This is a genomic window from Gemmiger formicilis, assembly GCF_900167555.1.
In the GTDB taxonomy this organism is placed as follows: Bacteria; Bacillota; Clostridia; order Oscillospirales; family Ruminococcaceae; genus Gemmiger; species Gemmiger formicilis.
In genome coordinates, this window is sequence record NZ_FUYF01000019.1 from 1 (window position 1) to 44,237 (window position 44,237).

35 protein-coding genes and 2 pseudogenes are annotated in these 44,237 nt (G+C 56.3%); 23 read left to right on the plus strand and 14 right to left on the minus strand.

Annotated features, from left to right (window positions below; all coding sequences use genetic code 11):
• The 3 genes from B5D32_RS11920 to glf all read left to right on the plus strand — a co-directional run.
• Window positions 1-979 (plus strand): PocR ligand-binding domain-containing protein (locus B5D32_RS11920; RefSeq protein WP_078785241.1); only part of this gene is annotated, 979 nt, incomplete at its 5' end.
• A gap of 169 nt (window positions 980-1,148) precedes the next feature.
• Window positions 1,149-2,396 (plus strand): nucleotide sugar dehydrogenase, encoded by a 1,248-nt coding sequence (locus tag B5D32_RS11925; RefSeq protein WP_078785242.1) that lies wholly within the window; start codon window positions 1,149-1,151, stop codon window positions 2,394-2,396.
• A gap of 96 nt (window positions 2,397-2,492) precedes the next feature.
• On the plus strand, window positions 2,493-3,608 hold the full coding sequence (glf, locus tag B5D32_RS11930; protein ID WP_078785243.1) for a UDP-galactopyranose mutase: 1,116 nt from the start codon (window positions 2,493-2,495) through the stop codon (window positions 3,606-3,608).
• An 86-nt stretch (window positions 3,609-3,694) separates the two neighbouring features.
• On the opposite strand, the gene B5D32_RS11935 is transcribed toward glf, so the two are convergent.
• Together B5D32_RS11935 and B5D32_RS11940 are read right to left on the minus strand one after the other, a co-directional pair.
• On the minus strand, window positions 3,695-4,519 hold the full coding sequence (locus B5D32_RS11935) for an SDR family oxidoreductase (RefSeq protein WP_078785244.1): 825 nt from the start codon (window positions 4,517-4,519) through the stop codon (window positions 3,695-3,697).
• A 113-nt stretch (window positions 4,520-4,632) separates the two neighbouring features.
• On the minus strand, window positions 4,633-5,649 hold the full coding sequence (locus tag B5D32_RS11940; protein ID WP_078785245.1) for an NAD-dependent epimerase/dehydratase family protein: 1,017 nt from the start codon (window positions 5,647-5,649) through the stop codon (window positions 4,633-4,635).
• A gap of 146 nt (window positions 5,650-5,795) precedes the next feature.
• Here B5D32_RS11940 and B5D32_RS11945 point away from each other — a divergent pair, with 146 nt between their 5' ends.
• The 12 genes and pseudogenes from B5D32_RS11945 (at window position 5,796) to B5D32_RS12000 (ending at window position 20,701) form a co-directional block, all read left to right on the plus strand.
• Window positions 5,796-6,470, plus strand: a complete 675-nt coding sequence (locus tag B5D32_RS11945) for a response regulator transcription factor (RefSeq protein WP_078785246.1) — start codon at window positions 5,796-5,798, stop codon at window positions 6,468-6,470.
• Window position 6,471: 1 nt separating this feature from the next.
• Entirely contained in the window at window positions 6,472-7,539 is a 1,068-nt protein-coding gene (locus tag B5D32_RS11950) for a HAMP domain-containing sensor histidine kinase (RefSeq protein ID WP_078785247.1), read from the plus strand.
• A gap of 949 nt (window positions 7,540-8,488) precedes the next feature.
• Window positions 8,489-9,895, plus strand: coding sequence for an MATE family efflux transporter (locus B5D32_RS11955; protein ID WP_078785248.1), 1,407 nt, complete (start codon window positions 8,489-8,491; stop codon window positions 9,893-9,895).
• A 202-nt stretch (window positions 9,896-10,097) separates the two neighbouring features.
• Window positions 10,098-10,667, plus strand: a complete 570-nt coding sequence (locus B5D32_RS11960) for a TetR/AcrR family transcriptional regulator (RefSeq protein WP_078785249.1) — start codon at window positions 10,098-10,100, stop codon at window positions 10,665-10,667.
• On the plus strand, window positions 10,664-13,036 hold the full coding sequence (locus B5D32_RS11965; protein WP_078785250.1) for a glycoside hydrolase family 2 protein: 2,373 nt from the start codon (window positions 10,664-10,666) through the stop codon (window positions 13,034-13,036). The genes B5D32_RS11960 and B5D32_RS11965 overlap by 4 nt, the downstream gene beginning before the upstream one ends.
• Window positions 13,027-14,412 (plus strand): annotated as a pseudogene (locus B5D32_RS11970) (glycoside-pentoside-hexuronide (GPH):cation symporter). Before B5D32_RS11965 ends, B5D32_RS11970 begins: the two are co-directional and overlap by 10 nt.
• Entirely contained in the window at window positions 14,405-15,994 is a 1,590-nt protein-coding gene (locus tag B5D32_RS11975) for a glycoside hydrolase family 36 protein (protein WP_078785251.1), read from the plus strand. Before B5D32_RS11970 ends, B5D32_RS11975 begins: the two are co-directional and overlap by 8 nt.
• A 162-nt stretch (window positions 15,995-16,156) precedes the next feature.
• On the plus strand, window positions 16,157-17,551 hold the full coding sequence (locus tag B5D32_RS11980) for a uracil-xanthine permease family protein (RefSeq protein ID WP_078785252.1): 1,395 nt from the start codon (window positions 16,157-16,159) through the stop codon (window positions 17,549-17,551).
• Between the two features lie 273 nt (window positions 17,552-17,824).
• Window positions 17,825-18,460, plus strand: a complete 636-nt coding sequence (locus tag B5D32_RS11985) for a class I SAM-dependent methyltransferase (RefSeq protein ID WP_078785253.1) — start codon at window positions 17,825-17,827, stop codon at window positions 18,458-18,460.
• Window positions 18,461-18,462: 2 nt separating this feature from the next.
• Window positions 18,463-19,113 carry a class I SAM-dependent methyltransferase gene (locus tag B5D32_RS11990; protein WP_078785254.1) on the plus strand — a complete coding sequence of 217 codons (651 nt, stop codon included), beginning with the start codon at window positions 18,463-18,465 and terminating at the stop codon, window positions 19,111-19,113.
• The gene (locus B5D32_RS11995; protein WP_078785255.1) at window positions 19,100-19,876 is read left to right on the plus strand and encodes an alpha/beta fold hydrolase; all 777 of its coding nucleotides are present in this window, start codon (window positions 19,100-19,102) and stop codon (window positions 19,874-19,876) included. Before B5D32_RS11990 ends, B5D32_RS11995 begins: the two co-directional genes overlap by 14 nt.
• 117 nt (window positions 19,877-19,993) lie before the next feature.
• On the plus strand, window positions 19,994-20,701 hold the full coding sequence (locus tag B5D32_RS12000; RefSeq protein WP_143402752.1) for a ZIP family metal transporter: 708 nt from the start codon (window positions 19,994-19,996) through the stop codon (window positions 20,699-20,701).
• A gap of 58 nt (window positions 20,702-20,759) precedes the next feature.
• On the opposite strand, the gene B5D32_RS12005 is transcribed toward B5D32_RS12000, so the two are convergent.
• Window positions 20,760-21,671 carry a hypothetical protein gene (locus tag B5D32_RS12005; RefSeq protein WP_078785257.1) on the minus strand — a complete coding sequence of 304 codons (912 nt, stop codon included), beginning with the start codon at window positions 21,669-21,671 and terminating at the stop codon, window positions 20,760-20,762.
• Between the two features lie 149 nt (window positions 21,672-21,820).
• Here B5D32_RS12005 and B5D32_RS12010 point away from each other — a divergent pair.
• A pseudogene (locus B5D32_RS12010) lies at window positions 21,821-22,054 on the plus strand (LamB/YcsF family protein); the annotation flags it as partial.
• Window positions 22,055-22,299: 245 nt separating this feature from the next.
• Here the strand turns inward: B5D32_RS12010 and malQ are convergent.
• The 6 genes from malQ to B5D32_RS12035 all read right to left on the minus strand — a co-directional run bounded on the left by malQ (window position 22,300) and on the right by B5D32_RS12035 (window position 28,066).
• Entirely contained in the window at window positions 22,300-23,781 is a 1,482-nt protein-coding gene (gene malQ / locus B5D32_RS12015) for a 4-alpha-glucanotransferase (RefSeq protein ID WP_078785259.1), read from the minus strand.
• A gap of 49 nt (window positions 23,782-23,830) precedes the next feature.
• Complete coding sequence (locus tag B5D32_RS15720; protein WP_338108544.1) at window positions 23,831-24,097, minus strand: substrate-binding domain-containing protein; 267 nt, start codon at window positions 24,095-24,097, stop codon at window positions 23,831-23,833.
• Entirely contained in the window at window positions 24,009-24,836 is an 828-nt protein-coding gene (locus B5D32_RS12020; RefSeq protein WP_338108545.1) for a LacI family DNA-binding transcriptional regulator, read from the minus strand. The genes B5D32_RS15720 and B5D32_RS12020 overlap by 89 nt, the downstream gene beginning before the upstream one ends.
• A gap of 33 nt (window positions 24,837-24,869) precedes the next feature.
• On the minus strand, window positions 24,870-25,718 hold the full coding sequence (locus tag B5D32_RS12025) for a carbohydrate ABC transporter permease (RefSeq protein WP_078785260.1): 849 nt from the start codon (window positions 25,716-25,718) through the stop codon (window positions 24,870-24,872).
• Window positions 25,718-26,569 (minus strand): carbohydrate ABC transporter permease, encoded by an 852-nt coding sequence (locus B5D32_RS12030; protein WP_078785261.1) that lies wholly within the window; start codon window positions 26,567-26,569, stop codon window positions 25,718-25,720. The genes B5D32_RS12025 and B5D32_RS12030 overlap by 1 nt, the downstream gene beginning before the upstream one ends.
• A 129-nt stretch (window positions 26,570-26,698) precedes the next feature.
• Window positions 26,699-28,066, minus strand: coding sequence for an ABC transporter substrate-binding protein (locus tag B5D32_RS12035; RefSeq protein ID WP_078785262.1), 1,368 nt, complete (start codon window positions 28,064-28,066; stop codon window positions 26,699-26,701).
• A gap of 734 nt (window positions 28,067-28,800) precedes the next feature.
• On the opposite strand from B5D32_RS12035, the gene B5D32_RS12040 reads away from it, so the two are divergent.
• The 5 genes from B5D32_RS12040 to B5D32_RS12060 all read left to right on the plus strand — a co-directional run bounded on the left by B5D32_RS12040 (window position 28,801) and on the right by B5D32_RS12060 (window position 34,683).
• Entirely contained in the window at window positions 28,801-30,267 is a 1,467-nt protein-coding gene (locus tag B5D32_RS12040) for an aminotransferase class I/II-fold pyridoxal phosphate-dependent enzyme (RefSeq protein ID WP_078785263.1), read from the plus strand.
• Between the two features lie 15 nt (window positions 30,268-30,282).
• On the plus strand, window positions 30,283-31,140 hold the full coding sequence (speE, locus tag B5D32_RS12045; protein WP_078785264.1) for a polyamine aminopropyltransferase: 858 nt from the start codon (window positions 30,283-30,285) through the stop codon (window positions 31,138-31,140).
• The gene (speB, locus tag B5D32_RS12050; RefSeq protein ID WP_078785265.1) at window positions 31,140-31,997 is read left to right on the plus strand and encodes an agmatinase; all 858 of its coding nucleotides are present in this window, start codon (window positions 31,140-31,142) and stop codon (window positions 31,995-31,997) included. Before speE ends, speB begins: the two co-directional genes overlap by 1 nt.
• 218 nt (window positions 31,998-32,215) lie before the next feature.
• Window positions 32,216-33,475, plus strand: a complete 1,260-nt coding sequence (locus B5D32_RS12055; protein WP_078785266.1) for a saccharopine dehydrogenase family protein — start codon at window positions 32,216-32,218, stop codon at window positions 33,473-33,475.
• Window positions 33,475-34,683, plus strand: a complete 1,209-nt coding sequence (locus B5D32_RS12060; protein ID WP_078785267.1) for a carboxynorspermidine decarboxylase — start codon at window positions 33,475-33,477, stop codon at window positions 34,681-34,683. Before B5D32_RS12055 ends, B5D32_RS12060 begins: the two co-directional genes overlap by 1 nt.
• 202 nt (window positions 34,684-34,885) lie before the next feature.
• Here the strand turns inward: B5D32_RS12060 and B5D32_RS12065 are convergent, their stop codons facing one another.
• The gene (locus tag B5D32_RS12065; RefSeq protein ID WP_078785268.1) at window positions 34,886-36,082 is read right to left on the minus strand and encodes a cation:proton antiporter; all 1,197 of its coding nucleotides are present in this window, start codon (window positions 36,080-36,082) and stop codon (window positions 34,886-34,888) included.
• Between the two features lie 324 nt (window positions 36,083-36,406).
• On the opposite strand from B5D32_RS12065, the gene B5D32_RS12070 reads away from it, so the two are divergent.
• Together B5D32_RS12070 and B5D32_RS12075 are read left to right on the plus strand one after the other, a co-directional pair.
• The gene (locus tag B5D32_RS12070) at window positions 36,407-37,222 is read left to right on the plus strand and encodes a transporter substrate-binding domain-containing protein (RefSeq protein WP_159447040.1); all 816 of its coding nucleotides are present in this window, start codon (window positions 36,407-36,409) and stop codon (window positions 37,220-37,222) included.
• Window positions 37,219-40,128, plus strand: coding sequence for a response regulator (locus tag B5D32_RS12075; protein WP_242943459.1), 2,910 nt, complete (start codon window positions 37,219-37,221; stop codon window positions 40,126-40,128). Before B5D32_RS12070 ends, B5D32_RS12075 begins: the two co-directional genes overlap by 4 nt.
• A 129-nt stretch (window positions 40,129-40,257) precedes the next feature.
• On the opposite strand, the gene nadA is transcribed toward B5D32_RS12075, so the two are convergent.
• From nadA to B5D32_RS12095, 4 genes are read right to left on the minus strand one after another with little or no spacing between them, the layout of a single operon-like run.
• The gene (gene nadA, locus B5D32_RS12080; RefSeq protein WP_078785269.1) at window positions 40,258-41,175 is read right to left on the minus strand and encodes a quinolinate synthase NadA; all 918 of its coding nucleotides are present in this window, start codon (window positions 41,173-41,175) and stop codon (window positions 40,258-40,260) included.
• A gap of 22 nt (window positions 41,176-41,197) precedes the next feature.
• On the minus strand, window positions 41,198-41,731 hold the full coding sequence (locus B5D32_RS12085) for a transcription repressor NadR (RefSeq protein WP_078785270.1): 534 nt from the start codon (window positions 41,729-41,731) through the stop codon (window positions 41,198-41,200).
• A 1-nt stretch (window position 41,732) separates the two neighbouring features.
• Complete coding sequence (nadC, locus tag B5D32_RS12090) at window positions 41,733-42,599, minus strand: carboxylating nicotinate-nucleotide diphosphorylase (RefSeq protein ID WP_078785271.1); 867 nt, start codon at window positions 42,597-42,599, stop codon at window positions 41,733-41,735.
• Entirely contained in the window at window positions 42,592-43,890 is a 1,299-nt protein-coding gene (locus B5D32_RS12095) for an L-aspartate oxidase (protein WP_337768488.1), read from the minus strand. The genes nadC and B5D32_RS12095 overlap by 8 nt, the downstream gene beginning before the upstream one ends.
• Window positions 43,891-44,237: the final 347 nt, after the last annotated feature.

Here is a 44,237-nt window from a genome sequence, read left to right on the forward strand (position 1 = left end):
TTTGTGTATTATCGAGCATTTTGGCAACGCAGATGCCGTGCCGCAGCCGCCGGAGCGGTGCTTAAGCCGTAAGGCGGGAATTATGCGGTGTTGCCCTAAATGTTCGGAAAGGAGCGCACCCATGGGAACCGTTTTCAATAAAAAGGAGCTTTTGGTCCTCTTGCAGGATTTTCACTGCCTTACGGGGCTGCGCTCCGCCGTTTTTGATTCGTATGGAATCGAAGTGCTTGCCTATCCGCCGGAACTGCCAGCTTATTGCCGCTTGATCCGCAGTGTGCCTGATGGCAAGACCGGCTGTTACCTGTGTGACCAGGCGGCTTGCCGCAAGGCAACGCGGCAAAAGCAGACGATCATCTACCCCTGCCATGCGGGGTTGATCGAAGTGATCACGCCGGTCCAAATCGATGGTGCTGTTGTGGGCTTTTTGCTGTTGAGCCACATTGTACAGGGGGCCGATGAGCAGAGCGAGTGGAGCTATGCGCAAAAATGCTGCTCGGCTTACGCAATTGATAAAACGGCACTGCAAAAAGCCTATAATGTCTTGCCGCACACGCCCTATCCGGTGCTGAAATCAGCAGCGGATCTGCTGGCTTTGGCGGCGGCTGCATTGTACCAAAAGGGGCTGACGCGGCTGGCAGCGGGCAGTGCGCAGGAAAAGCTGAGCCGCTACCTGGCGGAACATCTGGATGAGACATTGACAAACGAAACGATCTGCCGTGATCTTTCGTTAAGCCGTACCGGGCTGTACTATCTTTCCCGGCAGCTCTATGGCTGCGGCATCAACGAGCAGATCACGCACCTGCGCATCCAAAAAGCGATGAAGCTTCTTTGCGATACGAATCTGTCCAATGCACAGATCTGCCAGCAGATCGGATTCCTGGATGACAATTACTTTTATCGTGTTTTCCGTAAACAAACCGGTCTGACACCACGCCAGTACCGTGATTCTATCTTAGCAGATACAGCAAAGACGGAGTAGAGACGATTGTTTTCAATACTGGATTATTGTTCAAACAATTCTGAGGGAAGCGGCAATATTGAATTGTGGCCGGTGACGTGCTATAATAAACCTACATACGGTAAGCTGGCACGGCGCAATTTTGACCGCTGCCTTACGGAAAATTCGCAGCTGCGGAGTATAAACTGCTATGAAAAAATATAAGATCGCGGTGGCCGGGATCGGCTATGTGGGGCTTTCGATTGCCACGCTGCTTTCCCAGCACCATCATGTGACGGCGGTGGATATCCTGCCGGAAAAGGTCGCATTGATCAACGCGCGCAAATCGCCGATCCGGGATGATTACATCGAGAAATATCTGGCAGAGAAGGAGCTGGATCTGACCGCTACGCTGGACGCAAAGGCAGCCTACGCCGATGCGGACTTTGTGGTCATTGCTGCACCCACCAACTACGACAGCCAGACCCAGCACTTTGACACCTCTGCAGTGGAGGCAGTCATCCGCCTTGTCGCGGAGGTCAATCCAAATGCCGTCATGGTCATCAAATCGACGATTCCCGTGGGCTACACGGTGTCGGTGCGGGAAAGGCTCGGCAGCCGGAACATCCTGTTCAGCCCGGAATTTCTGCGGGAGTCCAAGGCCCTGTATGACAACCTCTACCCGTCCCGCATCATCGTCGGCACCGACCCGGAGGATGCGCACCTTGTCGCAGCCGCCCACGAATTTGCGGCACTGCTGCAGGAGGGGGCCATCAAGGAGAACATTGATACGCTCTTCATGGGCTTTACCGAGGCCGAGGCCGTCAAGCTGTTCGCCAACACCTATCTGGCGCTGCGCGTTGCCTATTTCAATGAGCTGGATACCTACGCGGAGAGCAAGGGCCTGAACACGAAGCAGATCATTGACGGCGTATGTCTTGACCCGCGCATCGGCAGCCATTACAATAACCCCAGCTTCGGCTACGGCGGCTACTGCCTGCCCAAGGACACGAAGCAGCTGCTGGCAAACTACGCCGATGTGCCGGAAAATCTCATTGAGGCCATTGTGGAGTCCAACCGCACCCGCAAGGACTTCATCGCTGACCGCGTGCTGAAGCTGGCCGGGTACTACGGCTACGATCAGGAAAATGAGTTTGACGAAAGCCGCGAAAGGCCCGTCACGATCGGCGTCTACCGCCTGACGATGAAGAGCAACAGCGACAACTTCCGCCAAAGCTCGATTCAGGGTGTCATGAAGCGCATCAAGGCCAAGGGCGCACAGGTCATCATCTATGAGCCTACGCTGGAGGACGGCAAGACCTTCTTCGGTTCGGCAGTGGTCAACGATCTGGACAAATTCAAGCGGCAGAGTCAGGCCATTCTGGCCAACCGCTACGATGCCTGCCTCAACGATGTGCAGGACAAGGTCTACACAAGAGATCTATTCGGCAGAGACTGAAACGCCTTTCTGCCGCTTTTTGACAGTGGAGTAAGGCTCTCAATGCCATTACCGCACAATATCCCTGTGACTTTTAAAGAGAGGAACACCTGTTATATGAAATATGATTATCTGGTAGTCGGCTCCGGTCTGTACGGTGCCATCTTCGCCCATGAGGCCAAGGTCCACGGCAAATCCGTGCTGGTCGTGGATAAGCGCCCCAACATTGCGGGCAACATTTATACCGAGAACATCGAGGGTATCAACGTCCATAAGTATGGTGCGCACATCTTCCACACCAACAACAAAAAGGTCTGGAACTATATCACCCGGTTTGCCGAGTTCAACCGCTTTACAAACTCTCCCGTTGCCAACTATAAGGGTGAGCTGTATTCGCTGCCCTTCAACATGTATACCTTTAATAAAATGTGGGGCGTCGTCACACCGGAGGAGGCAGCCGCCAAAATTGAGGAGCAGCGCCGTGAGATCACCCACGAGCCGCAGAACCTTGAGGAGCAGGCCATCTCCCTTGTGGGCCGCGACATTTATGAAAAGCTCATCAAGGGCTACACCGAAAAGCAGTGGGGCCGCGATTGCAAGGACCTGCCTGCTTTTATCATCAAGCGCCTGCCTGTGCGGCTGACCTTTGACAACAACTATTTCAACGCGCTGTATCAGGGCATTCCCATCGGCGGCTACACCAAGATGATCGCCAATCTTCTGGACGGCATCGAGGTGCGGCTGAACACCGATTACCTCGAAAACAAGGCCGCGCTGGACGCACTGGCTGACAAAATCGTCTACACCGGCCCGATTGACGCTTATTTTGATTACAAACTCGGTACGCTGGAGTACCGCTCCGTCCGGTTTGAGAACGAGCTGCTCGACAAGCCCAGCTTTCAGGGCAACGCCGCCGTCAACTATACGGACCGCGAGACGCCGTGGACCCGCATCATCGAGCACAAATGGTTCGAGTTCGGCAAGGACGAGAACGGCAACGACCTGCCCAAAACGATCATCAGCCGCGAGTATTCCTCTGAGTGGAAGCCCGGTGACGAGCCGTATTACCCCGTCAACGATGCTAAAAACGGCGCACTGTATGCCGAGTACAAGAAGCTGGCCGACGCCGAGCCGAAGGTCATCTTCGGCGGACGCCTGGGTGAGTACAAGTATTACGACATGGATCAGATTATCGCCGCCGTGCTGGACCGCTGCGAAAGCGAGCTGCACTAAAGTACAGCCAAGCGAAAGCACAAAATTCAAAAGGCAGCAAAGCAGACCCCAAAAGCTAAAATCGGGGTTTACTTTGCTGCCCTTTTTTATTTGCTCAATCCGCTGGCGCCGCTTGCCACAACGCCGCCGTCCATAAGAATGTCTGCTCCGGTCAGGAAGCCCAGCCGCTCATCCAGAAGAAGCGCAAACAAGGCGGCGATTTCTTCCGGCTTTCCGTTGCGCTTGAGAGCAGAGTATTTTTTGAATACATCTGCCTGCCCGCTTTCCAGTGCGCCCATCGGCGTGTCAAAGTTGCCGGGTGTCACACTCAGGCAACGCACATTTTTCTCGCCAAAGCGTGCGGCATCGGTCTTAGCAAACCAAATTACAAAATGCTTGCTGATGGCGTAGGCCAGACCCGGGCGGGCGTCCTTAGGGGCGATGCCTGCCCGCGCCACCAGCTTTTTGATGAATTTTTCACGGTTGGTGCGCGCCAGCTTGTACGCACCCTTGGGCATGACAAACTGCGGGGCAAGGTAGGCGCTCATGCTGGAGGTGTCGATCACACAGCCGCCCGGTGCCATGACCTCATAAAAGGCATCGTTGATATTCACCGTGCCCAGCGCATTGCCGCGCAAAATCTTTTCAGCATCGCCCATGTGAGGGCTAAGGCCCGCAATGTGCAATACCGCTTTTACTTCGCCGCATTCGGCGGCGTGTTTGGCCAGCGCAAAGCAGCTTTCACGGTCAGAAACATCACAGCTGAACGCCTCAGCCTCGCCGCCTGCACTGCGCAGATCGTTGACTGCCTTTTCCAGCTTGGATGCCGTGCGCCCCACCAAAATCGTGTAATACCCTTCTTCACAGACAAGCTTCGCCGTGGCAAGCCCCATGCCGCTGCCGCCGCCTGTGATAACGCAAACCTTTTTCATAATAGGCACCCCCTTTTCTTTGTGTCAGTGCAGGGAATCCAGTGCGTGGAGATAGCACTCCCACTGCTGGTCATTCATTTGCATAAGCTTGCAGATAGATTCATACAGCTTCTTCATGCGATTTTTCCCTCCTGCTTGAGCCATACAGCGAGATCATGCAGTGTTTCCTTGTAGGGACGCGGGGCAAAGCCAAGCTCGTTTTTCGCTTTGGAGCAGTCAAAATGGTTGTTGCGCTCCAGATTGTAAACGGCAAACTCGGTCAGCACAGCAGGCTTACCGGTCTTGGCGGCGCGGGCCTCCATCTGCTTGGCGGCAAAATGCGCAAAAGACAGCGGCAGATAAAACAGGCAGCCGCGGCAGCCGGTATCAGCCTTGAGCATCTCACACAGCTCCTTCAGCGAAACCTCGTCATTGGAAAGGATGTAGCACTCTCCCTTGCGCCCACGGTCAGCGGCGGCAATCGTGCCGGCGGCCAGATCGCGCACATCGACAAGGTTGAACGAGCCCTGCATACCGATGGGCATCTCACCGTTCAAAATCTGGATCAGCGTGCGGGTCGTCTGCCCGATGGCGGGGTCGTTGGGGCCAAGAATACCGCTGGGATGCACCACGCAGGCATTCAGCCCGTGAGCGGCGGCGTCCAGTACCTTCTGGGTCGCCATTGCCTTGCTGCGGCTGTACCAGCCGACCACGCGATCATCATCGTAGGGAACAAAGCTGTATACCTCATGGATGCTCTCGCCCTTAGGCAGCTCGGGGATGGCGCCGGTGCTGGAAACATAGACGAACTTTTTGCACTCAGGGTGATTTTTGGCGGCATTCAGCATATTTTCGGTGCCGCCCACATTGACGGCGATCAGCTTTTCACTATAATTCGGGTTGATCGTCACCATGCTCGCGCAGTGGATGCAGACAGTCTGGACGCCCGGCTCCACGGCAAAGAATTTCTCGCAGTCCTCGGCACTGCAGAGGTCACCCTCAAAAATTTCGACGGCCTTCGGCACAAATTTTACAGCGGGGTCGCCCTTCAGTACAAAAGCGCGCACGGCATCACCGCGCTCCAAAAGCTGTGCGCAGACATTAGTGCCCATAAAACCGGCAGCACCGGTGACAAGATAGATGGTTTTCATAGCTGTATCCTCCGTTTTCCCGTAGGTTGTTTTTTGTTTCGATGCTCCTAAGGATACACCGCCAAAATAAACCTTTGGTAAACGGGAAGGTTTATCTTCCGTTTATCTTTGCGCTGTACTATAATAGAACCAAGGAGGATACACGGATGTTTCGTATTTTGATTGCCGAGGATGACCCCAGCACGGCGCGTCTGCTTTGCGCCATCGTAAAGCGAGAGGGCTATGAGCCGCTGATTGCTGCCGACGGTGTGCAGGCGCTGGAACTGCTCGACCACAACCAGATAGACCTGCTGCTCTGCGATGTGATGATGCCTCGGATGGATGGCTTTACCCTGACCAGGACCATCCGGGAAAGCGGCAGCATGCTGCCTATTTTAATGCTGACGGCCAAGGATATGCCGCAGGACAAGCACACGGGTTTTATCGTTGGTACCGATGATTATATGACAAAACCGCCGGACCGGCAGGAGCTTGTGCTGCGCATCAAGGCTCTGCTGCGCCGCGCCCGCATCGTGGATGAGCACAGGATCACGATAGGGGATGTTGAGCTGGACTACGACACCCATACCGTGCGGCGCGGCCACGATGCACAGGTGCTGCCGCCCAAGGAGTTCAACCTTCTATACAAGCTGCTGGCTTACCCGGAAAGGACCTTTACCCGGCTGGAGCTGCTGGATGAGATTTGGGGCATGGACAGCGAAAGTGACGACAAAACGGTGAATGTTCATATCAATCGGCTGCGCACCCGCTTTTACGACTGGCCGGAGTTTGAAATACAGACCATTCGCGGCATCGGTTACCGTGCTATAAAGAAGGTGTGATATGGCGCAATTTGTAAATAAGCTGCGCGACTGCATGCGCACCGTAAATTTGACGATGCTGCTGGTGCTGAACCTGTTTTTCATCGTTACACTGAATCTGACCGTTGTGACGGTGCTGGTGGTATCGGAGGCTGACCACGGCTTTTTTATTCAAGACGGCAGCGTCAGCATCGGCGGTGCGCTGGTTATTTTGTATGCCAGCTGTATTTTGATGGCCGTCAGCCTTGTGGTTGCGATTCGCCTTGTGTTAATAAAGCCTATCAAAAACATCATACAGGCGATGAACCGGCTGGCGGCGGGGGACTTCACCGTGCGCCTGCAGCCCGCCGCCCACGGGTATGAGCCCACCGAGATCCGGGAGTTCAAAGCAGCCTTCAACAAAGCGGCGGAGGAGCTTTCCGGCACCGAGCTGCTGCGCAAGGATTTTGTGAATAACTTTTCCCATGAGTTCAAGACGCCCATCGTCAGCATCAGCGGCTTTGCCGACCTGCTGCTGGACGAGGAGGTTACCCCGGAGGAACAGCGCGAGTATCTACAAATCATCCGCGATGAGAGCAGGCGGCTGGCGCAGCTTTCCAGCAGTGTGCTGCTATTGAATCGTATCGAGGCACAGACTATTCTGACCGACTGCACAGACTTTTCGCTGGATGAGCAGCTGCGCCAGTGCATCCTTGTGACCCGGCAAAAGTGGCGCGATAAGCCGCTGCAGTTTGAGGCCACGCTGGCCCCCTGCACCTACCACGGCAGCGAAGCGCTGGTAAAGGAGATCTGGCTGAATTTGCTGGATAATGCCGCCAAGTTCAGCCCGGAGAACGGAACCATAAGCGTAACACTGCACTGTGAGCAGGGCAGCTCGGTTGTGGCTGTCACTGACCATGGCTGCGGTATGGATGCCGAGACCTGCCGCCATATCTTTGAGCAGTTCTATCAGGGGGACACCAGCCACCGGACGCAGGGCAACGGCTTGGGCCTTGCCATGGCACAAAAAATAGCCGCCCTGCACGGCGGCGCTGTCACTGTGGACAGCCGCCCCGGCAGCGGCAGCTGCTTTACAGTAGTTTTGCAGTGAATATTGTTTAATGCCTGTTCAGGTCAGCCCGCAGGACCACAGCACAATCCCACCAAAAAAGCGCTGTCCCTTGCAAAAAGGGACAGCGCACGGTCTGGGCTGTACAGCAGCCCAACATATTTATTATACCATTTTTTGCCCGGAGCGGCAAGCTTGAAACTGCACAAATCTTTCGCTGCATCGTTGGCATATCTGCGAATAGACGAATCCCAAGGGCTGTGGTATAGTATAGTCACAGAAAGAAAACAGCCGGAGATAAGGAGCAGACAACTCCAAGAGAAGCTGATCTTCCAAGGAGAAATGTCATAAGAAATCTCCAAAGAAAGCAAGACACCGGCGGTATTTCGTAAGGAAGGGGGCTCAAGTCCAATGGCAAACTTTAAAGATCCTATTCATCACCGGCGGGCCTGGGCCTGCTGAATGAAAAAGCGCCGCATCCGAAGCCGCAGGTCATAACCTGTACAAAGAATATTGAACAAGATGTCAGGCAGCTTACTTTTAAACAGCAGACTCAGGGGCCGTCATCAAAGACCCCCATGCAGCATATAGATCAGGATGAAAGAAGGCTGGTTATCATGACTGGTTCCACGCCACCCAACAGAGGGTATCTGAAATCCACCTGATCCATAAGGAGAAACTCCAATGTACTAAGTGTCAGAGGTTGATCCTCAATCTCAAAGCCTGAAATTCTGCAAAGGGAATGATTCCCCATGAAAATAGGAACCAACTCCGAAAAATAACGAATAAAGGTTATGAGGCTATGACTCCAATCATTTAGGTACTGCCGGGGCGAACGAAAAGTTCGCCCCGGTTTTGTTTGTGTCACGGTCTCCGGCTCATGTAGGGCAAGCTCAAGCGCCTCAAGGCAAACGGACTTGCATTTCCTACCGGATTTTGTTACTATTATTATATTTTCGATTATTAACAGGATTAAAGGAGGTAAAACTGCATGAGCGTAAGAACAGTTTCATCACAGGCTGATGCTGCCAACCCGCTTGGATATGAAAAAGAAGGCAAGCTGCTTGTCGGCTTTGCCATTCCCTGCATTATCTCGATGCTGGTGACGTCGCTGTACAACATTGTTGACCAGATCTTTATCGGGCAGGGTGTGGGTCTGCTGGGCAATGCTGCCACCAACATTGCGTTTCCTCTCTCGATTGCCTGCACAGCCATTGCGCTGCTGCTCGGTATCGGCAGTGCGACGAATTTCAGTCTCCAGCTGGGTGCAGGCAATGAAAAGCGTTCTGCTGAATATGCAGGCAACGGCCTGTGTCTGATGGCGCTGTTCGGCACTGTGCTGATGGCGGTCACGCTGCTTTTTCTGACGCCGATGCTGAAATTCTTCGGCGCTACGCCGGATGTTTTGCCCTACGCAGAGGCCTACACTCGCATCACAGCGCTGGGGTTTCCGTTCCTTATTATGAATACCGGTATGAGCAAGTTGATCCTGGCAGACGGCAGCCCGCGCTATTCCATGATGTCGATGCTCATCGGCGCACTTATCAATACGGCCCTTGATCCGCTGTTCATCTTCGGGCTGGATATGGGTATGACCGGCGCTGCACTTGCCACGATTCTCGGGCAGATCGTCTCGTTCTGCATCAGCATACGGTATCTCTTCCATTTTAAATCTGTACCCTTCTCACGGGGCTGCTTTACGATTGACGGTGACAGAACACGCAAGATTTTCAGCTACGGTGCATCTGCCTGCTTCAACCAGATCGCTATGGGTGTTGTCCAGATCGTTTTGAACAACACCCTTGCACACTACGGTGCACTGTCTATCTACGGCAGCGATATTCCTCTGGCCTGCGCGGGCATCATCTCAAAGGTCAACATGATCTTTATGTCCTTTGTTATCGGCATTTCGCAGGGCGTACAGCCGATCATCGGTTTCAATTACGGTGCTGCGCTCTACCGCCGCGTCAAAAAGAGCTACCTGCTGGCGCTGGCTGTGGCTACCGGGCTTTCTCTGGCAGCGTTTGCCTGCTTCCAGCTTTTCCCGCGGCAGATCATCAGTATTTTCGGCACCGGCAGCGAGATGTACTACCAGTTTTCGGAGCGGTACTTCCGCATTTATATGTTCCTGACGCTGATCAACGGCATCCAGCCGGTCACCTCCAACTTCTTCAACTCGATTGGCAAGGCGCGCCTCGGCGTATTCATGTCCCTGACACGCCAGATTTTGTTCCTGCTGCCGCTCATCGTCATCTTCCCGCTCTTTATGGGCATTGACGGCGTCATGTACGCAGGTCCCATTGCGGACGGCGCTGCCGCCATCGTCTGCGGCTTTTTCACCGTGCGTGAGCTGCGGGAGCTGACCCGCCTGCAGCAAAAAAACGAAAAAACGAACTGAGGCACCTGCAAAGCGCCCCCGCATCACTGTGCGGGGGCGTTTTTCTGTCCCGTTACGCCTTTAGCGTATGGGCGATATGGCGAAAAAATCTGTGCCCGATTAGCAAAAAGGTAGAAAGTGCAGGAAACCGCTTGAATCGCACCGGTTTCCGCACTACAATGGAAACTGAAAAGCTAAATCGGGTTTCCGCAGGAGGCAAGCGATGGACGAACACAACGAGCTGCGCACAAGACTGCGCGCAGTCGGAATGGAGCTGTTCCGCAGGGATGGGCTGCGCTTTACGATGCAGCAGGCCGCTGCGATGATGCACATCAGCAAAAAGACGATCTACGCAGTCTACCCCTCCAAGGAGGCGCTGCTGCTGGATATGGTGGACGATGCGTTCACAAGGATCCACGCCCGCAAGCAGCGCATCCTTGACGGCCCCGGCACCCTGGCTGAAAAGCTGCGGGCGGTCATTATCGCCCTGCCGGAGGAGTACACCGCGCTGGATCTGCAGCAGATGGATCTTTTGGATGAAAAATATCCCAGAGTCGCAGCGCGCGTGCGGGAGCATCTGGAAACCGGCTGGGAGCCAACCTTGGCGCTGCTGGAGCAGGCGATGGGGGAGGGCGTTATCCGTTGGGTATCCCTGCCGGTCCTGCAGCGGATGATCTCCGCTTCCATTGAGGATTTTCTTGCAGACCGCACGCTCGATGCGCAAGGCATATCCTACACGGATGCCCTGGATGAGATGATTTCCATTTTACTGGAGGGGTTGTTGGTACGATGAGATATAGTCTTTGCAATCACTGGGAATTTACAGAGCAATGGAGCGATGCCTTCTGTCGGGGTGAACCTGTTGGCTGTCGTCCGGTGCGTCTGCCCCATACCTGCCGGGAGCTGCCGCTCCACTACGCAGACCCCTCTGACTATGAGATGGTCTGCGGTTACCGTCGCACACTGACCGTTCCCGATGCGCCCCGGGTATTCCTGCGCTTTGACGGGGCCGCCCATCAGGCGGAGATCTACTTGAACGGCCAGCTGGCCGGGCAGCATCAGGGCGGCTACACCGGCTTCACCATCGAAATTACCGACCTTGTGCACCGCGGCACAGAAAATCTGCTGGCTGTGCGGCTGGATACGCGCGAGGATCCCAGCCTGCCGCCTTTCGGCTTTGTCATCGACTACCTGACCTACGGCGGTCTATACCGGGAGGTCTGGCTTGAAACCTCGCCGCAGAGCCGTGTGAGCGATCTTTTCGTGTACACACCGACGCTGACCGAGGCTGCCGTACAGCTGACCGTAGAAGCACCGGAAAAGGCCGCTGCGCTGCGTGTCCGGCTCTGCAGCAGTGCGGGCGAGATGCTGGTGAGCTGCCAGCTGCCCCCGGCAGAATCGGCGGAATGCCGCCTTACGCTGCCTGATGCCGCACCGTGGGACACCGAGCATCCGAATCTCTACCGCTGCATAGCAGAGCTGCTCGATACCGATGGGCAGGTACTGCACAGCCGGGAAACCTCCTTCGGTTTCCGGACGGCTGTGTTCCGGGCGGACGGCTTTTATCTGAACGGGAAAAAGACCTTTCTGCGCGGGCTGAACCGCCACCAAAGCTACCCCTACATTGGCTACGCCGCGCCGGAAAGCCTGCAGCGGCAGGACGCCCGCATCCTGAAAAACGAGCTGCACTGCAATGCGGTGCGAACGAGCCATTACCCGCAAAGCCAGTATTTCCTTGATGAATGTGACCGGCTGGGCCTGCTTGTATTTACCGAGCTGCCCGGCTGGCAGCACATCGGCGATGGGGCATGGAAGGACCGCGCCTGCGCCATGCTGCGGGAGATGCTGCTGCAAAACCGCAATCACCCCAGCATCATACTGTGGGGTGTGCGCATCAACGAGAGCGTGGACGATGACGAATTCTATACGCGCACCAACCAAATCGCCCACGCACTGGACCCGAGCCGGGCGACCTCTGGCGTGCGGTATCTGGAAAAGAGCCATCTCCTAGAAGATGTTTACGCCTACAACGATTTCTCCCACAACGGCTCAAACGCCGGGGCCAAGCGGAAAAAGGATGTAACGCCTGATTTGAGCAAGGCTCTGCTGATCTCAGAATGCAACGGCCACATGTACCCTACCAAGTCCTGTGACGATGCCCCGCACCGGCAGGAGCATGCCCTGCGCCATGCGCGGGTGTTGGACGCCGCCTACGCAGATGGAGAGCATGCGGGCTGCTTTGGCTGGTGTATGTTTGATTATGCCACCCACAAGGATTTCGGCTCCGGGGACCGCATCTGCTATCACGGCGTGCTGGACAGCTTCCGCAATCCCAAGCTGGCGGCGTCCGTCTACGCATCGCAGGGCGGGGAGGAGCCGGTGCTGACGGTCAGCTCCACGATGGACATCGGTGACTATCCTGCCGGGCAAATCGGCACGGTCTATGTGTTTACCAACGCCGAGCGGGTGGATCTTTACAAAAACGATGTGTTTGTGACGACCCTGCACAAAAGCGGCTGGACGGCGCTGCCGCACCCGCCGCTGGCCGTAGATGACACAATCGGTGTCCTGCTTGAAACGCAGGAGCATTTTGACAAAGCCAAGGCCGATACGCTGCGCGACTGTCTGCTTGCAGCCGGGCGCTACGGCTTGGCCGGGCTGCCGCTGCGCTACAAGCTGAAGCTGGCGTGGTGCATGGTGCGCTATAAGATGAGCTTTGCGGACGGTGTGGCGCTGTACGGCAAGTATGTCGGCAACTGGGGCGGTGCGGCTACGCGTTGGCGGTTCGATGCCAAAAACGGGGATACCGTGGTAAAGAGCGTCACGCTCTGCCCCAGCCACCGGCTGCATCTTGAGGTAACACCCTCCGCCACCGTCCTGCAGGAGGGTGACACCTACGATATGGCCGGAGTTCGGGTGTGGATCCTTGATGAAAACGGCAGCCCTGCCGTCTATGCACAGCTGCCGCTGACCTTTGCCGTGACCGGTGCCGCTGCGCTGGTCGGCCCTGCGGCGGCAACCGCCGAGGGTGGCATGGGCGGGACTTATCTGCGCACAGCCGGGCAGACAGGTACAGCCGCGCTGACCGTCTCGGCCCCACAGTGTGCGCCTGTCACCGTAGAATTTACCGTCACAAAGAAGGAGTGTGCAGTATGGAACTGACAACAAAGCAAAAAGCCGCCTTCGGCATCGGCGCAGTGGGCAAGGATATGGTCTACGCGCTGTCTGCCTCCTATGTCATGTACTATTATCAGGATGTGCTGGGCCTGCCTGCCACCTTTGTCGGCCTGATCCTGATGATCGCGCGTGTGTTTGACGCCTTCAACGATCCCTTTATGGGGGTGCTGGTGGCCAAGACCCGCACCCGCTGGGGACGGTTCCGTCCGTGAATCCTCAGCGGCACCGTCCTGAATGCGGTGGTTCTCTACGCGCTGTTTGCCGCGCCGGTGCTGGAGGGTGCCGACATGATGGTCTACTTCAGCGTCATCTACATCCTGTGGGGCGTCACCTACACGATGATGGACATTCCTTACTGGTCGATGATCCCCGCCGTGACCCGCACCCCTGCTGACCGAGAAAACCTGTCAGTCGTGGGCCGCACCTGTGCGGGCGTCGGCTCGGCGCTCATTGCGATGTTTACCATGCTGCTGGTTGGTGCTTTGGGCGGCGACAGCGAGCGCACCGGCTTCCGCTGGGTAGCACTGCTCGTGGCTGTCATCTTTGTGGTTACCGAGGCGATCTGCTGCGCCAGCGTCAAGGAGACCGGCAGCGCCGAGATAAAGACCGCCACCGTCGGCGAGATGTTCAAGGCGCTGTTCTCCAACGATCAGGCGCTTGTGGTCGTAGGCAGCATCGTTTTGATCAACTCGGCGCTGTATCTGACCTCCAACTTTATCATCTATTTCTTCAAGTACGATTTCGGCGGCACAGGCTGGAAGGCCAGCTACACGCTGTTCTCAACCATCGGCGGTGCGGCACAGATCCTCGGCATGATGGTCCTCTATCCGGTGCTGCGCAAAAAGCTCAGCAACACTGCCGTATTTACGGTAAGTCTGGGGCTGGCGCTGGGCGGCTATGCTGTGCTGCTCTTGCTCTGCCTGACGGGCTTTTCCGGCAGTCTGGCACTGCTCTGTGTGCCGGGCGTGGTGGTGTTTGCCTGCAACGGCATGCTCAGCGTACTGACGACCCTTTTCCTCTCCAACAGTGTGGACTACGGCCAGCTCAAGACCGGGCGCCGTGAGGAAAGCGTTATCTTCTCGATGCAGACCTTTGTTGTAAAAGCTGCGTCCGGTGTGGCGGTTTTTCTGACCGGCATCGGCCTGGATCTGATCGGGCTGGCCGGTAATGCCGAGGAGACAGGCCCCATCGCTGCCCAGAGCGCCGGTACACTGTTCGGGCTGCGGCTCATGATGACCGTTCTGCCCATGGCCGTCCTTGCGGCGGCGCTTGTACTGTTCCGCCGCAGGTTCACCCTGACGGATGACCGCGCAGCCGAAATCAGCGCTGCGCTTCACAGGGAGGAAACTCAAAATGGCTGAGATGCAGTGGTATGCCGCAACAGACAGCGGCCGGTTTGACGGTACGGTGGCCATCACCCCGCGCAGCGGTGCCGTCTGCCTGAGGGCAGAGCTGCCCGCCGGAGTGCTGCAAAATGCGGTTGCTGTGCTTCCGTGGACGATGGCGCACGAAGAAAAGCTTTTCATGAACGGCTACCAAACCTGGACCGCCTGCCCGGAGCTGGGCAAATGGGACCGGCAGCACGGTGTTGAGCGTGTCCCGAAATTTCTTTTGGAGAAATACAGCTTTGACCGTTACGGCGATTATCATTTTGTTCCCTACAGCGGCAAAAGGGGACAGAGCCACGGCTTCTCCTACTGCTATTTCCGGCGCGGAAAGACCTACCGCCTTTTGGCCAGCCTGGACGAGGCACCGGGCTATACGATTTTTTCCTATGACAGCCGCGCTGCACAGCTGCGCATTGAACGCGACTGCGCCGGGGTACAGCATACCGGCGGCAGCTTTCCTGCGTTCTCCCTCTTTTTTGCCGAGGGCACCGAGGACGAGGTATTTGACGCATGGTTTGCGGCGCTGGGCTGCCGCCCCCGCACCACGCGCAGGCTGGCCGGGTATTCCAGCTGGTATAACCGCTACCAGAACATTGACGAGGCCTCGATCCAGGAAGACCTCAACGGCTGCAAAACGCTTTTCCGCGCAGGGGATCTCTTTCAGATCGACGATGGATGGGAGCGCAAGGTAGGAGACTGGCTGGAGCCTGACCCTGCCAAATTCCCCAACGGGCTGCGTCCGCTGGCAGATGCAGCCCATGAAAGCGGCTTTCTGGCAGGACTGTGGCTGGCACCGTTCGTCTGCGAAAAGGAATCCCTGCTCTGCAAAGATCACCCGGACTGGCTGCTGCAGGTGGACGGTCAGCCCTGGTGCTGCGGCTGCAACTGGAGCAGCTTTTATGCGCTGGACATCGACCACCCGGAGGTACAGGCCTACCTCAAGCAGGTCTTTGACCGTGTCCTGCAGGATTGGGGCTTTGACCTTGTCAAGCTGGACTTTCTCTACGGCGCAGCACCGTTCGGCAACGCCCGGGAATCCCGCGCAGGACGGATGCAGCGCGCCATGGCACTGCTGCGCTCATGGTGCGGCGACAAGCTGATCCTCGGCTGCGGTGTGCCGGTCATGCCTGCCTTTGGCATCGTTGACTACTGCCGCATTGGGTGTGATGTAGGGCTGGACTGGGACGATGTGTGGTATATGCGGCTTTTCCACCGCGAGCGGGTCTCCACAAGGCAGTCCATCGGCAACACGATTTTCCGCCGCCAGCTCAATGGGCGTGCTTACGGCAGCGACCCCGATGTATTCTTCCTGCGCGAGGAAAACTGCAAGCTGACCCTACAGCAAAAGCAGACCCTGGCCCGGGTCAATGCGCTGTTCAGCGGCATCCTGCTCACCTCCGATATGCCAAGTCGCTATACGGATGAGATGCGCCGCCAATACAACGCCCTGCGGGAATTGACCGACCACGCCGAAAATTGCACCGTGGATGCAGACGACGGTCTGACCGTACACTACACCTTGCACGGACAGCAGCAAGCGATCAAGGTTTTTTGACCGTTCAGCCTTCTTCAAAAACACACAAAATTTTTGCTGCGGCGGCTGATGGAATTGCAATCACAGGGCAGGGGATGGTATAATGTATAAATAGGGCGGTATGCCCTTCCGCTTTGGCGGTATATGTTATATTGTAATAGGTTTTATCTGAGGAGTTGTGGAATGAAGAAAAACGATCTTTCCCCCGAAGCCTTCCGCTTTGAAGGCAAGATGTCCCTGAAGCAGGCACTGCCGCTGGGCATGCAGCATGTGTTGGCGATGTTTGTCGGCAACCTTACGCCGCTGCTTATCATCACGGGCGCCTGCGGCCTGGCCGGCGGCGAATTTGCCGACCTGCGCGTTACGCTGCTGCAGAATGCCATGCTTGTGGCGGGCATTGTCACACTGGTTCAGCTGTATTCCATCGGCCCCATCGGCGGCAAGGTGCCTATTATCATGGGCACCTCCTCCGGTTTCATCGGGGTATTCAGCTCGGTCGCAGCCTCGATGGGCGGCGGCGTACTGGCCTACGGCGCGATCATGGGCGCGTCCCTGATTGGCGGCCTGTTTGAGACCGTGCTCGGCTTTTTTCTGAAGCCGCTGCGCAAGCTGCTGCCCTCTGTCGTTACCGGCACGGTGGTGCTTTCCATCGGTCTGAGCTTGATTTCGGTCGGTGTAAACTCCTTCGGCGGTGGCAACACCGCGCAGGATTTCGGCTCGGTCGAAAATCTGCTGCTCGCCATCTTTGTGCTGGTCGTCATCTTGATCTGCAAGCACTCCGGCAGCACCTTTTTGAATTCCTCCTCGATTTTGGTGGGCATCATCTGCGGCTACATTGCAGCGTTTCTCATGGGTCTTATTCTGCCTACCACGGCGCTGAACGCCGAGGGCGTTGCCTACACCAAGGCATGGGTGCTGAACTGGAACAAGGTGGCCGAGGCCAAATGGTTTGCATTGCCCGAGCTGATGCCGGTCAAGCCGGTGTTTGATATGCGCGCGATCGCACCGGTCATGATTATGTTCATCGTCACGGCGGTCGAAACCGTGGGCGATATTTCCGGCGTTATCATGGGCGGCATGGACCGCGAGGCCACCGACACCGAGCTGTCCGGCGGCGTCATCTGCGATGGTATCGGTTCCAGCTTTGCCGCACTGTTCGGCGTACTGCCCAACACCTCCTTCAGCCAGAATGTCGGCCTTGTCAGCATGACCAAGGTCGTCAACCGCTTTGCGCTGGCCACCGGCGGCATCTTCCTGATTCTCTGCGGTCTGGTGCCCAAGCTGGGCGCGCTCGTCTCGATCATGCCGCAGTCGGTGCTGGGCGGCGCAGCTGTCATGATGTTCTCTTCGATCGTGGTGAGCGGTATTCAGCTCATCACCCGCGAGCCGCTGACCCCGCGCAGCCTGAGCATCGTCTCTGTAGCGCTCGGTCTCGGCTATGGCATCGGTGCCAACAACGGCATCCTTGCACACGCACCGCAGATGATCTCTCTGGTATTCGGCGGCTCTGGCATTGTGCCCGCCGCACTCGTTGCCATCCTCTTGAATCTGGCCATTCCCAAGGACGAAAACGGCTAAAGTAAGCTTTTCTCAATAGCGGGCAGTGTAAAGCGCACTGCCCGCTATTGATTTTTTGTTGAAATTCAAACGCACAAAAGCACCTTTAGCACCCTATTGACATTTGGGTGCCAGACTGCTATTATATGACCGAAATATCGTAGAATCGTTGCTGGTGCGCCGTTTTGGCTACAGGCAGCTTTTTTACGATCCAACGGTTAGATTATTCTAACGTGCATATACAAGCTACCATGCTGCCGCTGGGCAGCTTTTCAAATAAGCAGCAGTTAGTTGATGCAAACCAAGGAGCTGAGCATTACGAAAAAGAATTTTTGGGACAGAAATGCAGCAAGGTATGACCGCTTTATGCGCAAGAACGCAATAGCCTATGATCAATTATATGCATTGCTTCGCCCTGCTGTCTGGCACAAAACCGTTTTGGAGGTAGCCACCGGCACAGGGCAGGTGGCAAAACATCTCCTGTGTTCTGCCGACCACATTGAGGCTACCGACGCCTCCGCAGCGATGATTGCGCAGGCAAAGCGGGGCAATTTTTCCTCCAAGCTGTATTTTTCCGTGCAGGATATGTTCCATCTGCCTTATGCTGACCAGTCCTTTGATGTTGTCATTGTCTCCAATGCACTGCACATTGTGCCACACCCTGAGAAAGCCCTTATCGAGTTTCGCCGTGTGCTTAAAAACGATGGCACGCTGATTGCTCCTACCTTTACCCATGCAGAGAATTCCCATTGGGGAAATCTTCAGGCCCTTGCGCTGAAAATTGCAGGCTTTCCGCTGCACAGCAGATGGACGAGTGCTGCGTATCTGGCATTTTTGCAGCAAAACGGCTGGACCGTTTGCAAAAGTGTTGTTTTGCAGAATTCCATACCACTTACCTACGCAGAGTGTAAAAAATCGAAAGGAGAATAACAATGTCATTTTTTGAAAATACAAGAGACCCCAAAGGCTTCGGCGGCAGGCTGATGGTCACCATGATGAACCTTGCCCACACCCCCGTGGCGCTGTGGGGGCTTCACTTTCTGCATCTTGCGCCGGACGCAAAGGTGCTGGACTGCGGCTGCGGCGGCGGAGCGAATATCAAACGGCTGCTGAAAAGGTGTCCGCGCGGCATCGTAAAGGGTGTGGATTACTCCGCTGTCAGCGTCGAAAAATCCCGCCGTCTCAATGCAGAGGCGATCCAAAGGGATCGCTGTGTCATCTGGCAGGGCAGCGTGCAGCGCATCATTTTTGCCAGCGATTGGTTCGATGCAGTCACCGCGTTTGAAACCGTCTATTTCTGGCCGGACCTTGCAAAATGCTTCCGGGAGGTTTGGCGGGTTTTGAAGCCGGGCGGCACCTTCCTCATCTGCAATGAAGTCAACGGCGACACGGACAAAGACAAAAAATGGACAGAAATCATTGATGGCATGACCATCTACAAGGATACTGAGCTGAAAGCATATCTTGAGCAAGCGGGCTTTTGTGACATTGCGGTACACAAAAGCAAAACAGGCTGGCTGTGTTTGACCGCCGTAAAGCGAAGTGACTGTGGCTGCGGGAGGCAGGAGAATGAAGGTTTATGAATTTGGGGCGGATACCGCTCCGGTCATTTTGCTGCTGCCCGGCACCTGCTGCCACTGGAAAAGCAACTTTGGCCAAGTGATCCCTCTGTTGCAGCGGGATTTTCGCGTACTTTGCGTCAGCTATGATGGCTTTGACGAAACAGAAAGTAACGAATTCCCGACAATGCTTGCAGAAACCGAAAAAATCGAAGCCTACATCCTGAAAAACTGCGGCGGGCATATACGGGTCGCCTACGGCTGCTCTCTGGGCGGCTCTTTCGTGGGACTGCTGGCAGCACGGAAAAGCATACATATGGACTACGGTATTCTGGGCAGCTCCGACCTTGACCAATGCTCCAAGCTCGCGGCCAAATTACAAACGAATCTTCTCCTGCCGCTGATTTATCCGCTGATTCGGGACGGACAGTTCAAGAGTCGCTTTCTGCAGAAGCGATTAGAAAAGTGCTCCGCGGAGAAGGGGGACTATGTCCGCGCTTTTATGGCGATGTTCGGTGCTGCACGCCCCTATGTGACGATGCAAAGCTGTAAAAACCATTTTTATTCCGACCTCATCACGCCCTTGCCGGAGGGAATTGATGTTCCCGGTACGGAGATTCATATTTTCTACGCGCTGAAAATGGGAGCGAAGTATCGCGCGCGTTATCAGCAGCATTTTGCGCACCCCGTAATTTATGAGCAGGATCTGCAGCATGAGGAGCTGCTGGCCTGTTACCCTTACAAATGGGCACAGCTTGTCAAAAGCATCATTGAACAGGGGGTATAAAGTACCTGTGTTTTTGTGTATATACCATAAAAGGAGGCGACTTCATTGACGGAAACTTTTTGGGGGATTCTGATTCCCTTTTTGGGTACATCGCTGGGTGCAGCATGCGTATTTTTTATGCGGCGCGCTCTGGGAGATCTAGTGCAGCGCTCACTTGCAGGCTTTGCCGCCGGTGTGATGGTGGCGGCATCGGTCTGGAGCCTGCTGATCCCGGCAATCGAACAGTCGGAGAAGTTGGGACGGTTCGCCTTTTTCCCGGCGTTTGCCGGATTTTGGTTCGGCGTGCTGTTTTTGCTTGCTCTGGATCATCTGATACCCCACCTGCATGTCGGCAGTGAGGAGGCTGAGGGGCCAAAAAGCAGGCTGGGCCGCACTACGATGATGGTGCTGGCAGTGACCCTGCACAACATCCCGGAGGGCATGGCAGTCGGTGTGATGTACGCCGGCTTTCTCGCAGGCAGCGCGCAGATCACCGCGGCGAGCGCGCTGGCCCTGTCCCTCGGCATAGCCATCCAGAATTTCCCGGAGGGCGCCATCATCTCGATGCCCCTGCGCGCCGAAGGGGAGAGCAAGGGCAGGGCCTTTGCAGGCGGTGTGCTTTCGGGCGTGGTTGAGCCAATCGGCGCAGTGGTGACGATTTTGGCCGCGCAGCTTGTGATACCGGCATTGCCTTATCTTTTGAGCTTTGCTGCGGGCGCGATGCTCTATGTCGTGGTGGAAGAGCTGATTCCCGAAATGTCACAGGGACGGCACTCTAACCTTGGCACAGTATTCTTTGCTGTGGGCTTCAGTGTGATGATGGCGCTGGATGTGGCACTGGGGTAACAGGAGCCTTACAACGCAGAAAATGCAAACAGCTTCACCCGGCCCGATACAAAGTCAGTCAGAAAAGGTCCAGCATGGTATCCAGATACAACTCCTCGCGGACAGCCAGCTGATATTCCGGCTTGGTCAGGTAGTGAAGCAAAAATTCAAGGATCAGCGCACTGCCAAGGCCGCGCCCCTCGATCTTGAATTGGGTGAAGCCCCTCGGCAGGTAGGTATCCCGGATGGCCTTGATGCCGATAAAGCCGGGGTTCGCCATCGCTCGGGAGAAGCGATACCCGTCCGCTGCGCCGGGGGCGCTGCAGTAATGCTCCGGGCCGGGCAGACCCAGATTTTTGCGGCTGACGGCCTCATAGCAGGCTCTGCGTTCCGTGCATCCGAACCAGCAGCACTCATTGCAGAGGAACTCCACCTTGTCCTTCTGGGACTGGGGCAGCGCTGCAAGTCGGTCAAATGCTCGGTTCAGCCGGAAATCCGGCACGACATAGCGAAACTCGGGCCGTGCCAGTTCCCGCTGTAAATCGTTGAAGTCTGTCAGCACTTTTGTGGTTGAGGATACAAGATACAGCGATGGATAGTTCTTTTTCAGGTACTGCGTCAGCAGCTCAGCATGAACGATGGCGCCGTTTTGCGGGTCATTTTGTTCCTGAAACAGTCGGCAGAGCGCATTGCAGTCCGGGTCTGTGAGATGCTCCGGGCGCAGTAATGAATTGCTGAGTGTCAGCCGCGCCGAGATGCCGTATTCACGCGTCAACGCCAGCACCTCGCGTGGGGTGCGGTCACTGTACTCGACCCGTCCGCCCGCCCATAAGCAGTCAGACGGTGCGCCGTAGATCGAGCCGATGGCGCACCAGTCGTAAAAATACTCCCGATGCGCACAATAAAGCGGCAAAAACGCCGCATACAGGTCATAAAATTCAAACAGACCTGGCAGATGAAACAGGGCTGTGCCCTGGTGAGGTGTTTCCATAGCGGGGACCTTTCCTGGCCGCACAGGCGGCCCGATGGGATATATTTATTATACCAGCAATCCTGCCGGAATGCAAAGCGAAACGCCGGGGTATATGTTTGTGACCGACGTAAAAAACACATTGCTGAAATACTAAGGGGGATGTTGCAATGCCGTCCATTGATTTAAACTGCGACCTGGGCGAGAGCTTCGGCGCGTACACCATCGGCATGGATGCCGAAATTTTGCCCTATGTGACCAGCGCGAACATCGCCTGCGGGTTTCACGCGGGCGACCCGTCCGTGATGCAAAAGAGCGTTCTGCTGTGCAAAAAGTACGGCGTACAGGTGGGTGCACACCCGGGACTGCCGGATTTGCAGGGCTTTGGCCGCCGCAGGGACAACAGTTTCAGCATTTTGATTGTAGGCAGAAAGCAAGATGGGGAATGAACCTATCGGAAGAAGGTAAAGCAGCGCTAAGCGGCAGGATCTGTCCTGCGTCCCTGCCGGGGCGCAGGAATTTTTTTGTCAATAAAAATGCCGTTGTATCGTGTGATACAACGGTTGAATAATTTGAATGCAGCCTTGATGTGTTTAGGCAGCGGATCCTGCACGGAGGACGAGCCGACACCATAGCACGAAGGATGTTTTCATTCCGGCAAACGCCCGTACAGTTCCATTTCACTGTGCAGCTTTTTGGCCAGCCTCGTGTTAAAGACACCGGGTTCGGCACGCCAGCACCAGTTGCCGCCCAGAGTGGACGGCGTGTTCATGCGGGATTCATGCCCAAGGCCCAGCAGATCCTGTGCCTGCACGACAGCCAGGTCGGCAGCACTGGACCAGATGCCGCGCATCATGCCCCAGTGATAGCCCTCTTTCTTCGTCAGATTCAGGTAGCGCACGGCGCGCGCCACGTCCTCAGGGGCGGCGGTTTCCATCCAGCCGTTCACAGGCTCGTTGTCGTGGGTGCCTACATAGGCAATGCAGTTCTTGGGGTAGCTGTGGGGGCGGTAATCGCCGCCGTCACGGCTGTCAAAGGCAAACTCCAGCACTTTCATGCCTGGATAGCCGCATTGCTTCAGCAGGGCAGTGACATCTTCCGTCAGGAATCCCAAATCCTCGGCGATGATGCGCGGGCTGCCCAGCTTTTTCTTTATGGCAGCAAACAGCGCATAGCCGGGGCCTTCGCGCCAGCGGCCGTTCCGGGCGGTTGCTTCCCCGTAGGGGATAGCATAATAGCCCGCAAATCCGCGGAAGTGGTCAATGCGAACCACATCATAGATGCTGCACATATGTTTGATGCGCCGCACCCACCATGCGTAGCCGGTCTTGGCCATGGAGTCCCAGTCGAACAGTGGGTTGCCCCACAGCTGGCCTGTGGCGGAGAAACCGTCCGGCGGGCAGCCTGCCACCTCGGTGGGCAGCAGGTTCTCGTCGAGCTGGAACTCCTGCGGGCAGCTCCACACATCGACGCTGTCCAGCGCCACATAGATGGGAAGGTCGCCGATGATGCGGATTTCCTGCTGGTTAGCGTAGTGCTTCAGCGCCTGCCACTGACTGTAGAACATAAACTGTACAGCCTGCCAGAACGCCACATCGTTGGCGTACTGCTGCCGGGCTGCTGCCAAGGCAGCGGGCTCACGGCGCCGCAGCGGTTCTTCCCATTCCAGCCAGCAGGCTCCGTTGTGGGCGTCCTTCAGCGCCATGAACAGCGCGTAGTCGGGCAACCAGAAGTCGTTTTCCTTCACAAAGCGGCGGTAGTCGGCACCGGGCTTTGCCAGCAGACGTTTGGCTGCACAGCGCAGCACTGCGTAGCGTTTTTCGTACATGACGCCGTAGTTGATGCAGTCGGGGGTGCATTCCCAGTCGATGGACGCATATTCCTCCGGCAGCAGCAGTTCCTGCTTTGCCAGATCGTCCAGATCGATAAAATACGGGTTGCCCGCAAAGGTCGAGAACGACTGATAGGGACTGTCGCCGTAGCTTGTGGGGCAGACGGGCAGAATCTGCCAGTATGCCTGCCCGGCCTTGACCAAAAAGTCCACAAAGCTGCGCGCGGCTGCACCCATGGTACCAATGCCGTAAGGCGAGGGCAGACTTGAAATGGGCATCAGAATGCCGCTTGCTCTCATCAGAGAACCCCTCTTTCTTTTGATAGTAAGCAGCCGGGATATCTTTCCTTCACAGTTCACGCACGCTTTCTCCTTCGGTCAGATCGAAGGAGACGATCTCGTGCACGGCATTGCCGGGTTTTTGGATGTTGTGGAGCAGGATCCGCGCCGAACGCCGCGCCAATTGCTCCATATTCTGCCGGATGGTCGTCAGCCGGGGCACACTGTACTGTCCCAGCGCAATGCCGTCAAAACCTGTGACGGAAATATCCTGCGGCACACACAGCCCGTGATCCCGCAGCGCACGAATTGCGCCAAGCGCCATCAGGTCGGACATGGCAAACACTTGCCGTAATGTCGGGGCTGTGCTTTAAGAGATACTCCATTGCCTCATACCCGCTGGAAAGCGAGAACCGCGCATACGCATACTGCTTTTCCATGTCAAACGGCAGACCAAGGCGCAGCATAGCACCCTGACAGCCGGCCAGACGGGCGAGACTTGGACGGGAAAGATTGGGCTTGCCACCGATGATTCCGATGCGGCGGTGCCCTTTTTTGTACAGATATTCGATCATCGTGTCCGATGCAGCCATATCGTCTACGGACACACTGGACAAATTGCGGATGCGCAGGGATGCCGCGCTGTTTGTCAGCAGCAGGCAGGGGATACCCAGTGCCTCCAACTCCGGCGTGAAGTATTCCGGATTTGAACCGAGAAACAATATACCATGGGGTTTGCGCTCTGTGCAGATGCGTCGGGCCTGCGCAACCTCGTTGGCTTCCTCGTCAATATAGTAGACCGTCGCAACGTAGCCGCTTTCCTCAATGATCTGCTGCAGCGGTTCCAAAATGCCGGCAAACAGCATATTCTGGGTGCCCTTCACAATCAGTGCGATCCCATCGTTGGTCTGCTGCTTCAGATGCTTGGCGTTGGCGTTCGGTTCATAATTGTGGCGGTTTACGATTTCCAATATTTTTTGACGGGTTTCTGCACTGACGCCGGGGGCGTTATTTAAAGCTCGTGAGACGGTCCCGACCGCATAGCCGGACTCCCGCGCGATGTCTTTGATGGTCATTTGCCAATCCTCTTTCTTGAAGAAGTGTCAAATTTACCCCTTGACAGCACCGGCGACCACGCCATCGATAATATATTTCTGGCAGATCAGGTACAGCACGATAACAGGCAGCACCGTAATCATGATGCAGGCCATCATGGGTGCCATCTCCACCTTGCCGTAGCTGCCGCGGAAATACTGGATCGCCATAGGAATCGTGCGGAAGGTCTTGATGTCCAGCACCAGCGTGGGCAGCAGATAGTCGTTCCAGACCCACATGGTTTCCAAAATGGCGGTAGAGATCATCGTCGGCTTCAAAATCGGGCAGACGACCTTGAAGAAAATCTGGATGGGATTGCAGCCGTCGATCATAGCGGCTTCTTCAATAGCAATCGGCATGGATTTTACAAAGCCGGTGAACATGAACACCGCAAGTCCCGCGCCGAAGCCCAGATAGATGATGCAGATGTTGTAGGGGTTATTCAGCTTTAAGGTATCAGCGGTTTTTGCCAGTGTGAACATGACCATCTGGAAGGGGACAATCATGCTGAATACGCACAGATAGTACATACCTTTGGACAAGGTGTTCTGCACACGGGTGATATACCATGCGCACATGGAGCAGCACAGCAAAATCAGTGCCACAGACGAAACCGTGATCACTAAACTATACCAGAAAGAGGACAAAAAGTCCATTTCCTGAATGCCATAAATGTAGTTTTTCAAGCCGACGAAGGTCTCGGCGTTCGGCAGATCAAAGGCGTGGCTCGTCGTGATGGCACGCTCGGTCTTGAGGGAGTTCATCAAAATCATGAACACCGGGTACAGCCAGGCGATACACAGGATCGTGAACAGAACGGACAGTACCGTGTTGATGCGGCGGTCTTTTTTAGTAGCACCCATTATGCCTGCACCTCCTTAGAGCGGGTAAAATGCAGCTGGAGCAGCGAAATAACGACCACAAACAGGAAGAAAACGACGGCCTTGGCCTGACCGATGCCCTTCCACTGGGGTCCGGAGCGTGCGTAAAACGTGTCGTAGATGTTGTAGGCCAGCATCATGGACTGCTTTGCAGGCTCACCGGCTGTCAGCGAGAGGTTCTGGTCGAACAGCTTGAAGGAGTTCGTCAGCGTCAGGAAGGTGCAGATCGTCACGCTGGGCATGACCATCGGGATTTTGATTTTGAACAAAATCTGGCTGCTTGTTGCACCGTCAATGCGTGCGGCCTCCACCAGATCCACCGGCACATTCTGCAAACCGGCAATATAGATGATCATCATGTAGCCGATCTGCTGCCAGCACATCAGGATGATCAAACCCCAGAAGCCGTAGGTGGCATTCAGCGCCAGCAGCGACTTACCCCAGGAGGACAGCAGACCGTTGAGCAGGATCTGCCAGATATAGCCCAGCACGATGCCGCCGATCAGGTTCGGCAGGAAGAAGATGGTGCGGAAAGCGTTGGTGCCGTGCATACCGCGGGTGAGAAGCAGCGCAATGGCGAAGGCCAGCACGTTGATCAGCAGGGTGGACACGACGGTGAACGCCGCTGTGAACCAGAACGCATGGGTGAAGGTGTTATCCGACCAAATCATTGCGTAGTTGCTTAAGCCCACAAACTGCACATTTTTGACGGTGGTGAACTTGCAGAACGACAGCCCTGCACCCCAGATAAACGGCCAGACAAAGCCAATAATAAAGGCGATGAGGGTCGGCAGTACGAAAACAGGCCAATAACGTCGAATGGCTTTTTCCATAAGTATGCTCCCTTTGTTGTAATTTTTGTTTTCTGCAAAAGAAGCGGGGCGGGCGAAACCGCCCGCCCCGCTAACCGGTAATACTAGGTAAGGAGAAAAAGCTTTCAGTGTAGAGAAAACAATCTTATGTTATGCAGCAGCGTTCAGAGCGGCCTCAGATGCCCAGCCATCGACGAAAGCGGTGACGACATCATCCCAGCTGCCGGTACCGGCGGCGTAAGCGGTCAGAGCAGAACCAACACCGTTCTTCCAGTTCTCGGAAGGCATGGTGGAGAAGTTCCAAGCCACAGGGGTCTTGCCGGCGGCGGTCATTTCCTTATCGGCCTTGACGAAGACGTTGGGGGACTCGACAGCATTCTTGAAGGGGATAACGAAGCCCATGTCGTTAGCCATGGCCTTGGTGCCCTCGTCAGAGGAAACGCACCAGTACATGAAGTCGAGCGTTGCGTTGATGTCGTCCTCGCTGGCTTCCTTGTTGACGCACCAGTAGTTCTCAGTGCCGGTGCACAGGCCCTGGTTGGCTTCATCGCCGACGCCAATGTAGATGGGCAGCATGGTCAGATCGTCATCGGTGAAGGGCTTGCCATCGCCGACGAGGTTGGTGTACTCCCAAGAACCATTCTGGAAGAAGACAGCCTCATCGTTCAGGAACTCGTTGCGGCTGTCGTCGCCGGTCTTGCCAGCCAGTTCAGTAGGATCGCAGGTGGAGTTGTTGATGTACAGGTCGAAGATATTCTTGTAGTTGTCGAGATAGGTGCCCTTGATGGCGTCGGTGTTGTCGATGCCGTCCTCCTGATACTCGAAGTAGATGGGCAGGTTGGCCAGATGGGTCTTGTAGCGCCAGTCAGAGGAGCCGTCCATACCGGCGGAGGTGAAGGCAGAGAAGCCCAGCTCGTCCTTGCGGGCGGTGATGTCCTCGGCCACCTTCTTCAGGTCGTCGAAGCTCTTGATGTCGTCAACGCTGTAGCCGGCCTTTTCCAGCAGGGTCTTATTGGTGATCAGGCCGTAGCTTTCGATAACGTAGCCGATGCCCAGCATCTGGTCGCCGTCTTTCAGGGCGTAGGTGTCACTGGTCAAATCGCCTGCGATCTTGGTCCCGCTCAGGTCGTAGCAATAGTCCTTCCAGTTGGCCAGGCCGACAGGGCCGTTGACCTGGAACAGGGTGGGCGCATCGCTCTTGGCCATCTCGCTCATCAGGGTGGTCTCATACTGGCCGGAGGCGGCGGTCACGACGGTGACGGGAACACCGGTCTCCTCGGTGTACTTCTTGGCCAGATTCTGCCAGGCTTCGTCCTGCTCGGGCTTGAAGTTCAGGTAGTAGACCTTGCCGGCTGCATCAGTGGTTGCCTCGGTAGAAGCGGCAGTGGATTCAGCCTTGGATTCGGTGCTGGTACTGGTAGAGGAAGCAGCCGTAGAGGAGCTGCCGCCGCAGCCTGCCAGCAGACCCGCAGCCATAGCAGCTGCCAGAGTCATCGAGAGTGTCTTTTTTGCGTTCATGTTTTTTCCTCCTTCTCAAGAAAAACAATGATTTGCAAGGGTGTTGATTTGTTTCGTCGGAAACGTTTCCGTTTCGGATTGATCTTATAATACACCTTTCCGGCGCAATAATCAATCGTTTTTTGCGATTTACTGCAAAATCGGCCTGATGCACAAATTTGCACCCCCTGTTTTTGTGGAAAAGTTCCAAAAATAGTGACAAATTTAGCGGAAACGATTCCGTAGCCGCACGACAATCTTTGAGAATTGCAGGAAAACCCCTCTATAAATTATTTTTCACCAAAATATTGACACAGCAATTTTGTCATGTTATACTTTCTTAGATTTTGAAAGACGAATCGAGTTTGTAAGAGTTTTTCAAAGCAATTTACCTACGGACCGCCCATCGGGGGCTAAGGCCATACGGACAGCCGGGTCCACTGCCGATCGGCAACTTTGGTTGCCTTATTGATTGAGTTAAAAGCTCAAATTTTATAAGTTGGTTCCTTTACAACCATGAAATTGCACGTTTTGGTGTGCAGACTTGTGAAACGGTCAATAAAGAGTAGTAAAAGTGTAATTGCTATATAGACTCTGACACGCTCAGCCTTTTTGAATCATGCAGGACGCTCTCCCGGTGTGGTACCGGGGGTTTTCGGCCTGTGCAAAAATACGCTGGATTCAAACGCAAGTCTGCACGTATGTGCACGGCTTGCGTTTTTTATTTTGCAAGGGGACCGCGAACGGAGGTAAAAATGAACGGAGAAGCAAAGCGCACCCGGCTGGACCAGCGCCGCGCACCCATCCATGAAGCGCTGGAAAACTTCCGCCGTATGCGCGTCGTGCCCTTTGACGTGCCGGGCCACAAGCGCGGGCGCGGCAACCCGGAGCTGACCGCGTTTCTGGGCCAGCAGTGCGTCGGCGTGGACGTCAACAGCATGAAGCCGCTGGACAATCTCTGCCACCCGGTTTCGGTCATCCGCGAGGCCGAGGAGCTGGCCGCCGATGCGTTCGGCGCGGCACACGCCTTTTTAATGGTGGGCGGCACGACCAGCTCGGTACAAAGCATGGTGCTGACCGCCTGCAAGCGCGGGGATGAGATCATCCTTCCGCGCAACGTGCACCGCAGCGTGCTGAACGCGCTGGTGCTCTGCGGTGCGGTGCCGGTCTACGTCAACCCGGAGGTGGACAACCGCCTCGGAATCAGTCTGGGCATGAAGCGGGAGCAGGTGGCCAAGGCCATTGCAGAGCACCCCAACGCCGTAGCCGTGCTGGTGAACAACCCCACTTACTACGGCATTTGCAGCGACCTGCGCGCCATTGTGCGGATGGCCCACGATGCCGGGATGCTCTGCCTGGCCGACGAAGCCCACGGCACACACTTCTATTTTGGCGGCGGGCTGCCTGTCTCTGCCATGGCGGCGGGCGCAGATATGGCCTCCGTCTCGATGCACAAGAGCGGCGGCAGCCTGACCCAGTCCAGTCTGCTGCTGACCGGCCCCAATGTCCACGCGGGCTATGTGCGGCAGATCATCAACCTGACCCAGACGACGTCCGGCAGTTACCTGCTCATGTCGAGCCTTGATATTTCCCGCCGCAATCTCGCATTGCGCGGGCGGCAGGTGTTCCATCAGGTGGCCGATATGGCCGAGTACGCCCGCGAGGAGATCAACGCCGTGGGCGGGTACTATGCCTTCGGCAAGGAGCTTTGCAACGGAAACTCTGTTTTTGACTTTGATACAACAAAACTCAGCGTCCACACGCTGGACATCGGTCTTGCGGGCATTGAGGTCTATGACATCCTGCGCGACGAGTACGACATTCAGATCGAGTTTGGCGACATCGGCAATATACTGGCTTATCTCTCCATCGGTGACCGCCCGCAGGAGGTCGAGCGCCTTGTCAGCGCACTGGCCGAAATCAAACGCCGCTACCACACCGACGGTGCGGGCCTGTTGAGCCAGGAGTACATTGACCCCGAGGTCGCCGCCAGCCCGCAGGAAGCGTTCTACGCCCCCAAGAAGAGCCTGCCCCTGCGCGAGACCGAGGGCATGGTGTGCAGCGAGTTCGTCATGTGCTACCCACCGGGCATCCCGATTCTGGCCCCGGGCGAGCGCATCACCGCTGAAATTTTAGACTATATCGAGTACGCCAAGGCCAAGGGCTGCAGCATGACCGGACCGGAAGACCCCGACATTCTGCGCCTGAACGTGCTGGCCTGACAGGGAGGTTTTACAATGGAAATGTGGTTTTCGGAGTTTCACACCCCCGATGTCAAGCACAGCATCCGGGTCAACCGCCAGCTTTACTCCAAGCAGAGCGACTATCAGCGCATCGACATTTTTGAAACACCGGAGTTTGGCCGCGTGCTGACGCTGGACGGCAACGTCATGCTGACCGAGCGCGACGAGTTCATCTACGATGAGATGATCACCCACGTGCCGATGTCGGTACACAAAAACGCCAAGGATATTCTCGTCATCGGTGCGGGCGACGGCGGCGTTGTGCGGGAGCTGACCCGCTATGACCGCGTGGAAAGCATTGACCTTGTGGAGATGGACCCGCAGGTCATCGAGGCCTGCCGCGCCTACCTGCCCGGCAACGCCTGCCGCATGGATGACCGCCGCGTACATATTTATTACGAAAATGCGCTGAAATTCATCCGCAAGTGTGAGGACGAGTACGACTTGATCATCGTGGATTCCTCCGACCCGTTCGGCCCGTCGGAGGGGCTGTTCACCCGCGAATTTTACGGCAGCTGCTTTAACGCTCTGCGCGCGGACGGCATCATGGTCAACCAGCAGGGCAGCCCGTTCTATGCCGAGGACGCCACCGCCATGCAGCGCAGCCACCAGCGCATTGCCAGCACCTTTCCCATCAGCAAGGTGTATCAGGCGCACATCCCGACCTTTGCGGCGGGGTACTGGCTGTTCGGCTTTGCCAGCAAAAAATATCATCCCATCAACGATATGGACGCCGATGCGTGGAACGCGCTGAACATGCGCACCCGCTATTACACCTCCCGGCTGCACGTCGGGGCGTTTTATCTGCCCGCTTTCCTTGAGGAAATGCTGCGGGAAGTGGAGGAACACTGATGCTGCATCGCAATGTTGAAAATTTCATCGGCTGCGACAGCAGCTACCGCACGGCCAGTATCGTTTTGTACGGTGCACCGTTTGATTCCACCACAAGCTACCGTCCCGGTGCGCGCTTTGGCCCCGCGGCCATGCGCCACGAAAGCTACGGTCTGGAAACTTACAGTCCCTATCAGGACAAGGACCTGACCGATGGGAATGTGTTTGACAGCGGCGACCTGGAGCTGTGCTTTGGTTCCAGCGAGAGTGCCCTTGTGGACATCGAGTCCCGCGCGGCGGAAATTCTGCGCGACGGAAAGCTGCCGCTGCTGCTGGGCGGCGAGCACCTTGTCACGTTGGGCGCGGTGCGCGCGGCGGTGCGCAAATATCCCGATTTGCATATCGTACATTTTGACGCCCACGCCGATCTGCGGGAGGATTACCTCGGCGCGCAGCTGAGCCACGCCTGCGTGCTGCGCCGCTGCCATGATTTGGTCGGTGACGGGCGCATCCACCAGTTCTGTATCCGCAGCGGTGACCGGGAGGAATTTCAGTTCGCCGCGCGGCACACCGATATGCACAAGTTCGACTTTACCGGCCTGACCGAGCTGACCGACTGGCTGTGCCAGACCGATGTGCCTGTCTATCTGACCATTGATTTGGACTGCCTCGACCCGTCGGCCTTCCCCGGCACGGGCACGCCCGAGGCGGGCGGTGTCAGCTTTTTGCAGCTGCTTGGGGCCATCCGCACCGTGACGAAAGCGAACATCATTGGCGCGGACGTGAACGAGCTGGCACCCATGCTCGACCAGAGCGGCGTTTCCACGGCCACGGCCTGCAAGGTGCTGCGGGAATTGCTGCTGGCACTGGAAAAGTAAGCAGCCATCCCTGTAGGGAGCGGCGTCCTCGACGTCCCGCGGAGGGGTCAAGCCCCCTCCCTACATTCTCAACCTTATCGGGGGAGAGGATGTAGGGGCGGATTCCATATCCGACCGGGAAAGCTGCCGCTGCCACAAACGGGCACGGGCGAACAATGTTCGCCCCTACAAAGCATCCATACACAGCATACAATAAAAAAATACAAAGGAGTTCCATCATGAGCAAAGTTCTTGTTATCGGCTGCGGCGGCGTGGCAAGCGTCGCCATCTCCAAGTGCTGCCAGGTCAGCGACGTCTTTACCGAGCTGTGCATCGCCAGCCGCACCAAAACCAAGTGCGACGCGCTGGCCGCCAAGCTGGCCCCCACCACCCGGACCAAAATCACCACCGCGCAGGTCGATGCCGACGACGTCCAGCAGCTGTGCGACCTCATCAACAGCTACAAGCCCGACCTCGTCATGAATATCGCCCTGCCGTATCAGGATCTGACCATCATGGACGCCTGCCTGGCCTGCGGCGTAAACTATATGGACACTGCCAACTACGAGCCGGAAAACACCGACGACCTCGCGTGGCGTGCCATCTACGAGAAGCGCTGCAAGGAGGCCGGCTTCTCCGCTTACTTTGACTACAGCTGGCAGTGGGCGTACAAGAAAAAGTTTGAGGACGCCGGCCTGACCGCGCTGCTGGGCTGCGGCTTTGACCCGGGCGTGACCCAGGCCTACTGCGCCTACGCCGCCAAGCATGAGTTCGACTCCATCGACACCATCGACATCCTCGACTGCAACGGCGGCGATCACGGCTATGCGTTCGCCACCAACTTCAACCCCGAGATCAACCTGCGCGAGGTCTCCGCCCCCGGCAGCTATATGGAGAACGGCAAGTGGGTCGAGATCCCGCCCATGAGCATCAAGCGCGAGTACAACTTTGACCAGGTCGGTCAGAAGGATATGTACCTGCTGCATCATGAGGAAATTGAGTCTCTTGGCAAGAACCTGCCCGATGTCAAACGCATCCGCTTCTTCATGACCTTCGGACAGAGCTACCTTGACCACATGCGCTGCCTGGAGGATGTGGGCATGCTCTCCACCACGCCCATCAACTACAACGGTCAGGAGATCGTACCCATCCAGTTCCTGAAAGCGCTGCTGCCCGACCCCGCCAGCCTCGGTCCCCGCACCAAGGGCAAGACGAACATCGGCTGCATCTTCACCGGCAAAAAGGACGGCAAGGACAAGACCTACTACATTTATAATGTGTGCGACCATCAGGAGTGCTACCGCGAGGTCGGCAGTCAGGCCATCAGCTACACCACCGGTGTGCCCGCGATGTGCGGCGCGCTGATGATGCTGACCGGCGAGTGGACCAAGCCCGGCGTCTACACGGTGGAGGAGTTCAACCCCGACCCGTTCCTCGACGCGCTGGACAAGTACGGCCTGCCCCGCAGCGAGAACCATGACCCGGTTCTCGTGGACTGATGGCGCAGCGCGACGCACGGCCGCCGTTTGCGGCCATCGACGGCGCAGTGCCGCCGGAATTTTCCGCCCTGCCCACGCCCTGTTACCTGCTGGATGAAGCGGCCCTGACCCGCAACGCGGAGATTCTGGGCGGGCTGGCCCGTCGTACCGGGTGCAAGGTGCTGCTGGCGCAAAAGGCGTTCAGCAACTACGATTTGTATCCGCTGCTGGCGCAGCACCTCGCGGGCACCGAGGCCAGCGGCCTGTTTGAGGCGCGGCTCGGCGCGGAGGAAATGCCCGGCAAAGAAGTGCACGTTTTCTGCGCGGCCTACCGCGCAGATGAAATGGACGAGCTGCTGCGGTACGCCGACCATATCGTCTTCAACTCGCCCGCGCAGCTGGCAAAATTTGGCCCCGCGGCCAAGGCGGCGGGCAAAAGTGTAGGACTGCGCATCAATCCCGAGTGCTCGACCCAGGACGGCCACGCGATTTACGACCCCTGCGCCCCCGGCAGCCGCTTGGGCACGACCCGCGCCCAGTGGGACGCGGCAGCGGCAGAAAATTCTGCCCTGCCCGGGCTGTTGGACGGCCTGCACTTTCACACTTTATGTGAGCAGGACGCCGATGCGCTGGCCGTGACGCTGGACGCAGTGGCAGAGAAATTCGGCGATTTGCTGCCAAAAATGAAGTGGCTGAACTTCGGAGGCGGGCATCACATCACCCGCCCCGGCTACGACATGGCCACTTTGGAAAAGTGTATCCGCCGCGCCCGGAATGACTGGGGCGTGACGGTTTATCTGGAACCCGGCGAGGCCTGCGCCCTGAACGCAGGGTATCTCTTGACCCGCGTGCTGGACGTGGTGCAAAACGGCGATACGACGGTTGCCATCTTGGATGCCAGCGCCGCCTGCCATACACCGGACGTGATCGAGATGCCCTACCGCCCGCCGCTGCTGGGGGCAGGGGAACCCGGCGAAAAACCCTGCACTGTGCGGTTGGCCGGGCCGACCTGCCTTGCGGGAGATGTCATCGGTGATTACAGCTTTGACGCTGTGCCTGCCGTGGGAGATCTGCTGGTGTTCGGCGATATGGCCATTTACACCACCTGCAAGAACAACACCTTCAACGGTATGCCCCTGCCCGGTATTTACGCCCGCAAGCCCGACGGCACTACGCGGAAAATCGTGACGTTCGGATATACAGATTTCAAATGTCGGCTGGGAAAATAAGCTGCGATACATGCAAAGCGCCCACCGGCAGGCCGTTGCTGCGCCGTATTATCTCGCATTTTCGCATATTTTGCCACAAAAGAAGCTGCTCACTCCGTAGGGAATGAGCAGCTTCTCACTTTTAAGCCTGCTACCAGGGCTTTTCTTTCATTATGGGTCATCCGGCACCGGCATTGGCTGACAGGCAGGGGCTATGCAGCGGTCACTTTTTTGCTTCACTTGGATGGGGGACAGGGGGCATTTTCGTGAACAGCGCTTTCAGCGCCAGCGGCGTGGCGACGCTGGAAACCACGATCAAAAGGATGACCGCCGTAAAATAAACAGGCTCGACAACGCCGACCTCAAGGCCCTTCTGGGCCACGATCAAGGCGACCTCGCCGCGGGTCATCATGCCGACACCGACTTTAAGTGAGTCTCCCCAGTTGAAACGGCAGGCTTTGGCCGCCAGTCCGCAGCCGATGATTTTTGCCAGCAGGGCAACGAGAACGAAGCAAACACTGAACAGCAGAATCTCCGGCGTCAGTCCGCTGATGTCGGTCTTTAAACCGATGCTGACAAAGAAAATCGGCGCAAAAATGACATAATTGCTGATGTCGACCCGGCGCTCCACATAAGCGGCGTCGTGCAGCGTACAGAGAACGATACCGGCAATGTAAGCGCCGGTAATATCCGCAATGCCAAAGTATTTCTCGGCAATATAGGCCATTGCAAAGCAGAATGCAAGGCTGGCAATCGTTATGCGCTGCGTATGAGGATTGCGGGAATCCAGCCATTTCATGGCGCAGTGGAACACATAGCCGATACCAACGGCAACCAGAAAGAACAGCGCGGTCTGGACCAGCACGCCGCCGATACCGGTGCCCTCACCGGAGCTGGCACCCAGCACACAGGTCAGCACGATAATGCCGATGACATCATCAATGACGGCAGCGCTGACAATGGTAGTGCCAAGGAAGCTCTTTAAGTGGCCCAACTCCTGCAGCGTTGCCACCGTGATGGACACGCTTGTTGCGGTCATAATCGTGCCGATAAACAATGCGCGGAAGAATTCCGGGCTGCCGATTGCCGAAAAGCCGTAGAATACGCTGTAGAGCAGCGTACCGCCCATCAACGGTACAAGCACACCGATGCAGGCAATCAGCGTGGCAATAGGCCCGGCCCGCATCAGTTCTTTCAGGTTGGTGCCAAGTCCTGTGGAAAACATCAGCAGCACAACACCGATTTCAGCAAAAACGGAGATCGTGTCGTTGATCTGCACCAGATTGAGCAGACAAGGCCCAATCAGCAGACCGGCGAGAATTTCACCGACCACCTGCGGGGCCCTGCACTTGCGGGCAGCCAGGCCAAAAAACTTGGCGCTCAGAATAATAATTGCCAATTCACGGAAGATGGAATACATACATGTCATCTCTCTCAATTTACTTTAACCCATCCTTGTTATAGCACTTCTGCCAGATTTTTTCAATAGCTGAAACCGCCTTTTGGAGTTATCGTCGGATATTGTATAAATGTGGTAAACTGTAAGCCAAAAACAAGGCAAAGCACTTGCAATAATGTCCGTAGTATGATAAAATTCCAACTTGGAAAAGTTATAATATAGTTTACTTCATGGCTTACTGCGTCCGACAGGGTTCGGCGGCAAGCGGTATACAACCTATATAATAAGGAAGAGAAGCGCATGTTCCATTTTTCAAACGGGCATCACCACACAGGAAAAACGTCAATGAGCAGGGCAAAAGTGTATGGTCTGCTTATGGCTTTGGCTATGCTTTTTATGGCAGGTCTGTGTGCCTGTTCCGCACAGCCGCACTCTGCGGCAGAGACTGCGCCGCAGACGATTGTGGTCGGCATTGATGTGTTTGACCCTTACAGCTATCTGGACAGGAACGGGCAGTTTGCCGGCATCGACGTGGAACTGGCGACGGAAGCGTTTTCACGACTTGGCTATACGCCGGAATTCCGGACGATTTCATGGCCGGACAAAGACATCCTTCTCAGCGACGGAACGATCGACTGTATCTGGTCATGCTTCAGCATGAGCGGGCGGGAAACCAAGTACCAATGGGCCGGTCCGTATATGTACAGCCGTCAGGTCGTGGCTGTTCGTGCGGACAGCGATATCCAGTCGCTGTCCGATCTGGCCGATAAGCGCATCGGCGTACAGGCAACCACAAAGGCGGAGTCGCTGTTTCTCGGCGAAATTTCCTCTTTGCTGCCCGAGGTCAAGCAAGTCAACAGCTTTGAGACGACAGAGGATATGTTTGCGGCACTGCGCAAAGGCTATGTAGATGCCGTCGCGGGCCATGAAGCACTGGTAGCCAAGTTGACAAATCTGGATGAAAGCAGTTACCGTGTGCTGGCAGAGAGTCCTTACAGTTCCGAACTTGGCGTTGCCTTCGCAAAGGACACCCATGAGGATTTGGCTGTGCAGCTGACCCAAACGCTGGAAGATATGAAGCAGGACGGAACGATTGGCCGCGTTGCAGAAAAATTCGGACTTGATGCAGAGAAAACTGTGTGGGGGGAACCGGGAAAATGAATGAGAAAAAGCAGTCCGGCAAAAAAAGACTGTTTTTGCTTGTGTTAGTTGCGTTCGGCATTGTACTTTGGATCACATTCACGAATCTGAACCGAATTGCACTGCGTCATACATTGGATGAAACGATTGGTTTTGTAAAGATCCGCTTAGAGCAGTACGAGACCGATGCGGCCAATGACCGCGTCAAAAGCCTTGTCCGCCTGCTGGATAAAACGGTAAGCCTTGGCAATGAAATGACGCTGAAGGAGGGTTTCGGCACGCAGGACCTGGACGCTTTTGCAGAGGAACAGCGTCTGACCGGTGCGCTTGTATTAGATGAAAACCTGAATGTTGTCATGCAGACCACAAAGGGCGGCGACGCCATGCCGCTGTGGGAAAAGCTGATCGACAGCGCCTATGTGCGCAATATCGTTGAATATCCAAAAAAGACATACTCGGCCCGTCTGGAAGAAAATGGGATACTCTATGATTTTGCCGCGGTGGCACGCGCGGATGCACCGGGTATCCTGATCACCTATATACAGAAGGACAATGAGGATATTGGGGATTTGACGGTGGATTCCCTGTTGAGAAATTTTCCGTTGGAGCTTAGCGGCATCGCTACGATCACGGAGAACGGCAGGGTCATCAGCAGCAACAGCAGCGAACAGATAGACAAGACGACAGAGGAATGCCAGGAATTATATAACGAGACCTGCGGTGCCGCGGAGGATGGCATTGTGCGCCTGACCAGCAATCAGGGCGTCTGGTACGGCAGCAAGGAATACACCGGGAACTATACGCTCTTTGTGTTTTTCCCGGCGTCTCAGGTGTTCATGACGCGCAACATTGTCTGTGCATCCTATCTGGCCATTGCCGTAATGGTCTTTTTAATGGCGCTGCTGTGGCAGACCAAAATGGAAAAAGACGCGCTGCGGCAGCACCAGAAGCGTACCGGAATTATCACAGCGCTTGGCACGGCGTATACGTCCATTTCGCTGGTGGACTTGAAGAAAAACACCGTTGAAATCGTCAAGAGCGCGTCCGATACGGTCGAGAAGCAGAAACGCTTTGCACTGAAACGATTCGTACAGCAGGAGCAAATCGACAAAATTATCGCGGAGCCATACCGTGAGGAGTATCTCGCCTTTGCGGACATGACGACAGTGGCCGAACGTCTGAAGGGTCACACCTCTTTGGCGCTTGCGGCTCAGACCGTCGACAAAAAATGGATCCTTACGCTGATCACACCGCAGCGAAAAGACGCGGACGGCAACGTAACAGCCGTATTGGTTGCCACCCGCGACGCTACCGAGGAAAAGCGGCGGGAGCAAAAGCAGGAAGATGCCCTGCGCGATGCACTGGCGGCGGCGGAACACGCCAATAAGGCCAAGACTGTATTCCTGAACAGTATGTCGCACGATATTCGCACCCCGATGAATGCCATTATCGGGTTTACGGCCCTTGCCACGGCGCATATTGACAACATCGACCTTGTCAAAGAGTATCTGAAGAAAATCAGCGTATCGGGCCAGCATCTGCTCAGTCTGATCAACGATATTCTGGATATGAGCCGTATCGAAAGCGGCACGGTCAAACTGGACAACGCAGAAGTCCACCTGCCCGATGTGCTGCACGACCTGCGCACGATCATTCAGGGCAATATCAGCGCCAAACAGCTTGACCTTTACATTGACACGCAGGATGTGCACCACGAGGATATTATCACCGATAAGCTGCGTCTGAATCAGGTCCTGCTCAACATCGTGGGCAACGCTGTCAAGTTTACACCGGCGGGCGGTACTATCAATATCCGCGTTGAAGAAAAGCCGTCTGCCCGCAGTGGGTATGCGACCTTTGTTTTCAGCGTGAAGGATAACGGCATCGGTATGTCGAAGGACTTCCAGGCGCACGTTTTTGACTCTTTTACACGGGAACAGACTGCGACAAGAAGCGGCATCCAGGGTACGGGCCTTGGCATGGCCATCTCGAAAAACATCGTAGATATGATGGGCGGAACCATCGCCGTCAAGAGCGAGCAGGGAAAAGGCAGTGAGTTTACGGTCACCCTGGACTGCAAGGTTTGTGCGGAATCGGTGAAATATCAGCCGATCCCGGGCCTGAAAGGCACCCGCGCACTGGTTGTGGATGATGATGCACAGACCTGCATGAGCGTAAGCAAAATGCTGCGGGAAATCGAGATGGAAGCCGACTGGACGACCTCCGGCAAGGAGGCCATCCTGCGCGCGATGGAGGCGCACAATCAGGGCGCGGACTTCAAGGTTTACATCATTGACTGGCTGATGCCGGATATGAACGGCATTGAGACGGTGCGCAGGATCCGCAAAGTAATCGAACCCGGCACGCCGATCATCATATTGACAGCCTACGATTGGGCCGACATTGAGGATGAGGCCCGGCAGGCCGGTGTCACGGCGTTTGTTTCCAAACCGCTGTTTATGTCGGAACTGCGCGATGCACTGACACGCAAAGAGGTGTCTGGCAGACAGCCCCTTCTGCCCAAGCACGGCGACTATACGGGCCAAAAGGTGCTGTTGGTCGAGGATAATGAACTGAACCGCGAGATTGCAACGGCCATTCTGGAAGAAGCCGGGCTGAAAGTGGACGCCGTTGAGGACGGCACGGATGCCGTGGCCAGAATGACCGAGGCGGCGGAGGATGCGTATGATCTGATCCTGATGGATATTCAGATGCCCAAAATGGACGGGTACACCGCCACCCGGGAGATCCGTACATTGCGCAGCAACAAAAAGGCAAACATTCCCATTGTGGCCATGACGGCCAACGCTTTTGAGGAAGACCGCCAAAAGGCACTCAAAGCCGGGATGAATGCACATATTGCAAAACCGATTGATGTGAATATCCTGATGAGAACACTGGATAAGATTTTCAAACAGAATCCGTGACCGGGTTTACATAGCGTACAAAGGATCTGTACGGCAAAGCAAAAAAGCATATACAGCTGCGTTTATAGCGAACGGCCTCTCGGCGGTTCGCAGCGCGATGCTGTATATGCTTTTTTCATAGGCAATCTGTCAGCCGCCCAGCTCCACCATGCGGCGGATGCAGCGCCCGGCTCCCTGCATGACGTCCTGCGGCAGGGTGATTTCCTCGCCGCCGCTGCCCTGCAGGCAATGGTAAATGTCCATCAGGGTGGTCAGCTTCATGTTCATGCAGGTAAGCTGCACGGCCAGCGGATAGAACCGCTTTTCCGGGCAGGCATAGGAGAGGTGCTCCACGATGCTGTTTTCCGTTCCGATGATGAACTCTTTGGCATCGGACTTTTCTGCGTAAGCCATAATGCCGGTGGTGGAGCCGACATAATCAGCCTGCTCCACGACCTCGGGGCGGCATTCGGGGTGAACCAGAAGCAACGCCTCCGGGTGGGCAGCGCGGGCTTTGGCTGCATCTGCTGCCGAACAGATGATATGGCGCGGGCAGCCGCCGTGGTAAAAGGCAAACTGCTTTTCCGGCAGCTGCTTTGCCACATAGCCGCCCAAATTGGGGTCGGGGATGAACAGGATCTTATCGTTTTCCAGCGCACTGCAAATTTTCAGCGCGCTGGAGGACGTCACACAGACATCACAGGCTGTTTTCAGCTCCGAAGTCGTATTGATGTACGCTACCACGGCGTAGCCGGGGTACTGCTTTTTCAATTCCTGCAAAGTCGGCAGGTCAAGCTGCTCGGCCATAGGGCAGCCCGCCATGGGGTTGGCCAGCCAGACGGTTTTCTCGGGGCTTAAAATTTTGCAGGTCTCGGCCATGAAGCGCACACCGCACATGATGACCCCGTCAGCGTTGGTTTTGGCCGCCTGCACGCTCAACCCGTAGGAATCGCCGGTGTAATCGGCGACTTCCAGCACAGGCTGGCTCTGGTAGGCGTGGGCCAGGATGCAGATATTTTTTTCCCGTTTCAGGCGCAGGATCTCCTGCTGCAGTTCATGGACAGTCATAATTATGCCTCGTTTTCTTTCTTCAATGCTCCCACGGTTGCAGCGGAGCCAGAAAACCGTGCTCTTTCAGTTCTTTTTCGATCAGGTTCAGCCTGTCCGGGGTGGCTGCCTCCACCAGATGATAGTGGTAGCCGTCGGTGGCGGTGGACAGCACCGTGGAGGAGCTGTCCTCAAACGATTGCAGAAATTCCCGCACGTCCTGCCGGGAACGGATGTCCATCTCGGCGGTGATGCGGCCATAGACCCGGTGGCTGATGCTGATATTTTTGACCCGGCCGCCACAGTCCACAATCAGGTTCAGCTCCTGCCCGGTCCGGTCCGGTGTGTGGCGCACCTTGAACTCCCGTGTGCAGCCGGCGGGCTGATCGGGCTGATCCAGCACATAGCCGCGTGCGGTGGAAATGATCCCGGGGTGTGATGCCCGTATGACCGCCAGATCCTGCACGATGACCTGACGGCTGACGCCGTAATGGGTAGCCAGCGTGCGGGCGGCAAGAGGCGCTCCGGCATGGGCAAGCTGCTGCAAAATGGCGGCGCGGCGCTCGGCGGTGGTCATATCAGGCCTCCTCCTCGGTCAGGGGGCGCAGATGCTTCATGGAAAGATCCAGAATGGGGGCCGAATGGGTCAGGGCACCGCTGGACACATAGTCAATGCCGATGTCCCGCAGACGGGCAATGTTTTCCCGCGTGACATTGCCGGAGCACTCGGTCTTGGCGCGGCCTGCAATCAAAGTCACAGCCTTGCGCATATCCTCATCGCTCATGTTATCCAGCATGATGATGTCCGCACCGGCTTCCACAGCCTCTTTGACCTGCTCCAGCGTTTCAACCTCCACCTCGATCTTGCGGACGAAGGACGCATACTGTTGGGCCATCTTGACGGCCTTCGCCACGCCGCCGGCAGCGCCGATGTGGTTATCCTTCAGCAGAACGCCGTCGGACAGGCCGGTGCGGTGGTTGCTGCCGCCGCCAACGCGGACAGCGTACTTTTCAAAAATGCGGTTGTTGGGGCTTGTCTTACGGGTGTCCAGCAGGGTGATGCCGGTGCCTTCCAGCAGGGCAGACAGCTGATGGGTATAGGTGGCAATGCCGCTCATTCGCTGCAGGTAGTTCAGCGCAACGCGCTCACCGGAAAGCAGGGCGCGTATATCGCCCGTAACAACGGCCAGCTTCTGGCCGGGCTTGACGGTATCTCCGTCCCGGCAGAAGAATTCCACCTTGGCACCGGGGTCCAGCAGCGTAAAGACGCGGGCATAGACCGCCAGACCGGCAACAATGCCGTCCTCCTTGGCAATCAGATCCACGGTGCCGGGGCAGGCGTGGGGCATGACGGCGTTTGTGGAAACGTCCTCCTCCGGAATATCCTCCCGCAGGGCTTGCAGCAGCAACGGGTCTATATGCAGCAGCTGGGTGATCTCATTCATGGTTTTTACTCCTCTCAATAGCGGTCAGGACCTCCTGCCGATACGCGGCAAACAGCGGTTCCTGTTCACGGTATGGGGCCAAATCGGGCTTATCGCCTGTAAAGACAGGCGGTTCTCCGTATAGTATATCATCTGCCGCGCGCTGTGCAAAGACCAAAGATTCCAGCAGGGAATTGCTGGCCAGCCGATTGCGTCCATGCACACCGTTGCAGCAGGTCTCGCCGCAGGCATACAGCCGGGGCAGTGCTGTGCGGCTGCTCAGGTCCGCCGTGATGCCGCCCATAAAATAATGCTGGGCCGGTACAACGGGAATCGGTTCATGGATGGGGTCGTACCCCTCCTCCTCGCAGCGCTCCAGGATGTTGGGGAAATGTTCACGGATAGCCGCCTCACCGATGGGGCGCATATCCTCCCACACATGGTCGGTGCCGTCCTTTTCCATCTGCGCACGGATCGCTGCGCTGACCACGTCGCGGGGCTGCAATTCGTTGGTAAAGCGGTCCCCGTTTTTATCCAGCAGCAGCGCGCCCTCCCCGCGAACCGATTCCGAAATCAGAAAGCGACGGCCTTTTCGGTGGCTGTACAAAGTCGTGGGGTGGATCTGGATATAGTCCAGGTGCTCGCAGGCAACTCCGTGGCGCAGGGCCATGGCGATGGCATCCCCCGTGATGTGGGGGAAGTTGGTGGAGTTTTTATATAACCCGCCGATGCCGCCGCAGGCCAGCACCACCGCCCCTGCCCCGATGGCTCGCGGTTCGCCGTCCGGGCCGGCAGCAATGACGCCGCCGCAGGCCGAGGCATCTGCGAAGAAATCCAGCAGGGTCGTATGCTCGCGCAGTTCGATGTTCTCGCAGCGCAGGACCTCGTTCAGCAGGGTCTGGGTGATCTCGTGGCCGGTAATATCCTCATGGAACAGAATGCGCGGGCGGGAGTGCGCACCCTCCCGGGTAAAGCGCAGGGCCCCGTGGTCATCCCGCGCAAAGCGGACGCCGCGGCGCACCAGATCCCGGATGATCGAGTTGGAGGAACGAATCATCAGGTCTACTGTGGCGGGGTTGTTCTCGTAATGGCCTGCCCGCATCGTATCATCAAAAAAGGGGCGGTAGTCTGCCTCGCCATGCTGCATACAAATGCCGCCTTGCGCAAGGAAGGAGTCGCTCTCGTCCGCTTTCTGCTTTGTAAGCAGAAGAATGCGGTACCGCGCAGGCAGATTCAGGGCGCAGTAAAGGCCCGCAGCGCCGGTGCCGACGATGACTACGTCAAAATAGTCATCCATATTAGCCATTTTCATGTGGTTTCCTCGGTTTCTTCTGTAATTCCAACTTTGACAGTATAGCACCGTTCATTACACGTGTCAAGACACATGTAATGATATATAGTGACACCCCGCCATGCGCAATAAACTTCGGCATAAAAAACAACAGGAACACTGCTGTACATTGCAATGTTCCTGTTGTTTTTATTAGGGCAATACCGCATAATTCTAAGTACCGATACGGCGAGCGAGGTGCGGCATCTGCTAAGCCAAAAGCGCAGATAATACTTTGTGTATTATCGAGCATTTTGGCAACGCAGATGCCGTGCCGCAGCCGCCGGAGCGGTGCTTAAGCCGTAAGGCGGGAATTATGCGGTGTTGCC

Bases quoted from the DNA above. Each gene is read 5' to 3' on its own strand.
- B5D32_RS15720 (WP_338108544.1), bottom strand. From the start codon at position 24,097: ATGTCCGACCTGATGGCGCTTGGCGCAATTCGTGCGCTGCGGGATCAC.
- B5D32_RS12055 (WP_078785266.1), top strand. From the start codon at position 32,216: ATGAGCAAAGTTCTTGTTATCGGCTGCGGCGGCGTGGCAAGCGTCGCC.
- malQ (WP_078785259.1), bottom strand. From the start codon at position 23,781: ATGAGAGCAAGCGGCATTCTGATGCCCATTTCAAGTCTGCCCTCGCCT.
- B5D32_RS12085 (WP_078785270.1), bottom strand. From the start codon at position 41,731: ATGACCACCGCCGAGCGCCGCGCCGCCATTTTGCAGCAGCTTGCCCAT.
- B5D32_RS11955 (WP_078785248.1), top strand. From the start codon at position 8,489: ATGAGCGTAAGAACAGTTTCATCACAGGCTGATGCTGCCAACCCGCTT.
- speE (WP_078785264.1), top strand. From the start codon at position 30,283: ATGGAAATGTGGTTTTCGGAGTTTCACACCCCCGATGTCAAGCACAGC.
- nadC (WP_078785271.1), bottom strand. From the start codon at position 42,599: ATGAATGAGATCACCCAGCTGCTGCATATAGACCCGTTGCTGCTGCAA.
- B5D32_RS11990 (WP_078785254.1), top strand. From the start codon at position 18,463: ATGTCATTTTTTGAAAATACAAGAGACCCCAAAGGCTTCGGCGGCAGG.
- B5D32_RS11950 (WP_078785247.1), top strand. From the start codon at position 6,472: ATGGCGCAATTTGTAAATAAGCTGCGCGACTGCATGCGCACCGTAAAT.
- B5D32_RS12060 (WP_078785267.1), top strand. From the start codon at position 33,475: ATGGCGCAGCGCGACGCACGGCCGCCGTTTGCGGCCATCGACGGCGCA.
- B5D32_RS12020 (WP_338108545.1), bottom strand. From the start codon at position 24,836: ATGACCATCAAAGACATCGCGCGGGAGTCCGGCTATGCGGTCGGGACC.
- B5D32_RS11925 (WP_078785242.1), top strand. From the start codon at position 1,149: ATGAAAAAATATAAGATCGCGGTGGCCGGGATCGGCTATGTGGGGCTT.
- B5D32_RS11940 (WP_078785245.1), bottom strand. From the start codon at position 5,649: ATGAAAACCATCTATCTTGTCACCGGTGCTGCCGGTTTTATGGGCACT.
- B5D32_RS12025 (WP_078785260.1), bottom strand. From the start codon at position 25,718: ATGGGTGCTACTAAAAAAGACCGCCGCATCAACACGGTACTGTCCGTT.
- B5D32_RS11985 (WP_078785253.1), top strand. From the start codon at position 17,825: ATGCAAACCAAGGAGCTGAGCATTACGAAAAAGAATTTTTGGGACAGA.
- B5D32_RS12005 (WP_078785257.1), bottom strand. From the start codon at position 21,671: ATGGAAACACCTCACCAGGGCACAGCCCTGTTTCATCTGCCAGGTCTG.
- B5D32_RS11965 (WP_078785250.1), top strand. From the start codon at position 10,664: ATGAGATATAGTCTTTGCAATCACTGGGAATTTACAGAGCAATGGAGC.
- B5D32_RS12035 (WP_078785262.1), bottom strand. From the start codon at position 28,066: ATGAACGCAAAAAAGACACTCTCGATGACTCTGGCAGCTGCTATGGCT.
- nadA (WP_078785269.1), bottom strand. From the start codon at position 41,175: ATGACTGTCCATGAACTGCAGCAGGAGATCCTGCGCCTGAAACGGGAA.
- B5D32_RS11945 (WP_078785246.1), top strand. From the start codon at position 5,796: ATGTTTCGTATTTTGATTGCCGAGGATGACCCCAGCACGGCGCGTCTG.
- speB (WP_078785265.1), top strand. From the start codon at position 31,140: ATGCTGCATCGCAATGTTGAAAATTTCATCGGCTGCGACAGCAGCTAC.
- B5D32_RS12040 (WP_078785263.1), top strand. From the start codon at position 28,801: ATGAACGGAGAAGCAAAGCGCACCCGGCTGGACCAGCGCCGCGCACCC.
- B5D32_RS11960 (WP_078785249.1), top strand. From the start codon at position 10,098: ATGGACGAACACAACGAGCTGCGCACAAGACTGCGCGCAGTCGGAATG.
- B5D32_RS12070 (WP_159447040.1), top strand. From the start codon at position 36,407: ATGAGCAGGGCAAAAGTGTATGGTCTGCTTATGGCTTTGGCTATGCTT.
- B5D32_RS11935 (WP_078785244.1), bottom strand. From the start codon at position 4,519: ATGAAAAAGGTTTGCGTTATCACAGGCGGCGGCAGCGGCATGGGGCTT.
- B5D32_RS12065 (WP_078785268.1), bottom strand. From the start codon at position 36,082: ATGTATTCCATCTTCCGTGAATTGGCAATTATTATTCTGAGCGCCAAG.
- B5D32_RS11975 (WP_078785251.1), top strand. From the start codon at position 14,405: ATGGCTGAGATGCAGTGGTATGCCGCAACAGACAGCGGCCGGTTTGAC.
- glf (WP_078785243.1), top strand. From the start codon at position 2,493: ATGAAATATGATTATCTGGTAGTCGGCTCCGGTCTGTACGGTGCCATC.
- B5D32_RS11995 (WP_078785255.1), top strand. From the start codon at position 19,100: ATGAAGGTTTATGAATTTGGGGCGGATACCGCTCCGGTCATTTTGCTG.
- B5D32_RS12075 (WP_242943459.1), top strand. From the start codon at position 37,219: ATGAATGAGAAAAAGCAGTCCGGCAAAAAAAGACTGTTTTTGCTTGTG.
- B5D32_RS12030 (WP_078785261.1), bottom strand. From the start codon at position 26,569: ATGGAAAAAGCCATTCGACGTTATTGGCCTGTTTTCGTACTGCCGACC.
- B5D32_RS12000 (WP_143402752.1), top strand. From the start codon at position 19,994: ATGCGGCGCGCTCTGGGAGATCTAGTGCAGCGCTCACTTGCAGGCTTT.
- B5D32_RS12095 (WP_337768488.1), bottom strand. From the start codon at position 43,890: ATGAAAATGGCTAATATGGATGACTATTTTGACGTAGTCATCGTCGGC.
- B5D32_RS11980 (WP_078785252.1), top strand. From the start codon at position 16,157: ATGAAGAAAAACGATCTTTCCCCCGAAGCCTTCCGCTTTGAAGGCAAG.